Origin of the sequence: Metallosphaera javensis (ex Hofmann et al. 2022), from assembly GCF_022064045.1 — an archaeon.
GTDB lineage: Archaea > Thermoproteota > Thermoprotei_A > Sulfolobales > Sulfolobaceae > Metallosphaera > Metallosphaera javensis.
Genome location: NZ_JAKNCW010000010.1, coordinates 1 through 57434 on the forward strand (window position 1 = coordinate 1; position 57434 = coordinate 57434).

Sequence of the window (57434 nt, forward strand, 5' to 3'; positions counted from 1 at the left end):
GACACATGGACGTAGAGGCCATGCTGTGCGCCTACGCTGAACAGGAGAAGGACATCGCTGAGGCAACAAAGAGAGTCGCCAAAGCTCTTTAAATCTATTTCCCTTTTTCTCCTCGTGTATTACCCCTTTATCTACTGAAATCGCTTTTATCCTTCAGAGTCCTTTATCTACTAATGGTTATTGGCTACGTTATAGGCGAAGCCACCCCTCAGGACGCTTTAATGCTTGCTGAAGAGCCGGTGAGGGTGGGACGTTACGTCATTCTTGAGTATGACGGAGTGAAGGTGCTAGGCCTGGTCACTTCTGTAACCAGGGGGAGTCCTCTCCTTGATCTAACCCTTAATGACATAAAGATTGTTCAGAAACTGAAGAACCTTGATACCTCAATTCCACAATTCGTTAAGGCCAGGATTAAGCTCCTCCACGAAATGGGCTCAGGGACAATACCTGATCTTCCACCAGGGCCGGGAACACCAGTTCGATTGGCCGAGGAGGATGAGCTCAGGGACATCTTCTCCGACGGGGATGTGGTGATAGGTTCCATAATTGGGATGAACATCCCGGTGAGAATTAGGGTTAACTCTCTCTCTAGACACCTGGCCATCTTGGCCGCCACGGGTAGCGGAAAGTCGAACACGGTCGCAGTCCTCTCCCAGTCCCTCGCCTCAATCGGCGGGTCAGTGGTTATCTTTGATTATCACGGCGAGTATTATGGCTCCGATATAAAACCTCTAAACAATATTGAACCTAAGTTAAATCCTTTACATTTAAAGCCCAAAGAGTTTGCAACACTTTTAGAAATTAGACCCAACGCTCATATACAGTATAGATTTTTAAGACATGCCTTCGTCTCCTATATTGAAAAACTGAGAGAGAAATTGAAAGAAGGTAACGTGGATTACAATGCGCTCAATTCGGAATTTGTGAGTGAACTAGAGAAGGAAATAGATGAGCTACTCGGCGACGAGAAACAAAGGAACCAGAAGGACGCAGCGGACGAGGTTAAGAACAAGCTGGAGGAATTCGTCGATAGATACGGTGACGTAATCGATCTCACAGTCCCTGATATTACCTCCAGGATCAGGCCCTCAACTGTGAACGTGGTTGACATCAGTCATATGGACGAAGATGCCATGGACGCGGTGGTATCTCACTACCTGAGGAGATTGCTGGATTCAAGGAAAGAGTTTAAACATAAGGGGACGGGCTTAGGTTTTCCAGTTGTTGCGGTTATCGAAGAGGCCCATGTGTTTCTGTCAAAGTACCAAGATACCCTCACCAAGTATAACGCCTCCAAGATAGCCAGGGAAGGAAGGAAGTTCGGGGTGAGCATGGTCATAGTTAGCCAGAGGCCGAAGGGACTGGATGAGACCATCCTTAGTCAAATGACCAATAAGATCATCCTGAGAATGGTTGAGCCCACGGACAAAAAGTATGTGCTTGAGGCCAGCGATAATCTGACCGAAGACCTCGTGGACCAGCTTTCCTCCCTGGGAGTCGGGGAGGCCATCATGATAGGTAACTTGGTCAAGTTGCCTGCTTTCATAAAGATTACTAGGTTCACTGGAAGGCTGGGCGGATCAGATCCAGACATAAAGGGGGAATGGAGCCACTTCCTGAACACAGGAAAGGTGGACGTTGAGTTCGGGTGAGATCGTGATTCTCCACATCTCGGATACTCATCTTGGAAGCAGGAGGTACAACAGGGACTCACGGGAACAGGACGTTTACGACGTCTTTTCTCAGTTGATAGATGTGGCCATAAGGGAACACGTGAGGGCCATAGTGCACTCAGGGGATCTCTTTGACGTGTATAAACCCGGGAACAAGTCGCTCAAGTTCTTCGTTGATAAGGTGAAAATTCTCAGGGATAAGGGGATTGATTTCATCAACATCCCTGGAGATCACGATACACCCAAGGTGAGGGATGAGGTATATACCCAGAGGTTGCTGGGGGAATCCCTGGGCCTGATCAAGATGCTCCTGGGGGATCAGGATCCCAGGTACGTGGAGATAGACGACGGTGGAGTTAAGGTCAGGGTTTACGGGATCAGGAGCATGAGCACGGTCTTCAGAGATAACCTCCTGAATCTTTTGAACTCCCTGAAACCAGAGGGAGAGAGGAATGTCCTCATGTTGCATCAGGGCTTCAGGGAAATGTTGCCCTACGACAACGCGTGGCAACTGGAGATAGGATCCCTCCCAAGGGGGTTTCAGTATTACGCCTGCGGTCACCTCCATTCCAGAGAGACAAGAGTCCTACCCTGGGGGGGCATACTTGCGGTGGCCGGTTCACCGGAGATAATAAGGGAGGAAGAGATTGAGGGCTGGATGAAGAACGGTAAGGGAGGTTACCTCGTGGATCTCAGTAAGAAGGAGGTGGAGGTGCACAAGGTCGATGTTGACGTCAGGCCTCAGGAGGTGGTCAGGATAAACACTGCCACGGTGGAGCAGGATATAGAGAACATAAAGAAGAAGTTCAATTCCAAGAGGAAACCGATCCTTCACGTAATCCTGGAGGGGGATTCCAGCAAGAGGGGAATTGCCATGAAGAGACTGAGCCTTCTCACGGAGGTTGCAGAGTTTTACAGGATCTACAAGGACGAGACCACAGATTCCCAGGTGAGGGAGGTTCGAGCAGAGAGCAAGGGAACCATCTCGGAGTTAATAGCCGATTACCTTAGGAAACAAGGCTACAACGACGAGGAGGTGAAGCTAATCCTGGAGGTGATTAGCAAGTATGATTCGGACGAGGCAGATGAAATTCTCAAAAGGTTTGCGGAGATGGAAAGATGAGGCTCGAGAGTGTTTCTCTTAAGGACTTTTTGAGTCATGAGAGGACCACTGTCTCCTTTAAGGGAGATATTAACGTTATAGTGGGACAGAACGGTGCGGGGAAGAGCTCCATCATAGAGGCTATCGTATTTGCCCTGTTCAGGGAGGGGAAGGGGAAGCAGGATGAGATGGTCAAGAAGGGCAAGACCACGGCGGAGGTGGAGTTGCTTCTAAAGGACGTTAACCTTGAGGCAAAGGTGCTGAGGAAGATTCCTCCTGGAGATCTGCTGTACATCAACGGTAAACTGACCGCCAGGGGTACAAAGGAGGTCACGAGAAAGATAGAGGAGCTGGGCCTTAACAGCAAGGTTGTAACTTCCACCATGATAGTGAAGCAGGGAGAAATAGAGACGATTTTCGATAATTTGACGGACGTGCTCAAAAGGGTTATGATGATAGACAACCTTGAGAAACTCACGGAGTCTGGGGGAAGGATCAAGCAACTGATGGACAAGTATGAGATGGAGGTCAGGTCTCACGAGGCATACGCGGAGAACCTCAAGAACTTCCAGGAGGAGAAGAACAAGCTGGAGGGGGAGATTTCTTCTCTGCTGAGAAGGATGGAAGGGATAAGGGAGGAGTATCGTAAGCTGGAGGAGGAGCAGTCCAGGGTAAAGGCCGAGGTGAAGGACCTTGAGGAAAAGCAAAGGGTCTACGATGCTCTGATCTCCAGGAAAAAGGAAGCGGAGGACGAGTTGCAAAGGGTGACGAGGGAACTCAAGAACCTGGAAGGACTTGAGGACAGGATAGCCAGCCTGCAGTCCAAGGAGAGGGAGCTTGATAGCAAGGTTGCAATGAGGGGTGATATTGTTGACCTGGAGAACAAGGAGAGCAGGTTGGCCGAGAAGAAGAGTGAACTGACGAAGTTAGAGAAACAGAGGGACAGGAAGAACCAAGAACTGGAACTGAAGAGGAGCCTTGAGCCCAAACATGAGGAGTACCTGAGGGTGAAGACTAGGCTAGAGGAACTGGAGGAGTATCACGAGAAGTTCACCAGGATTTCGACCAGTCTTAATGACCTCCTCGAGAGCAAGAAGAGTACTGAGGCGGAACTTGAATCCCTTCCCATGCTCGAGGTGGAGAAAATTCAGGCACGGCTGGATTCGGTCTCCAGAGAGCTTGATAATGTAACATCACTCTACAAAGAGAGAGAGGTGGAACAGGACCAGGTCAGGAAAAGCCTTGCCGCTCTCCTTTCAGCCTCTGAAGGGAAATGTCCTGTCTGCGGTGGTCCCCTAGATGACCTTCACAGAGAGGAGCTAACCAAAAAGTACAGCGATCGTCTGGGAGAATTGAGCAGGGAGCTCAAGGATCTGGAGAGGAGGCTGGATAGCCTCAAGAAGGAGAAGTACTCACTTGAGGACGAACGAGAGAGGGCCAGGGAGATGGAGGTAAAGAGGAGGAACAAGGAAAATGAACTGGAAAGCCTCTCCGCAAGGATCTCACAACTGCAGACGGAGTTAGCCAAGCTAGGGTCACTGGAGGAAGAGTTCAGAAGATTGCAGCGCGAGAAAAAGGAGCTGGAGAAATACGAGAATGAATATATGAAGGTTCAAAACGCAAGCGAGACCGAGGTAGAGGAGCTTGAGGATCAAATCGCCGCGTATACCCACGAGATAGCCACACTGGAGGATCAGATTGCCCAACTGAGGGAGAAGGTGGGAAATCTAACCAAAGAGGAGGTGGAGCAAGCGAGACGCCTACTTGAGAACATACGTAAGGAGCTTCAGGAGCTACAGAGAAAGACTGGAGAGATGGATAATCTTCTCGCAAGGAAGAGGGAACTGGAGAAAAGGATAAACGAGCTATCCACGCAGATTCAGCTTCTGGGATTCAGGAAGCAGGACCTTGAACTGAAGAAACGTGAGCAGGAGACGTTGAGCAAGCAAATGGCAGATATTCAGCGGGATATTGGAACCTTGGAGGGTAAACTGACACAGCTCAAGGACAGGTACCAGGTGGTGGAAAACTCGCTGGCTCAGTTGCAACAGAAGGTTAAGGAGGTGGAAAAGATGAGAAGGGCGAAGGAACGCCTGGAAAAGCTTAGAAAGGTACTTTCCGAGGGCATGCTACAGTCCTATCTTATTTCCACGCTTAAGGGAAGAATTGAGAACAACCTTAATGATATAGTATCCATGTTTGACATCTCCTATACAAGGATACTGGTCAACATGACACAGACCAAGACCCTTACCGGAAAGGTGGAGCTCACTGCCCTCAATCAGTCTGGTCAGCAACTTCCCGTAAACATGCTGAGCGGTGGAGAGAAGATAGCGGTAGCTCTGGCTCTGAGGCTGGCAATAGCCAGGGCCCTCACGGGAGAAATGGGTTTCATGATTCTGGATGAACCCACGGTCCACTTAGACTCCATGAGAAGAGCTGAATTGCTCTCCGTGATAAGGGAGTCAATGAATGTCGTTCCGCAGATAATAGTGGTGACCCACGACGACGAGGTGCTGAGGATAGCGGATTACGTCATCAGGGTTGAGAAGGCGGGAGACGTCAGCAGGGTTAGGGAGGAAGTGGTCCAATGATAGAGAAGGTCTACCAGGAACTGATAATTAAACGTTCAGAACTGCTAGGAAAGCTGAATATTGTTCAAGCAGATCTCGATAAAAAACTGGAAACATTGGTTAAAAACAACTGGGAAGAGTTCACCCCCTCCTCTACGATAAGGAGGAAAATGGTTGCAGTTGATGGTGGACAATTTGTAAAGGAGTTAAGGACCGGGACGGTGTTTGTGCTGAATGCAGAAGCGCTCATAACTGAGGGAGTGCAGATACTGAACACGGACCAGGAGGTGAAGGCGGGGGTATTCAGGCCAGGTAATAAAGCTAAGGAAAGGGTGGGAGAGCTCATGGCAATCATGGAACTTAAGCTCGCCCTTCAAAACGGGGGTAGCGGAACCTGGATTTTAATGGATGGCAGTCTAAAGAAGAAACTCGGTGAGGTGAAACAGCTGGACGCTGACTTTGAATTCAGGGAAGGCGAGATCACATCCCTGAACCAAGAGGATGAGGACATAATGCTGCTCCATATGGTCTACGAGAAACAGGTATACCTTTCCCAGTTGCTCGATAGATTTGGCTCAAGAACCGTGTGGATTTCCAAGATGAGCAGGACCAAGGACCTCTTTCACCAGGACTTGTCTGATATCACCCTTCTGGAAACCTTCACAAGAGGCCCTGGTTTCTCGACGGTAAAGTGTAGACCTCTATTGAGGAATCAGGTCGAGGACCATGATAGGAGGAAATCCCTGGAAGGGGTGGAGGTGTGCAGTTTTTACGCAAGGCTTGATCAGAACGAGAATGTGCTCAGGATAGACCTGATAGGCAGGCCTACTACAGGTTTCATAAGAGATCTGCTAAATGACCTTTACTCGGTCTCCGTGAAGGGCTATCCATATCCGCTAGTTAGGGTACATTATGACGTGAAGGTGTCTAGGAACGATAGAAAAAGGATAATTGAAATGTTGAACCTTAGAAGGAGGAGAGGCGTAGAGTGGTGGCCCGGCCAGTTCTACTAAAAGTTTCAGGATGTAGTAGGAATCATGCAATGTTCCTAGATTTTCTCAATAAGTTTGGCTAGTTGGGTAAACGTTAAAAATCGGGACCAAAACATTAAGAATAGGTAGGATCACTCCTGTGAGGGTGCCTATCAAGGCAACCGTGAACAGGAGGCCGGTTTCACATTCTAGGAAAACGGATGTATCACACGTGTACTATCTACTGCGCTACCTTTACTCCTTCAATGCACATGAAAGCACCTTCTCCATCACTTCTGGGAAGCTCAGGGACCTCCTCTTCGTCCGGTCCGTAATTAAGTACCGAGACTGTCTGCTTGATCTCAAAATACTTACCAACTAGGTTCAGGAAGTCATGTCCTGAAATAAATCGAGCCCGAGAGTAATATTTATGGCCCTTCTTACCTAGGTCAGAATAGAACCTTCCCCAGTTCGAGTCAGCCCTCACTATACAACCCACAAACCTGTTTCTGGTAACCCTTTTCACCTCTGCCAGGAACTCCTCCAGCCTCTCAATAAAGCAGATGGTAACGGACGAGAAGACACAGGGGAAGGCATTGTCCCTGAAGGGAAGGTGATGTGCATCCCCCAGCACCCTATCCCCCTCCACGAACTGGAGCATGAACTCCGAGATGTCTAGGGATACCACATTTCCACTCATGGATTCGTGAAACACTGAAGGTCCAGATCCCACATCCAGACAGTCCTGAAGCTTCAGAACTTCAACTGCCCTCCTTTCGTTCTCGTAGGTAATGCGATGAGTATTATACCAGTTTAGGTATCCCTTTGGATCGTCAAATGCGGTCAAGATTATCCTGATATCTAATGAGGACTTTTATTATATTAATCTTAGATTCGATTTCGTTAAGGGTATTTATTAACTCCTGCCTTCTCCTCTTTAGAACCAGTGAGGAGTAAAGCATCTCCCCTATCTTGCTCTCAAGGTTGAAGATCTCTCGCTCTATTCCGTTTTTGATAGAGATGTATTCTCTGAGTAATTGCAGAAGTGAGGTGTTAACGGACCCCTCAATGTTGGATCCGTAATAGGGACATAGGTAACAGAGAATTGGGTGAGGCGAAATGTTCTCCCCCACGCTCCAGGCCTGAAGTATCCAATCCTTGGTTTTTACGAGCCTGCAGTATTTCCCATCAAATTGGTTGCACCTGTTTCTCCTTATCTCTCCGTCCTTGATGGTCCTTTCGTAGTTCGGTATTTTTGAGGAGAGATAGATATCTATTATGAGTCCTCTGAAATCATCCATAACTAAATAAACATCTTCTTCGAGCTAAATTAATCTTCACTAAAACCCCCTGGATCTAGGGCTTCATGAGGTTTCAACACGATAGAAGGCCTTATGGTAGCCCCTCGTAGCTCCTGGAAACATCACCTCACGAGTGAGACAGGATTTTAATCTGGAAATAAACTCTATAACATATGGGAATCGTACGCGAATTTGCGGTTTTGAGGCCTTTCGATACCCTCCTTTACGCCTCAAAGCTCATGGTATTGGAACACGTTCCGAAGTCAATAGTGATAGACGAGAGAGGAGTCCCCGTGGGTACTATCACTCAGAAGGATATAGTGAAGTTCGTATATCAGATGGGCGAGGACAGACCCATGGAGAACGTAATGCTGTCGGAGGTAATGCGAAAGGACGTTACCTGTGTCAGTCCAAATATAGATCCCTTCGACGCGGCACAGATAATGATAGATAAGAAACAGCCACTCTTGGCGGTCTGTGATGATCAGGAGAAGGCCCTTGGTATCATAATAAAGAGCGATCTCAGTAACTTCTACGCCTCTCAGGTAAGGGGATTGCAAAAGGTCAAGGACTACATGAGCTCACCTGTGGTGACCATAGACCCCCAAGCAAAGTTATCTGAGGCTGTGGAGAAAATGGTTGAGAGCAACCTTAGCAGGTTGGTGGTCTTCACTCCAGGTAAGGTATTGGGCGTAGTAACTACCACAGATTTGCTTTACATGGCTGCTGCCCTGAAGTACAGGGACCTTAAGATAGAAGTTAGGGACGTAATGAGCCCCAATGTCATAGTGGTTAACAGTAATGAGGATATGGCCAACGCCGCTAGGTTAATGGCCTCAAGGAAAATAAAAGGGATTCCCGTCATGGATAAGGAAGGGAAACTGGGAGGTATAGTTACCACTACTGACGTTGTTAGAGCCATGATGGATCAGAGCGTTAAAAAGTATCTATATGAGGTGAAAATGTACACCTCCTCCTTCTAGGTTTTTAACATTACGACGAAAAATGTTTTTACCACTTGTCGAGAACCCAGGATATATTCAGTCATCCTAATCCATCACATGATTCCATATGATGACTGGACCGAGTGCGAGAACTAGGCATGATCATTTCCCATGAGCAGGGGTTAGGCCTCTAACCATAACTATCATAAAACTTAACTCATAGCTACGCTCAATACCGCTTTAGTCCTCTTCCTCTCTCGGTTAAGCTTAATTTTAATTACTCCGACTTCGTAATGACTATATAATGGAAGTCGATATAGCTGAAATGCTGAGGAAGAGGGGTTTAAAGGTAACGCCCCAAAGAATAGCGGTGATAAAGACCATGATAAAGGGCGGTCACTTTAGCGGAGAGCAAATTTTCAGCGAGCTGAAAAAGACAGAACCCAGCATAAGTCTTTCCACTGTCTATAATGCGCTTGAAACGCTGGAGAAGGCGGGAATTATAAGGTCGTTTGAAGCTGGAGGAAAGACATGGTATGAAATGAGAATGGAACCACACGTTAACGTATTCTGCGAGGATCTGGGCGACATAGTGGACGTTGACCTAGACCTGAGATTCCTGGAGAGGAACTTAGAGGAGAAGGGGATAGAACCAAAAAATCTCAGCGTGATAGTTTACGCCGAATGCTCTAAGATGAAGAAAGTATAGATGTTAATTTCTCATAAAACTTCTCCGAGTCTGCCTTGAGTACAACGTTAGCGTTTTCACCTCCCTTACTGTACCAATCTACAAGCATTGCCCCACGGGATAAAGAGCACAGCTCCACGTCCACCTTGAACTTCCTCTGTTCTAGAATGGCCGAACCATCAAATGCCAAGTACGTGGTAAGGGAATCTGGGTGAACACTGCCCCTGTTTCCCTGTTTCAGTGAGAATTCCAGTAGCGTTTTGTTCACCCTCTCAAAGAACCTAGATAACGCGGTATTCATGGATCTGATCCTTTCCCATTTGGCAAGATCCAAGGTACCATACTCCTCTGTGGTCTCCCAGGGGACAATGGTTACGTCAAACCCCGCATCAAGAACTACCTTTGCTGCCTCTGGATCTACCCAGAAGTTGAACTCCGCTATGGGGGTGGTGTTTCCCCGGGTAAATGCCCCTCCCATTATCCAGACCTTCCTTATCCATTTTGTTATGGAGTGTTCCCTTAGATAGGCCAGTGCCAGATTAGTCAAGGGAGATATCGCCAGTATCTCTAGCTCCCCTTGATTTTCCCTGGCGAGCCTTATGATCGCATCTATAGCGTTCTCCTTCTCCGGTCTCTTTGTGGGCTCTGGAATATCCCATTCACCCATGCCGTGTTTACCGTGCACTTCCTCCACTGTTCTCCACTTGTTTAGTATTGGTCTATCCTGCCCTAAGTAAACGGGAACGTCCTTCTTCCCTATATATTCCAGCGTGAATAGCGCGTTTCTGACCTGGTCTTGATATTTGACGTTTCCCGCAACTATGGTTACACCCAAGAGATCAAACAATCTAGAGGCCAAGAGTATGGCGATCGTATCATCAGACGCAGTGTCCGAATCCACTATTACCTTACGTCCCATAACATGACTAGTGCAATGGGGTTAAAATGCGTAATTCAGATCGGGCTCATTAATTGCTTAACTGGGTTTTAATCTTTAGAATTCTTCAATCTCATATTAAACCAGATGAAAACTTTGAGATAATTTTTTTAAAGGATGAAAACACCATTCGTATGATGAGAGTTAGAATTAGCAATATAGGTGGAATAACTAGCCCTCTCGACATTGACCTGAGCAAGGGGGTTAATGTATACACCGCACCTAACGCTTATGGGAAGACATCATTATCTAGAGCTTTGGTTTCCATGTTGACCTCAGAGGTAAAGCCAGAGGACCTCCTTAACGTCTTCTCGGACTCTGGTTACATCGAGGTCAGGTATAATGATAAGGAGTACTACAGGAGGATTAAGAGGGTCAAGAACAAGATAGCTGAAAACGCTAAACTGATCATGGACGATAAGAGGGCACTGCTCCTTTCGTACTTCTCCCCTGAAAACAGGTTACTTAACCAGGTCCTCGGTGGGCAGGAACAGGTAGAGTGGTTCATATCTTCCACATCTGAGATCGAGAAAGTGAAACAACTCAAGATTAACGTTGACGAAAGACTGAAAATCCTGAAGGAAGAGCACGAGGAATTAAAGGGCAAGTATAAGGATGCAGTTACGATCCAGGCTGAAATAAGGAGCATTGAGAACGAGATAGAAACCCTCAAGAAGGAGACCGAGAGTGACAGGTTGATAAACAGTACCACTCAGTCCATTTCCGTAACAAGGCAGAATAAGCTGGCAGAGCTAAACTCAAAGATTGAGCAGAAAAAGAAGGAACTCCTAGACCTTCAGACCAAGCACACTAGACTGGAACTGGATATTCAGCAAAAGGAGAGCATGATAACTCCAGAGATAAAGAAGATATTTGAGGACCAGCTCAACGAAATAAACCAGGAACTCCAAAGGAAATCTGCTCTTAGAAATGAGACAGAGATAGGAATAAGGGTCCTGGAGAGAGTAATGGATGAAATCAAGGACGCGGAGAAGAACCATCTGGACACGTGTTACGTCTGTGGCAGTCACGTAGATCCAGAGATCTGGAGGACTAGGATTGATGTGATCTCAGAACAGCTAAGGATGAGGCAGAACTCCTTTGAGAGTGTGAAGAAGGAAATAGATGAGCTAAACAGGAAGAAGGATGAGATCACTAGGAAATTAGCCGAGTTTGAGAACATAAGAAATGAGGTTGCGAAGTTAAAGACCAAGAAACAGGAGCTCCTAAACAGGATGGAGATGGTGAAGGAGCAAATTGGAGAATTGGAGAGGCAGAAGAGGGAAATGGAGGACAGGTTCAACAAGAATTCGGAGATGATAAGGGTCACGGGTCCCGAGAACGCAGTTACCAAGAGGATAAACGAGTTAATGAACAGAAAGAGTCAGCTGGAGTATGAGTTGGCTAACCTTGGGATTCCAGCTTCCACCCTGAACAAGATTAAGGAGAAGGAAAAGGAGATAGAGGAACTGGAGGCCCAGTCACAGGAATTGCAAAGGGAATATATCAGAAGACTTTCAGTGGCAAAGGAGGAATTCACAAAGCTGGCAAATTCCTTAATGAGGGAACTGGAGTTTAACCTTGAGGCGGAAATAACCCCAGACTTTCAGTTGGTGGTTAAGAAGAATGGGACCCTAATGGACCTGAGAAAACTCTCATCATCTGAGAGGACATCACTAGCTCTAGTGTTAGTGGTCACGGCAATAAAGTCGTACTTCAAGACACCATTCTTCATTGTTGACGAGTCATTCATGACCTTCGACCAGAGACGTTTCCAGAAGTTGGTAAACTACCTTTCAGGCCTCACAGACTACATTATAATCACGAGAAGCGATGAAAATGTCAATCTGGTTAAGGAGGAGAGAGAGGAGACTCAGGTTTCACCGACTCAATGAAAAAATGTTTTAAACTTCTGACTTCAGCGTTTGTTTATCCCTGATCTTAGCGTCTCTCCACCATTTTCTAGATGTCGGGAATTTTCCTCTTACATGGTGAGAGACCTAAGCTTCATGGGTAAATACTAGGCCTTTACGCTTCGGGGCATTATGGAGAGAACGGCCTCGCCAAACGCGATAATGTCTTCATAGTTTCATGGCGTCATAGCGTTTAGCCCAGGTAATCGGTGTGAAGTAATAATCAAGATAACATGAATACTAGTCATGAATACTAGTTTGGTAACATGATCGCTTTTACTAGCAATCAATTCTCCATCCAAAACAAAGGTAAAGAAACTGGATGTAAATAAAAAGAAGGGATCTTCATGGGCTCCAGGGTATCTCCAATTTCTTCATTAGCATTTTGTTCAGATCAGTCCTGACAGCATCATTAACCTGCTCCGGAACGTTGGCTATTGGGGTGAACCATCCAACGGAGGTTGACATTCCCAGTTCCTCAGCCCTATCCTTCAACCATATTGCCACAGCCAGCGCTGCCATCGTGGGTTTAAAAATAACAATGGAGGGTCCTATTGACGAACTTGATATCTTGACTGCGTGCCTTGAAATTGTCTTCCACCTAGTTTTGGTTATTATTCTAACTAGCTCCTTGGCCCGGTCTTTTTCTCCTATAGCATAAAATATTATCATATGTAGAAAACAGCTAAAACCGTCTTAAAAAATTAGCTAGACCCTGTTCCGCAATTGCAGTATCCAAACTCATCTATCTCCAGTCCACAGACAGGGCATATAACTCCACTACCCTTAATCTCTGTCCACTCCTTTCCGTACTGTAAAAAATGGGAATCTGACAGTGCTCTGGCTAAATCCCTGATGGAAACAATCCCCACTACTTTCCCGTCTTTCCCAACCACAGGAAGATGTCTGAAACCGTTCTCTAGCATGATATTTACCGCCTCCTCCACAGTAGTGTCCTCTGTCACTCCCTTCACGGAGTTAGTCATGTAGTCTCTGACCTTGGCGTCCACTCTCTTATCTGCTAACGCCCTCACCATGTCTCTCTCCGTAATTATTCCCACAACTTGGTTTTTCTCATCAACCACCAACATGGATCCCATGTTATGGTTCTTCATCTCCAATGCCGCTGCAGTTATACTGTCGGATTCCTTGACCACGTGAACAATTTTTGTAGCTATTTCAGAAACAGTTCGACTCATAATCTTTAAATCGATTTAGGTCAATAAAAGCCTTTTTGTACGCATTAAACATGTAGTTAATGCATTGAGATTACAGGAAAAGAAAATGAAATGGATATCCGGAAGACTTGAGTGAGAGATATGGTGAAACCTAAGAGGTATATCAACTGGTGTCCTGTTTGCTTCCAACGCAAAAATCCTGCTAGTCCCTTTGTTTTAGTTACTCTTTTCCAGACGCTAAACGTCTCCTACCCTATGATGAACTGATGAGCCTTTATCTTTCCCTTCTCTAGGATTATGTAGGCAGCGTGCAAAATACCCTCGTTATGTTCACTGCCGGGATTAAGAACAAGTGTCCTGCCCAGCTTATCAAACCCCCTTGATTCGTGAATATGACCGTGAAGACCTAGGAGGGGCTGTTCCTCCTCTATCACCTTTCTTACGGAGACGGAACCAACATGCGACATTACCACCTCTCCTCCCTTTATTACAGGTTTCAGGTCAGGGGTTAGAAGGGGGGCACTATCAAGGTTGGTGTTGTAAGGGGGAGCATGTATATTGAAGATGGCTTTCTCGATATCAGAGATCTTCTTTGTCTCCTGCTTCAATGCGGTATAGATTTTTTCCTCTGGCATCTCCCTGGGCGTGTTCCATGGGGTCGGATTAACGTAGCCAAAGGAGATCATTTCATGCTCCCCAAGTTGTACGACCTCTCCCTCGCATTTCTTCATGACCTTGCTCTCCTCGATAACGTCAAACAGATAGAGAGGATCGTCATTGCCCAGGTTAACATATAGGGGAATGTCCACGTCCTTCAACTTCTCCTCAGCTATTTTGGACCAATTTCTCACTACCTCAATCATGGAGGTTTTGAAGGCTTCGTCCACCTTTCGTTTATCCTCCTTCATTTCCTGAAGATCCTTTCTGTCCACGATTACGTAATAGTTCCCCTGCTTTCTGATCTCATCAGTTATTTCCTTCAATCCCTCTCTTCCCACCACCTTATCATCGATCATGTATTTACCCTCCCCTATGTCCACTATAGGGGTAAGCGACTTACCTGCAATATCGCCACCTATGATGAGGTAATTTACCTTGTAAATTTTACCAGCATTTAGGAATTTCTTGAAAATAACGTCGGATCCGTGGATGTCTGTGGTGTAGAGGATTTTGATCTGACCAGACGTCTCCTGATTGTTGTTCCTCTTAAACAGGCCCACGAACAACTTTGCAGTAACGAGGATTTAAAATTATCCTAGAATTCAATGAAAATACTGGTCATAGTTTAACGGGGTTTAATATTCAAGAATGCCTACAATGGTGTATCATTATTTATAACACATTCTAGCTTAAATTAGGATAAAGAATACAAGATGTGAAAGGCTAAATGGCTCAGTTTAATCTTTTTAATACCGCCGTAATAATGAACCACAAATGACGATTATAATATTTATAAGACATGGCCAGAGCACATCTAACGTTGGCAAGATCCTCTCTCATGACGTTAATAACTTCCCCTTAACGGATGAGGGTCGGGAACAGGCAAAAAAGACAGCCCAGGAACTCAAACGAGTAAAGGTTGACGCCATCTTCACAAGTCCTATTCTCAGGGCATATCAGACTGCCAGCATTATAGGGGATGAACTTGGAATTATCCCAGTCATAGATGAAAGATTGAGGGAGAGATGGTTGGGAGAACTGAATAACAAGAGATTCGACCCAAGCGATCACTGGAAGCTAAAGATTGCGAGGGGACAGCTTGAGGTGAAGAACCTGGAGCCCTGGGATTCGCTGAAAAGGAGGATAGTGGAATTCATTACCTCTTTGAAGAACGACCAAGTGGTAATAGCGGTTAGTCATTATGATCCAATTCGGGCCGCCGTAGGGCACATCCTCGATCTGGATGACATATCAGCGCATGGTATATCCATACCCAACGCCAGCATGACGGTGATCGATTTTTCCTCTTCTCCTAGGATACTGGCCATAGGTTCTCCTATTCTTTCTCCTTCCCTGCTATCTAAACTCGATAGATATATTATTAGAGCTCAGGATACTGGTTAGAATTTCCCTTTTTGCCCTTGGTATACTATCCAGAATAGCGGTTCGAGGTCTCGTAATATTACGTTCTAGGGACTGTAGAATAACATTCGAAGATAATTCTGATATATAATGTTTAGAAATAATATGGGAAATACAGTTGTTCTGGGCCAAAGTTGAGGCTAGCTTAGAGTAATGCGGGCCTCCGTATATTAATATTGTGTTCTGGCACTCCGTTTCCTCTATCATTTCTATGCCCCGTAGAACTGCCTCAACCAGCATCTTCACCAGTTTCTCGTTATTCCACATCTGAGGATCGCTCCCTATTTCCACGAACGTGATAGGTTTGGTTATGCCTGTAGGGCCGTGGTGGGTTGCCTCTATTACTTTATCAATGTTGGCATCAATGCGACTCATGGAACGGAATACTGAGGTAAGCAACTTGGCGTTGGCTATTCCCAGGCTCTCTGGCTCACCGCCCATGGCACTCTTCCCGGGGTTTCCGGGATGGTGCACGGTAAAGGAGGGGGTCTTAGAGGAGCTTTCATGTCTGCAGATGATTACGATGGAATCACCCCTTGAGTACGAGAATTCTGTTACGTCCTCATCGATCTCCTCGAAACTGTATCCTAGCCTCTTTATGGTTTGCCCTACGGGATCCTTTGAGGATATGATTACACTGACATCCATCGGGATCCTAAACCCTCACTTCATAATAATCCTACCGTGACATCATTAAGCTTCGATCAGACTCTTCACTTTCCTGGCTAAGATCGGGGCCATAGCCCAACCGAATCTGTGACCCGTCGCCACTATGGCATTATCATAAATCTTCTTGATGAGGGGAGACTCAGCGGTTACTGCCCTGAATCCTACCCTGATCTCAAGCGGATGGATCACTTTCCCCGTATATCTCCTGAAAACTTCAATGGTTCTTTCCACTTGGTTCATTTCCACGCCTGGATTGGAGGAAGGGTATGAGTCTCCGTTCAGAAGGGCATAGGAATCTCCCTCAACTCCGAGCCTGTCCTCGAGCATCAGAATGTTTCTTATCCCCAGGGGAGAGGTCTTCACAATATGTCCCTTGTAGCTCGATACTCTCAAGTTGCTCAGTATGCCCTCTGGGTCGTTACCCACGGCTAGAACGTAGACGTCAGCCCTTATCATTCCCTCATCCGTTTTCAACCCTGTCACACTATTACCTTCTACTTCTAGGGAAGTTACCCTGACTCTCTTCACCACACTGTTAAGTTTCTTTAGTAAGTCCTCCCCATTCACATGTAACCCCTTTCCCAGTACTTCACTTTCGTGGTGCAGGCAGGGTTCTATCTCTGCAGTCTCCCTTGAAGTCAACACCCTGTCACCCTTGGGAGGTACCCTAATGATATCCTTCCAGAATACCCTTACCCCAAGCTCCTCTGACAGTTTAACATATTCTTGTGCCGATTCCTCACATTCCTTTCTTAGGTCTCCACACAGCGGTGGCATCACGTTCCATAAACTGCTCATGGAATTTCTGGGGGGAACATCCCTGTCCACGACCGTCACGTCATCTCCCAAGATATGACTCACCAGAAGACCCGTGATGCCCCCTCCCACCACAACTATTCTTTGCATATGATTTTGTTTCTTTCTTCAATATAAACTTTTTAAACTCGATTTCATTAAAGTGATTTATGAGCGTAGAAAACGATCCTGAACTTGAAGCATTAATACGGAAAAAGATTAAACAGATGATGAAACAAGGAAAGGACATGGAAAAAGAACAAAGGGAATTAATAGCCCACCTAGATTCAAGTAATTTTGATGAGTTCCTCAAGAAGAATAAAGTTGCAGTGGTTGACTTTTGGGCTGAGTGGTGCGCTCCATGCCTCATATTAGCTCCTGTGATAGAGGAGCTTGCAAGGGATTACCCACAGGTAGGATTCGGCAAGCTGAATTCTGACGAAAACCAGAGTATTGCCGGAAGGTATGGGGTTATGAGTCTGCCCACAGTAATATTCTTCAAGGACGGTGAGCCTGTGGATGAAGTCATAGGTGCGGTTCCAAGGGAGGAACTGGAGATCAGGTTGAAGTCATTGCTAGGCGAGTGACATGAAAGCTTTGTTGCTAGGTGTGGACGGGTTAAGTTACAGTAGCTTCATGAAGTGCAATCCTAGGTTTCTTCTTACGCTATTCAGCAGTACCTTTAGAGGTGTGGTAGTTAACAGGAGACCACAGCATCCTGCCTCCTCATGGATGTCTGTCTTGGAAATGAAGGAGGTTCCCTTAAGTGGTTTCACCACGATATCAGTGAAACCCTCCCTCGTTCAGGAGACCGGTTCCATCCCGATTAATCTACCAATCTCGAACCCGACCTATGGGGAAATAAGCCTGAAATATGGAGAACTGACCTTGCAGGAGGAAATAAACAAGGTAACGGAGGGAATCCTGAGCTCCCTGGATGACGGACCAGTAATAGCTGGCGTAAGCGGACTGGATGTACTCCTTCACAGGGGAGGGGATAAGTGTCAGGCCTACTCCGCGGTGGATACCATGCTGAGGAAGCTGGTTAATGCAGTGGATGAGTTAATCCTTTTCTCTCCCTTTGGGGAGCCCAAGTCAGGGAATGAGGAGGACCATGAGGATTACGGGATATACCTGGGAACTGTTCAGAGACCGGCGGAACATGACACGGTGAAGTTACCTGAGATAGGTTACCTATTTCTGAAACTAATCAAGGGGTAAATCCAAACAACTCCTGTCAATGCAACAATCTGTTTCTTCACTAGGCCCTAAAGTGTTCTCCTACCAGATTCAGCTCGCAGTTCCTCACCTATGTAAAAGGGATAGAGCGCCAGTATCACGGCATCCTTGTAAAGTCTCTTTCTGTCGACGATCCCCGTAAGCATGCCCACAGCACCCTCACCGTGTTTCGTATTTGTTTTTCCGTAAACCATGTCAGTGGCCTCTCCCAGTTCCTTTCCCCTTACTACCAGCTTCGCCAGCTCGTTGGAGAGCGTGAAAGCAGGAGAGTATGAAAAATTCTCCCTCTCCCTGCTCATGGCATATATCACCGCATACGCAATGACTCTCCCTCTTTCCCAGCAAACCCCTCCCTCTATTCCCACGCCAATATCACAACCTTCTTGACTCAACGCGCCGAGAGCCCTATTTCTCGCCCCTGCCAAGGTTTCGTTACACCAGGGTTGCTCGCTGACATTGGAGTCAGCCTTCACGGCCCTCACCTCCCATCCCTTCCCTATCTCCTTAACTGCCTCCCTAACTGCCTCAAGTTTAACTGGATTTGTTGAACCCACACAAACCAACATTTTTATCCGCCAACGGAAAAAGGGTAAGTCATGGCAACAATAAAGATTGGCGCCCTAGCCGATTCAGGTGACCTGTACCCCTTCATTCCCATGATGGAAGGTTGGGTGAAGGAGGACGGAATAAACCTAGAATTCCAGGTAATACCAACCGTTCAGGACGTGAATATGAGCGTATTGAGCAAAGTGGTGGACGTCTCGGTACCCTCGGCTGCCATGTATCCATACATCCAGGATGACTACTTCATTCTAGGTAACGCTGTTGCCACTGCCATAGACGGCATAACGGGGATGCCTGTCCTCTCCACAGCGGAGATGAAGATAGAGGACCTGAAGAAATCCACACTCATTGTTCATGGGCCAAATACCTCAGCCTTTACCCTTTACAGACTTCTAGTTGGCAAATACGGTAAACTGGTGATAATCCCGAGAGTTCTGGACGAGATTAAGGCCTTGGGAAAGAATGGGGACGTACTTGTTGCAGTTCATGAGATCAAGATGATGTACGCCATGAGGAAGCTGGGCATAAGGCCCTACGTCATCACCAGTATGTGGGAAATGTGGTCCAAGATTTCTGGAGGGGCACCAATGCCCATGGGAACAGTGGTGGTATCCAAGGATCTGGGCAGGGATCTGGCCCTAAAGTTCAAGGAGTTATACGAGAGGAGTAAGAAGTTTGCGGAGAAGAACCTAGACAAGGTGATTCCCAGGGATGTGGAGATAATGAGCGAGGCTCAGGGGGTCAACATGGATAGGGAGATCGTGGAGAAGACAATCTGGGCTGACATTCAGGAGTATAACGTTCCTCAGGAGAAGGTGATGGAGGGGCTGAGCAAGTTCTACAGCTTGACCCATGAGAGAGGACTTCTACCCCTTGTTAAGAGCATAGATGTAATTTAGGCCTTCAGTGAAACATGGTAGAGTACAGCTTGACCTATCAAAATTTTGGTTTAAGGTCAAAAACTAAAAATTTTGTTCACTTTAGCTTCTCGTCCAGCCACTGCTCCCATTTAGTTCCGTTCTCGTCCATTCCACTCTCAACCTCGTATCCCATGGACATCCATCCAACTATTCCACCTATCATGTAAATTGCCTTCTTTTTGTAAAGATGGGGCATTCCGTAAGTGGCATACCTAGCCCTGTTCCCGTGTTCACATACCACCGCTACTTCCTTGTCACTGAAATACTCCTGCAGGACCTCCAGATAGTCCATTGGAATGAGGAGCGAGCCCGGGATGTGATGCTCCACGTATTCCTGTGGAGTCCTTATGTCCAGAATCAGAATGTTGTTCTTTTTCCACAACTTTCTAACCATTGAGGGGGGCATATCAATGATATTCTTATAGAACGGAGTTGAATACTGCTCTATTATCTGCATGGGTTAACATTGTTAAAAGAGGTTTAAATATTTACTTTCTACTCAATTCTAATATGGAGATTTTAAAAAATACTCGAAATTATATTAAATGTTTTTATTTAAAGAATTCATATTAAAGGTAACTTTTTAAAATGTGGAAACCATTCTACCAAATAGTGTTGTGATTTGACTGACCTATTTGAAAGGTTCAGAAACAATCTAAACAAGTACAAGAAGATGGGCTTGAATCCTTTATCCTTGGCCACAGGATGTGCGGTTAAGGTTGATCTAATTGATACCGTATATCCTGCACTGGAGAAACTGAAGGATAGGTTAAGGGAGAACAACATTGAGGTGATGCCAAGGGAGGATACTGACATCTTTGTGAGCAGGGAGTCAGAGGTAATAAAAAGGGTAATAAATGGGGGAGAGTTCGACGCCGATAGAGCGGTTAGTCTTATCCAGGTTAACCAGGAGACTGCTGGTAACCCTGAGAAGTTTGCCAATTTCCTCCTCAAGATCTACACGGGTGTGAAGACCAAGAGGAAGCTTGTGGTGGGCAAGGGCCATTCCATTGTGACCACTAACCCCAAGGCTGAGGTTGGGGTTCTGGATCTCATCAAGTTGGACGGAGCTACCTTGAGATCATACACCTTGGCCAATAATGACACCATACAGATAGTGGATCCACTTGACGATCCAGGATCACAGATGCAGGTAGATGTGGGAGTATCTAACTCCTTGAATGATCTCTTCACTAAGGGGGCATTCCAGGACCTTCGCATGATACCTGTGGCAGATGCTCCAGATCCGGAACTGAAGGAGACCTTGATGAGGAACTTCGAATCGTTCAGCAGGAGGTACAACGTGGAATTATTGCAGGACATTCAGCCTGAGACCGGTACCCTGATGATAGGAGCGACCGTTGTGGGTAGATCTGACCACGAGTTGCCGGTGTTTTACCATAAGGTGGACGAGAACATGGAGATCCTTGTTACCAGACCTGTGGGTGAGTTGACCCCCATCAACGTTCACATGTGGTTGCTCACTGTTCCAGAACTTCTCGAAACCCTGGAGGAGAGGGGAATTACCCTGCAGAGAGTGGAGGAGGCGAAGAAGAGGGCTCTAGACTATATGACTAGGCCCAACTTTGATACCGCTAAGGTAATATATGAACACCTTCCCGAGTTTGGAAAGGATTTCGATCCTCAGGCCCACATTGCCATGACCACTGACGTCACGGGACCGGGAATTTTCGTAATAAAGGAGTTCGCAGATAAGGCGTCTGTTGATGTGGAGCTCTACGATGTACCGGTCATTGACAGGGAGATAAACGAGTTTGCCACCGAGAACTTCATCATACCCAACTCCACAGCAGGGACCAATGGGGCGATTGTCATGTTTGCGTCTAGGAAAGTGATAGACGATGTTGCTCAGTCCCTTAGCAAGAGAGGACTAGAACCCAGGGTTATAGGAAGGGTGCTCAGGAAGGGGAATGGTACAGTTTACGTGAAGAGGGAAGTGTGCAAGCTTATACATAGGGAAAATATTCTGAAGTACTTTAAGGTGAAAGATCCTCAGGCCTGACCGGGAGTCTGGTCAGTTTTTTACCTGTGGCATTCTCCAGAGCCCTCAACAATGCCGGGGGAGTCCCTATGGTCGCTCCTTCGCCTATTCCCTTGGCGGGCAGTGGAGCGTCGGATTTCCCTGTCTCGGAGTATTCCCACCTTATGTTAAAGCCTTCCACAGCAGTGGGGATAGCGTAATCCGAGAAATTACCTGAGAGTAAAGATCCGTTCTCGTCGTACACTATCTCCTCCAGAACCGTCTCTCCAAATCCCTGAATTACTCCTCCATGTACCTGGCCCTCGGCCAGCATTGGATTGACGACCTTTCCTATGTCGTCTATAGCGTAGTACTCAAGGACCCTTGGCCTTCCGTCCACGACCTCAACCATGACCACATGACTGCCGTAAGGATAGGTGTAATTGTTAAGTCCAAAATAGGCTGTCGCCTCCAATCCCGGTTCCTCCCTGTACTTCCAGACCCCTCCAAGGCTGGACATGGATTTTGATGCTATCTCCTTCAAGGTCATGAACTTCCCGGTCTTCACATTGGTAACTTTGCCCTGTTCATATCTGAGTTCCTCCACGTCACTCTTCATGAACTGAGCTGCCAGCCTCACCGCCTTCTCCTTCACCTTTCTGGAGGCCATTATAGCAGCGTTTCCTGCAAGGGTTAAGCTCCTGCTCCCATAGGTACCGTAAGCCTCGCCTATCATGGAAGTATCTCCCCACCTCACGTCTATGTCCCCCATCTCAACGCCAAGCTCATCTGCAACTATCTGTGCAATCCCTGTTGCAGTACCCTGACCGTGAGGTGCCGCTCCTATGATTACAATTATTTTCCCATCTCCCCTTACTCTGACAGAGGCACTCTCCCATGGGCCGAAGTTGTTCTGTTCCAGGTAGAAATCAAATCCAACTCCCACCCTTCTCCCCGCTTTCTGAAGTTCCTTCGCTCTTGCCTCCATATCCCTGTAAACTCTTTCTGCTCTCTCCAGTAGTTGCATGTAGTTCCCCGAGTCATACTGAAGGCCGAACGGGTTCCTATAGGGAAGCTCCCTCAGGAGGTTCCTCTTCCTGAACTCAACAGGATCCATTCCAATCTCATCGGCCAGCGAATCCATAATCCTCTCTATAACGAATGAGGCCTCTGGCCTGCCAGCGCCCCTATATTGATCCAGAGGTGTCTTGTTGGTTCTAACGCCGTAGACGTTAACTACCACGTCCCTCACAGCGTAGGGCCCCGGAAGCATGGTGGCAGCTATGTCCGCTAGGTAGGTCCCATGACTGGCCGCTCCCAGATCGATGTAGAGGTCATCCACTATCCCGGTCAGCGTTCCGTCCCTTCTGGCCCCAGCCTTAACCTTGTGTATTTGCCCTCTCGCATGATACGTCGATCTCATATCCTCACTTCTTGTGGATATCCACTTGACGGATCTCTTGGTTCTAAGTGAGGCGTAAACGGTTATGTAATCCTCAGGGTAAGGAAATAGTTTGGAGCCAAATGCGCCTCCCACATCGGGCTGAATAACCCTTATGTCCTGTATGTCCCTGCCAAAGGCCTCTAATAAATACCTTCTCATGAAGTGGGGCGATTGTGTAGGGGCGTACACGGTAAGCAGATTCGGTGTATATGTGACAAGTAAGCCCCTGGTCTCCATGGCAGCCGGATACACTCTTGAGATGTCCAGCTGAAGTTCCACGACCCTGTCAGACTTTTCCAGTGCCTGCTGGGGATTACCGGAGGAATAGATCCTGTTGTAAACTAGGTTTTTCTCGCCCTCCACCGCTGACATCTTTTCCTTCGCTGCCTCCAGCGGATCGGTCACGGCGGGCAGTTGCTCGTATTCCACCTGAACTCTCTCTAATGCGTCATATGCCGTGTATCTGTCAGTAGCGACAACGCAGGCAAGCGGATGGCCTTCATAAAGGATCTCTGTGGAGGCCATGGGGAAGTTTCTGGGCCTGTTCTCCACTCTCACGTTAAGGCCGGAGAAGGCGTCAACAACCCCTGGTACTTTGAGCGCGTCCGAAACGTCAACTTTGGTCAGCCTGGCATGCGCGACGTCACTCCTCAGAATGGCGAGAAACAGTGTGCCGGGCAGATCCAGGTCATCTATGTACTGACCCTTTCCGGTGATTAGCCTTTGATCCTCAATTCTCCTTACTCTGGATCCCACGAGAGTCATGGGTAAGTCATGAGCTGAAATCATATTTAACCTTAGGTGGTTTTGATTTTTTGTAGGGAAAAGATTACATTACGAAACGAGTTACGTATGTGTTTTATGGTTCCCGGAGAGATCTCATTGATAGCTCAGGATTTGGTCCCTTGGGGAAATTCTCTTCCTTCCCCTAAAACCCTCCTCCACGTAATGCCAGTACATTATATCCTCCTCGTCAGCCTTCCAGCAGAGATAGGCAGGTCTATCATTTATCACGGCCGGAAAATCCACCAGTCCCATGTCCACGTCCCTCACTATAATTCCCTTATCCGTGATCTCCTTCAGGATCGACTCAACCTTAATGGAGTAAAGCCTTATGTACTCCTTCTTGCCGTTGATCAGGGCATCCTGTGCGTTAATCTCGGCAGTCTTCAGCATCTTCAGCTTCTCCTTCACCCACGGAAGCAGTTCCCTGGCGGTCTTGAGGTCGAAGTAGGAGTAACTCATACATTTACATGGTAGCACGAAATTAAAAGAATGTAGAAAACCTTCCTTGCTGATAACCTCATCGCACGGGATATGGGATCAGTCTGCCTTTATCTTCATCCCCTCTGCCCTTGTAAGGCTCATCATTCATATGATTATACATCCTTCCAGTTGTGCAGAGAAGATAAAAGGTTAGAGATGCGATCAAATTCGAATTGAAGAAGCTCGCAAGGGAATTATCATCTCTATATCAGGGAGGGAAGGCACTCCTTGTCGTTCCGGGTTACCACCAGGGGTTCTTGGGATATCTGGAACAGGAGATTGACTCCTCAAGGATAATCTCCAGTTATTCCTCAGGAATCAGGGTGGGCATCACCACATACCCCTTTACATCGGACCTGCGTAAAATGGAGAACCTGATCATAGTGTCCAACTTTGCCACCCCAAGCCTTGTCAGGTGGGCAGATCTGGTAATTGTAAGAAAGTCAGAGGAGTTAATGAGGGAGAAGTATCTCAGTCCTTTCAGGTTTCTCAGCTATGCAATTGATTGTCCAGCGTATAAGGTGTGCAGGGCAAGGGTTGATTTCCTCCTATCCCTTGGGGACATCACGGTTGTTCCAGCAAACCTTGAGGAGGCTAAGGTTCTAGCCCCTAAGGTCAATGTTGTGACGGACATCTTTCAGGTGAAACCCACAAGAAGGCTGGTGATAGCTAGAAGGATGGGGGAACTTGAGTACCTGCAGATAAGGAGCACAATCCTTCATGGGGGAGAGTTAATTGACCTGGGAGGAAACTGGAACCTGGAGAGCTGGACCCAAGTGGCGTTGGGAGAGCTGGGTTACTTCAATCTTAAACTCACGGAGGTTTTGAACGGATCAGGTCTCGACGATAGGAACCTTCAGCCCAAACAGGTAGCTGAAAGGATTGTGACGCCCAGGGATGTGGGAGTAAGGGTTGAGATGGTCAATGGGAATTTTCTCCTCAACGGTAATACAGTGGGAGAGTACTGGGTTAGGGGAGGGAAACTTCACGTTAAACTGAACTGTGGGTCCTTCAGGGAACTGATTGGTGATTTACCCTCCTTAGCTGATTTCATTTCTCCAATGTCCACGGGAAGATGTTCCTTATTCTTCTCCTGCATGAGGCTGGTGAAGGATCAGGAAAGGTGCAGGGAAATGTCCATGGAGGCATATCTACTGGCTAGAAATTATGTGAAAGCCATATCGAGGATCAATTTCTCTCAGGTGATTAGAACTGCGTTAAGGAAAGTTACCGTGAAGTCCTTGATGGAGGGAATAACACTAGACCTCAGGGTAATGGATCAGCGCATTGAGGTTGAGGTTAAGGGAGAGGCTGATAAGCTCCACGTGAAGTGCCTCTCATGCGAGAAGTTCAAGGAAACATCAATCAGGGTGAGGTCAATTAAGGATAACTACACCAAGTTAGAAAAAGTGTTGAAGGATCTTCTACTGAAGGAGATGATAACCTTCAGGCACGGGATTCAGCAAAGGGCTAGGGGCGGGTAAATTATCAGCTATTTTGTCAAAGCCTGATTTCCTCTCCTCCAAAGGTGTTGAATCGTGAGACAAAAACCACACTTCCCCTAAACCTGTCAAACCACCTCCTAACCTCCTCGACTGTTTCCGGGGAGAGGTGGGCCTCAGGGTCCTCAACAATCAGAACCGAGCCCTCAGGGGCCATGTCCAGGGATAATCTCAGGCTGAGCAGGCTAAGCAACTCTGGATCCACATTGTAGAGCGGTTCACCGTCAAGGAAAAGGCCTTCCTTCTCGTCTGTGGATAGGGTTCTTCCCCTCACTGAGGTAGTGTAGCCCTGCGGTAGGACTATGGAATTAATGAATTCGGAGACCATCCCCAACGTCTTGGGTATCCCCGATGCGCTCTCGGTCTGGAGAACCAGAAACCTGTGAAAACCAGCCAGGAAACCGTCCTTAGAGCCGGGCACGAAGAAGGGCCTGGGCCTCTCTAGATCGGAGAAGTAAAAGGAGTCAACCTCGACCATCCCCCTGAGCCCCTGGGATACGTTTTCAGGTTTCTGTACCAGTTCCACATTGACCTTCATCTGCCCCCTGCTCACCTTTCCTGATACAAGGAACTTACCTAGGTTCAGCTTGAACTCGCCCTCCAGCCTTATCTTCCCAGGTTCCAGATGAGATGACATTATTGAAGCGAACTTGGTCTCAAAGTTCCTCTTCCATCCTGAGATGGGGTCAGACTCGACAACACCGTATAACCTGGGCATCTGATGCAGAGTCTTCAGGACAAAGTAGAGAAGCCTACCTGCCATGTACATGCCTTCTCCAGTTAGAACTATCCTCCTCTCAAGAGGTATCTCTCTTCCGTTTATCGTTACTTGGATCTTCACGGTCACCCATTTGGAAAGTTGATTTTAACTTTTGTTAATGAAGAACGTCAGGTGAAACAACCCCTCATCACGAATCAGGTAAGGTTGGGTTCCTCATCCATGACGGGTATTCCTCTTACATTAAATTGTTTTTCTGCAAGTTTCACCCCACCCTCCCCCTATTTTCAGGTTACCATGTGACGTGCACAGAACTCTGTTGCTATTAATTCCATTGCTCCTAGCTCAGTCCACGCATGCTGTGACAGTACACGTTTACATTTATGGAGGTCAAGCTGACGCCCTTCTTTACGTTAACGGTAGCTTAATTTACGTCAATGGTAATCAGACCGTTAACGTTCCCAATTCCACCCTTCAGGTTTACGTGGAGTCCCCTCTACAATACAGGGTTTTCGTAAACGGAGTCGAGAGCGATAATCTTTCCCTCAACCCATGGACAAGCGATACGATCAACATCACGGTGAGGCCAATCCTTTACCAGCTTAACGTGACTGTAAAGGGTCCTGGGACCTTGAGCCTGAGGTTCCCCAACTCAACTCAGGTTAAGGTAAACGAATCGGCCTCCCTGCAGGTTCAGGAGGGAACGTTGATTACCATAGTGGCTATTCCCAAACCTGGTTATTCCGTGGGAAACTGGAGTAACGGGTTTGTGGGGAATGAGGTTTGGTACCTGGTGTATAATGACACCAACATCACCGTATACTTTGTGAAGTCTCCACAGACCTCCAGGACAGTTCCCGCAGTGAGTTACTCGGGGCTAGGTCTTCTTGCTGTCCTTGGTGGGGTCTACTGGTTTACCAGAAGGAGATAGTTCAGAGCTGAAGACTCTCCTCACCCATCCGGAGCCCGAATTGTCAACATCATCACATTTTTCCTAAACCCTGTTTAAAAGCTCAGAGTTTCATTTAGCGTATGAACAGGCTTAAGGATAGTAGTAGTGCCTTTCTGAGGGAATCTGCAGAACAGGAAATAGACTGGTATCCATGGTCAGATGAGGCCTTCCAGAGGGCCAAGCAGGACGACAAACCCATCCTCGTGGATGTTGGTGCGGTCTGGTGTCACTGGTGTCATGTAATGGACAGGGAGACATACTCCAGGCGTGATATAGCTGAGCTAGTGAACAGGCACTTTGTGGCCATCAAGGTTGACAGGGACGAGATGCCGGAACTGGACAGGAAGTTGCAGAGGGCGGTATCCAGCATTACCGGAGAGTCTGGCTGGCCCCTCACCGTATTTATGACTCCAGAAGGGGAGGTATTCTTCGGTGGGACCTTTTTCCCTCCGGAGGACTCTTACGGCAGGGTAGGGATGAAGAGACTTCTCCTTGAGATCGTGAGGCTCTGGATCCAGGATAGGGAGAGACTCAAGAGGTCAGCCCTCTCCCTGGCTGATTACGCGCCTTCAACTTCCTCTCCCCTTGACCTTGAGATAGTGGACACCGCATTCTCGTCCATAGTGTCAACCTTTGACATAGAGCAGGGTGGCCTTTCAGGAACCATGAAGTTTCCCCATCCCCTGGTGGACCAATTCCTCACCGCTTACTCCTTCTGGACCGGGGATCACGTGGGAATTAAGCTCTCCATCTTCACCCTGAAGAAGATGTTCCAGGGCGGGATTTTCGACCAGCTGGGAGGTGGCTTTCACAGGTATGCTGTGGACAGGGAGTGGAACGTTCCCCATTTCGAGAAATTGCTCATAGACAACGCGGAACTCCTGGAGGACTATTTCGTGAACTACCTGGCAAGTGGTGATCCTCAACTTCGTGACGCCGTAGAGATGACCTCACAGTTTGTCCTTAGGGATATGTGGGTTGGAGAGGGTTTTGCCTCATCCCTGGACGCTGATGTTGATGGAAAGGAGGGCGGATTCTACACCTGGGACTGGGACGAACTTCTCTCTAACTCCGGTGAGTGGAGATCCCTCATTGAGAGAACCTTCACCCTGGTGGGGGAGGGAGCCCTCGAGGGAGGTGTTCTCAGGGTAAGGGATGACCTTGGGGAGATAGCTAAGACACTCAACATGGATGTGAAGACCTTCCTGGAAAACCTGCGTAAGGCTAGGGAGAGACTCAGGGCTTACAGGGATTCCACAAGGAGGAAGCCCTTCAGGGACGATAATCTTTACACCTATCCCAACTGCAGAATGGCCGACTCACTCCTTCGCTCATCAGTCCTTACCGGGAAGGGGAGGGAGGAGGGTGTTAGGGTTGCATCCAAGCTCTCCAGAAGGGTAACGAGGAGGCTTCAGGGAGGAGGTGAGGGACTCCTCGAGGATTACTCCTCTGCTCTTCTCCTTGCCTTGAGAGCGTATGAGGTATCAGGCGATCTCAGGTTCAAGGATCTGGCTCTAGAGTTAGGAAAGGAGGTCTTGGACTTTATGACACCCAACGGTTTCGTGGAGAAGAGGGGCTCCTCCGAGGTCCCCAATATGGACACTCCCAATGAGTCGCCCAACTCCCTAGCACTGAGAGGGTTACTCTCCCTTTCCCTTCTGGACGATCAAATCAAGGTTCCTGAAAACGTGATCTCCTCCATCTTGGGCGATTACATGCAGGGTCCTCCTTTCTATGCTGGCTCCATTCTCAGCGCTGGTGCCCTGCTCAAGGGAATGGCTCACATAGTCGTGGTGGACGCTGACGAGAAGGCCAGCTCACTTCACAGAGAGTCACTCCTCCTCTATCACCCCTTCAAGGTTGTGGAACTGGTAAAGGAGGAAAACAGGGACATGGTAGTTCCCCTGATCAGGTCCATGATAAATCAGGGACAGGGAAGCAGGGTCTTCGTCTGCGTGGGTAACACCTGCAGTATTCCTGTAAGGGAACCGGAGAAGATTAAATTGCTACTTAAATCCAAGCTTCCGCAATAGTATACCATGAAATTCTCGGGTAAGACCTTTCTTCTCCTTGGGGTAAGTAAGGGACTTGGTTACGCTATGGCTTACTTCCTAGCTAGGGAAGGAGCTACTGTGATAGTGTCATCTAGGAGCGCTGAGAAGTTAAGAGAAATGGAGGCTACTCTCAGGAAGTACGGGAACGTGATAGCCATTCCTGGAGAGGTCAAGTCCAGGGAATCCGTGGAGGAGCTCAAGTCTAGAGTGATGAAGGTCACCAGGACTCTGAACGGCCTTGCAGTTATGATTGGAGGTTATGAAGAGGACACTGTTGAGGATCTGAAAGGGCTTGATACAATGATAAACAATCACCTCAGGTACCCCCTCCTCGCGGTTTCGGTGTTTCTAGAAATGATGAGTAAGGGGAGCACCATCCTGCTGGTCTCAGCCCTCAGGGGTATAGATAGGCCAGCCTCAACCCAGCTTTCCTACGCCTCGGCAAAGGCGGGACTTGCCAAGGCGGTCGAGGTGCTTGCGCTTGAACTGTTGGACAGGGGAATCAGAGTAGTGGGAATAGCACCCAGCTGGATAGACGGCGAATTCCAGCCAGAGAGAGATTGGAAAAGTTTGAGGAAACTCGGGGATGAGAAGGCTCCACCAGAGGACTTTGCACTTGTGGCGACCTGGCTCATGAGCGAGGACGCGGAATGGGTTAACGGCGTGGTAATACCAGTGGATGGAGGCACCAGACTCAAGTGGGGATAGATTCGCATGGGTGAGTGGATTAGGGAAACCAGTTTCAGGCTGGTGGCCACCCAGGGAAATCTGATCCTCCAATGTAACTGCAGGGGGAAGATCCTAGAGGTCCAGAAGGTTGAGAGTAAGTTCAATATAAAGTACTTCGCCAACGAGAGAAGAATAAGTTACGAGAACGGCAAGTTATTCGATTTTCACGGTCTGACCGTTTTAAAGGGAGAGCAGGCCTCTTCACAGATGATTGAAACCTTAAGTTCCATGGTCTCCGAGGTAGAGGAAGACCTCTCAGCCGTCTCCAGGGAGGCGGGGATACCTGTAACCGTTGCCCTAACCTCCATTCAAGACGTTGGAAAGCTCTACCTAGATGAGAGGAGATACCTGGATTTCTCCACCACGTACCTGGAATATGATCTGGGCCGTGAATACCTTAAGGATAGACCTGGGTTTGCCAGCGAAAGGAGATTCAGGCTAACTCTGCACCTTCAGGGCCAAGGTCTGAAAACGGTGCACTGGCTTGAGAGTGGTCGAGGGGAGATATATGCCAGCCCCGACATCACGAATTGGGGATCTGATATTCAGGAGTTTCGCAGGATTATGGGGGGATTCAGACCAACGTCTCAGGCTTTCCAGGAGATAAGGGAATACATGAGCGCGTTCGTATCCCCATAATCCCCAAACCTGTAGGCGAATTTTTACCCTATGGCGTTTTCTACCACAAGTGCCACAGTTCCTGTTAATATTACCCGCCCTGGCAGATCTCATCCTTCTGTTGCAGATCTGGAAAGAGAACTCCATCTTTAAGTTAAATGGTAGGTTCTGTGCCCCAACCTCCATCATTGTTCCAATTAGGGGGCTTGATCCTGGACTGGAAAGGAATGTGGAGTCGCTCAAGAACCAGGATTTCCCCTGTCTCTTCGAGATTATTTGCGTGGTGGACCCAGATCAACCATGGCTAGCAGAACGTCTGAAACAGCTTGGAGTTAAGGTCGTTATCACCAGTGCCTCCTGTTCATGCAGTGGAAAGATAAGGGCACAGCTATCAGGGCTCAGGGAGTCCACCAATGAGGTGGTTGTTTTCGCTGATTCGGACACCCTGTATCCCAGAAACTGGTTACGGGAAATGGTGGGGAATCTGGATCGCTATACAGCGGTAACCACGTTCTCATGGCCTGCTCCACTCAGGATAACGTGGAGGAACCTCATTAGGGCTGGCTTCTGGACCCTTGGCTTTGAATCCCAGGCCTCGGGAGGAACCTTTCTGTGGGGCGGGTCCATGGCCTTCAGGAGGAACTTCTTTGACGGCGAAGTGATCAGGGAATTATCCCGGGAGTGGTGCGACGACTGCACCCTCACCAGGATAGTTAAGAACAGGGGAGGGAGGATAGCCTTTGATGGTCTGGCCATCCCCCTAAATGTCTACGACGAGAGGGATCTCTGGAGGTGGTCCACGAGACAAGTGGTAACCATTGTTAAATACTCAAGCAGAGGAGCCAAAGCTTTCTTGGTCATTGGAGCTTTCATGTTACTCTATCTGGTCCTCTTCCTGCTCACCCTTAACCCATTCTATCTCTCCCCCCATCTTCTCTGGATCCTGAAGAACTTCTCTAGAAGTAGACATCTGGGGAAATATTCATATATCCCATCTATCATGTCAATTCTAGGTGTATACTTCGGGTGGATTAAGCTAATCCTCGATTACAGGAAGAGGGAGGTCCTGTGGAGGGACAGGACCTATGTTCTTTAACAGAGTTTTACAAAACATAGTATAATCTAAGACCGAGAATTTTTTATACTTTCTTAGATTTAGAAGGCAAGTTATGAAATTAGCATGTGAGCTAGGATCTCAGGTTGTTGTTCCAGCAATAAGGTCCATAGTTGCTCAGGAGATGCTATCCATGGGAGTTCCCTACTCCAGGATTGCTGAGATCCTGGGAATCTCCACAACCACAATCTCAAAGTATAGGGCTAGAAATAACGATAGGCTCGTGGAAATGATAAGGAAGGACCCAGACTTGATGGATGATATGAAAACTCTCTCTAGGCTGGCCAGGGATGGAAGTGCATCCTATCATCATATTTGTGAGATGTGCCACCTGATCAGGAAGAGGTTTTTTATGTCCGCGGGCAGATGTCCCATGGATGATGAAGTTCTACCCCGTGAAGGATAAGATGACATGAGGACTAAAACTGATAAAATCCGGCTTTGCACTAACAAGTTTGAGTGATGAGGTCGAGCACTGCATGAATCGTGATGAGCGGACCACCACTGATGTGAGGCTTGAGCTTCACCTTAATCCCTTCTCGTTTCACGAGACGACTTCCAGGTATAGGGTAGAGGAGGAGGATAACTGGATAAAGTTAATAGGGAAAGAAGGAGAATACTTGGCCCGGGAGTTTGAAACCTACGCTGTTCTGCTCTATCCCATTTCATGGATTCCCAGGGAGCTAATCCTGTCCCTGAACACCAGGCTAACCTCAGTGGACAAGTTAAGGGACGTGTTGATGAAGCCCATGGACTGGAAGGACTTCGTTACTTTCAGGATTAGGGAGGGCCAGATCATTTCCTCCGATCTAAAGCTTGAGAACTTTCTTGGGAGAGACCTAGTTAATAACGTTCTGGAGTCCGTGGGTCTTGAGTTCGTGGAACTTGAGGATAGCGTGGAGTTGGCCTGCAAACTTGAGAGTTTCAGTTGGTCAAGCCTGAACTTGGCGTTCTGGAAGATCTCAATGGGCCTTAGCCTGTATTTTGAGCTTAAGCGGTCTCACGAGGATATCTCACTGAGGCTTGCCCAGGAATACTTAGGCAGGTTCCATTCTCCTTCCTAAGGGTATAATCACGTTAATACTCACGTTCTAAAATGAAGAAATAAAATAATGAAGTAATCTTTTTTAACTCGTTTTTACCTTAACTAATTTTAGAGTGTATTAAAATGGTCGCAATAAACCCCTCGGATATTGCCATTATAATTATAGTGGCACTAGTGCTGTTTGTGGGGAGCAGTAAGATTCCCGAGCTATTTAGGTCGATGGGTAGAGCACTTGGCGAATTCAAGAAGGGGAGAATGGAGGCCGAGATGGAGATAAATCAGATGCAGTCTCAGGCTCAGCCTACTGTACAGCAGAATCAACAGAAAACTTCCCCTGAGGACCTAGAAAGACAGATAAGAGACCTTCAGAACCAGCTGGATCAGCTAAAGAAGCAGCAAGGTACAAAGTAACCTTTTTTGTTTAATAGAGCAGGGAGGGCCCAGGAATGATAGGTAGCCTTAGCGATCTTTTGATAATGGTAATAGTGGCCATACTCCTTCTGGGAGGTGAGAAGGACCTGTCTGGCACCGTCAAAAACCTGGGCCGAACCCTTTCAGAGCTGAGGAAAAGGCAGAACGATTTTAAGAATGAGCTCATGAGAGAGCTCTCCGAATCAGGGGACATTACACAGGAGGCCAAGAGGAGCTTATCCTTTAACACTGACGTTCCAGCAGTGAGGCCGGTTTCTAGGGTTACACAAGCTCCTGAAGATCCTAGGATAAAGCAACTGGAGGACCAAATCAGAAAATTGCAGGCTGAGCTAGAGAGGTTGAAGAAGGGTGACGGAAAAAACTAATGAGCTTCCCAAGTCTCAGGAGAGACCACTCCTTGAACATCTTAATGAGCTCATTGTTAGGGCTAGAAGAGCCCTGATCTCTCTCGTGATAGCCTTCGTGATTTTCTTCTTTTTCGGGATCACTGAGGTATCCTTTGACGGATTTAATTTCCCAATTCTCTATCCAAACCTTTTCAACAGCATCTCCTCCCACTTCATCGAACTATTCATTCACACTGAACTCCCTCCTCAGATGAAACTCCTGAACCTGAATCCCTTCGATACCCTGTTCTCAGCAGCCTATGTTTCCTTCTTTCTCTCCCTCTTCATTGCACTTCCCATCATCATACATGAAATATGGGGTTTCGTCTCTCCAGGCCTCTATGAACACGAGAAAAGAATGGCCAAAATGGTAGTGTTTCCCGCATTCGTATTGTTTGCTGCTGGATCCAGTTTTGCATATTTTGTAATAATTCCAGTCATGATGAAGTTCGTACTGATCTATACAACGACCTTGGGAGTGGAACCCACCCTAAGTCTCAGGGCTTTCATCAATACAGTTATGTCGCTCATGTTAACTGTTGGAGTTGCGTTTGAGTACCCGCTAGTAATGAGCATGCTTACTTTAGCCGGTGTGGTAAAAGCTCAGAGCTGGAGAAAGAACTGGAGATACGGCGTCCTTGGAGCCTTTATTATAGCATGGTTCATTTCGCCGGGAACAACTGGGGGCGTGATTGAGACTACAATTGGTGTAACACTCTCAACACTTTACTTCGTGGGAGTGGTTGCCTCTTACTTTGCCGAGAAGAAGAGGAAATCCTGGAGTATATAACTGTATACTAACCTAGTAAAGTTGAATCTCAAATTTTTCTTCTGTATATTTTTGAAGTCACATAGTTTAAATGTTATTTCCAACGAGTATTATTCATGGAGTTATGGTTGGAGATTTCCCTAATAATCGCGTTCTTGACCTTAGATCTGATTCTCTTAGGTGATGGAATAAGGGAGAACCTAGTCTCCAGTAGGGACTCCAGAAAAACCTGAGGAAAAAATCTATATCTAAACGTGAGAAAGTGTCATAGATGTCTAAGAAGAGGAGGGATGAAGACAGTAAGGGACGAATTCTATTACCTGTTAGTAAGCGCCATGAGAGCGAATTAAGGGAACTGATGAGGGTCTTAACCGAGAGGGGTTTTTTCCCTAGGAACGGTGACTGGAAATCCTTCATAGATGAGGCACTTGAGTCCCTCGTGACGCAGATAAAATCCGCTCCCGACTTCACCTTCAAGGAGAGAACTGACATGTTCAAGGACTTCTACAGCTCTAGGATCATGGGTCTAGTCCCTTTACCTCTGAGCACCCTTCAAAATATTGTGGAGAGGAACCCTGAGGTGGCAAATGAACTTCTCTCCGTTTATTTCTCTCTTTTTAAACACTCATTCATGGTTAATGGCATCAGTTCGGTGAGGGACTACTTGGACTCCTTGAGACGTTTTTTCATCACCATTACTCCCCTAGCTACCCAGAACCTCATTATTAAGGAGGATGGATCGTGCGGTTCCTTCACAGTTTTCTCATCAGTCTTGGGTAAACAGATGGTGGAGAAGGTGTACTTACCCCTGTTGAGACAAATACTAAATGAGAGCATGGTCCAGGTAAGGAATCTGAAAGGTGATAATATCACCATAGAGGCTCAGTTTTGTCTTCCAGTGAAAGAGTAGGGACGATCAAAGTAATATTTTCTCTATAAATCATGAGAAGTCAAGCTGAAAGAATGGTTTAAATTTTAGATTTCATATAGTATACTCGTAGAATTCTATGGACGAAATTGACAAGAAAATTATGTATTACCTTTTCAGGGACGGAAGAGTAAGTCAAAGAAGCCTAGCTGAGGAGCTTAAGGTGACTCCCCCAACGCTCAACTACAGGTTCAAGAAGCTGGAGGAGGACGGAGTGCTCAAGGGCTTTACCCTGTTCATAAATCCCTCGTTCCTATCTAGGTACTACGGATTTGTAGCGTTCATAAATCAAAGGGACTTCGACTCCGATTGGATTTTCCTCAAGTTCAAGTGCGTTGAATGGTTGAACGTCTATGGAGTGATGGGGAAGAGCCTGAGGGATTTGGACGAAAAGATTGAGACCATGAGTAAGACGCTGGGAGAGACCAGGCTCAAGTACATACCTGAACAGAGCCCGGAGGAGCTGAAATCCATGGACGCCTCAATACTTTCAGCCCTTTCCAAGAGCCCCAGGGCTACAGAGAGCGAGATTGCACAGGAGTTGGGTATTCCCTCCAAGACTGTTTCCAAGAGGTTGAAAATAATGTCAAAGAGGGGCGTATTCTCGGTTTTTCCAGTTCTGGATATTCCCAAATCCGGTCTAATAATGTTCTCAATGTTCTCCAGAAGCCTCAGGAAAATTACGGGGGTTCTTGAGCCATGCACGATTTTCAGGATCACAGACGGAAAGGCTGGGATAAACGTGTGCCTAGTGGAAAACATGTTACAGACAAGGAACTACGTAAACGGCGCACGGTTACAGGACCCGGACAGTGACGTAATGATTATATACGAATATTATATCAACTCTTCGCTATTACGAATTTTAGATCAGTGATCCATTTTAACTTAATTGAGAGCTAAATAGATTGTTTCGGGGTACAGATGTTTAGGTTATATTTACAAAAGATATTTAGTGTTCCAAGTTAAGTAGTACATATGAATTGGACAGAGGCAAGTGAGTTAAAGAATCTCTCCGAGAGGGTTCAGAAGTCCATATACATGGTCAGTGTAGTGGCGCTAAGGCTTCACGGAGAGGACAGGAAAGATATGCTTGCCATAAGGAAGATGTTGAGAGAATTGAAAGCTAAGTTAGGTAAAGTGAGGAGCTTTCAGGATAGGATGGAGATATCAGAGATCTTCGGAGCGGTACTTCTAGGGTTGAACATTCTGTACTCCCAGATACCCGAGGAAAGCGTGAGGAACGATATTCTGAGGATCCAGGAGTTTCTAGGTGAATGATGAAAGTGGATAAGGATCTTCTGGCATTGCTAGGTGAGGCTGGAGCCACCGGTCTCGCCAAGGGCATATATGAAGTGAGAAGGGAGGATAGGTTTAGGCATGCTTATGAAGATGAGTTATCTCACTGGAAGTTCTTCATGTTAAGAAAAAGGTCTCGTTTAGAGTTACCCGTGTATTATGCACTCCTCTTGTTTGGAATCTTGATAGGCACTCTTGGTATGAGCGTGACGAGAAGCGTCATTAACTACCTAGAAAGAGGGGCAATTGATTTTTACGTCAAGAATTATCCGAACGACGAAAGAATCATGGAAATAGTGGAAGAGGAGAGGAAACACTTCCTCTAGGGTCTTACCATGATAGTCAGGCAACTGGACGGGGAAAAGGTTGAGGTTGAAGGTATGGTGCCAGCTAGGTGTTCAATCCGTGGGTTTAGGGCAAGGATAGTTATTTCAGGTAACAGGGTTATAGCGGGTCAATGTGAGTGCGGATCCTTTCCCTGCTCTCACACTGCTAAACTCTATCTCATGTTCATGGCTAGAAAGAGATCTAGATAGTTCCTGTCTTTCTGGGTAGAGTATGTGGGCAGTTTGAGACTCGTAAACGTTCTCGTAATAAACGGGGAAATTAGATTTTAATTCATTTTCATAGTGTACTATTGCAGGTTCTTGGCATACATGCGAGGGCTGATTTCCGTCAGCTAGACAGATCTCTGCAGTGAGCAGGTTTGCGGTGGAGAAAATCTGGTATGAAATCAAGTTTTCACCATGTAGCTGGTTGAGTACATAGGTCCAGTTCTTCATCTGAATAAGTCCGGGATTATTTGTTGTCCCCACCTCATAATATAAACCTGCTACGTCTATAAATGGTATACTGCCGTTACCCAGTTGTTGCCACAACTGATAAATATTTGAGGGAACTGCCTGAAGTGGCTGATGATTTCTGTCCTGAAATTCATAAGCTAGAACAGAAATATATTGACTCGTGTAACTTAGATTTTCAAGAGTGAATGTAGGAACGTCTGGGTATACGTCTGTGGAGCTAGATTCCATGTACTTAAGCCCTGAAACGTTACCAAACCTGTCTAGGGCAATTATGAGAGACCACATCTCTGCACCGCAGTATGGGCACCACTCCGCTCCTACAAATATAACTACGGGTTTACCTTGATAGGTTAGTTCACCGCTTCCCTGTTTTACGGAGTACACGAATGAGCTATTGAATTGAGTGAATCCGCTCTGGTTACGCGCCAACTCATATAGTTCAAGGTTAACAGGAGCAGAAACGTATGTCCCAATCTGGTGGCTTGAGGATTGGACTTGTCTTAAATTAATTATACCTATGACGGCAATCGCTATCACAGCTATGAGAATAAATACAAGAAATTTCTTGTTCATACTTTCACCTAAAAGGAAAAGCAGAGAAAAAATAAGAATAGCTTAGGATGGGTATGGGTACACCATCGGATCACTGAAGTACAGGATCATGTTGCTCGGCACACTTATCACGTCCACACCGGGCTTACCCAGTGCCTCCCATATTGGGTTGTTCTGGTTAGCGTTCATCACGGCACTGTCGTATGTGCTCATGGCCTTCTGAACGTTCTGATAGGAGTTGAGGCATAGCCCTGTTGGATCGCTCTGGTTAGATGGGACTATTGCCTGGCATTGACCCGTCAATGGATTGGGGAATATGTTGGGATTGAAATCCAGAACTACCACTATGTACCACGGTATAGATGTATTGGTCGAGAACGTGACTATGTGGTCGTGAGCTGGTGTGGGTAGAACTCCCTCAGGAAGTCCGAACACTCCGTTGTTTATTCCCAAGTACTTCTCCACTACAGTGAACGCTGGTGAGTATATGTAGGTCATGTGGTCCGCACAGGCAGACTCAGTAGCCGCAGCTCCGCATTGAGTTAGGATGGTATAACTCTGATTATTATATGTGAAAACTGGGAATCCCTGTGGATTTGCTCCCAACTTCTGAACACCGAAAATTGATAATCCCGCAAACGCTGGAACAACTACGTACACTGGTGCTGCTCTTGGAGGTAACTGTGATGAACTGGGAGCTGCCCCCACCTCGCATCCCATGGCAACTTGATTAGCCTGAGTCTCGTTGGGGAAGAACTGAGTCAACGCTGGAGTACATGAGAACTGTGCTGCGTAGTCGAATGTAATTACCTGTCCGTTTAAGAAGGCTCCCGATGAAGGCTCCGCAGTTGGCACTTGAACTGTCCTGTTTACATATACTGGTACAGTCTTATTCACATATACTGGCACTGTTTTGTTTACATATACTGGCTGGGTAACATTGACGTATTTTGTTACTGGAGCTTTCGTGGCGTAGAGTCCGAACCCTATGGCGGCCACTATAACCAGGATGATGGTTACGGCCGCGAAAATTACATTTGAAACTGCTTTTTTGGAGCTCATTGGAGGTAGTGAAAGACTTGACATACATAAGGATAGAGAAGAATTTTTTGAATGCAACTAGATTCCTGATCTCATTAAATTGTTAGAAGTTTTCTAACAAATCTATTATATCACTTTTACTCGATCCTCTAAATTTGACGAATAATGTTATCTTCATTTATTTTCAGTTTTAATACCATGATAGATATTTACTACATTGATCTAGTTATCTCTATTGTTTTGCTAGCCATTAATGTGGCCAGACTAAAGGAATCATGGATCCGTGGTCTATTCCCTCTTCTCTTTACTCTGACCCCTCTTCTTCAAGGTTTCCAGATAGAGTTCTGGACCGCATTTTCATTGTGTTTAGGTTACTATTTCTTGAGGCTCTACATAAACGTAAATAAGACAGCCGACATCGACTTGGGTGTAGCTGGAGGATTTCTACTAACAGCAGTATCATGGATTCTGCACTCTTTACCACTCTGGCAACTTGTACTACCCTTCCTCTACGGAGTTTATTTTGCCATGAGTTGGAGGGTGAGGGTAAGACTCAACTCCTCTGTCTCAATTTCCTTGATTCTACTCCTAGAGGGCTTCTCGTCCATTTTCCTTGCTTCGTTAACGTTGATGGGGACAAGTAATCTGGCCAGTGTATTCGTGGGTCCATGGACTGGAATTAACGTGTTATGGAACGCCCTTCTTGGTTTCGAGGCCGTTGCCTCCAGTTCCTATTTCATGATCCTGATGGGCCTGTGGCTTGGGGTTCCCCTAATCTGGAGGATATTTAGGACAAAAGGGAAAGGAAACAGGGTAAGGCTCATCCTTATGTTTCTCTCTTACTGGGTATACAGTATTTATCTACCTTCTTTTTCCCCCTTTCAGTCAATTTTCCCCAGTATACCCTATTCTTGGTTCAATGGCTTCGGGACCTTTGGTCCAGTGTCTCCATCTCTTCTCACCGGGATAATTGGGACATATGCTGTAACAGCTTTCCTATCCTACTTCTTCGGTGGAAGGCAGATCTGTTCAGTAACGTGCACCGCCCCTTACATGTTGCAGGGTTTTCATGATGGTCTTAAAACCTTCAATAGGACCTCACGTCTAGGTAGGAAAACACTTACCTCTAGGCTCTCTCCAGTGTTCAAGGTCACCTCTACGCTGGTATGGGTGAATATAATGGCCTTTGTCATCCTCTCCTATCTCAATCAGCTTCACCTTACAAGTTTCTACCTTCTGGATAACGATCCCACAGTTTTCCTTACGTCTTTATATTTCAATTTCATATGGTATATACAATTCCTCTTGGCCCCCCTCATGGGAGACTACGCCTGCGTGACTCAAGGTCTATGCGGTTGGGGTACCTTTAACCAGTTCTTTGGCTATCTGGGCCCCTTCAAGTTGAAGGTGAAAGACCCGTCAACGTGTCTAAACTGCAGAACTGTGGATTGCGCCAAAGCATGCCCCGTAGGTCTCACGGACATGAGAGCCTCCTTTCTAAAAAGAGGAGAGTTCAAGGCCTTCAAATGTATTGGCGCTGGGGAGTGCATAGAGGAGTGCCCCCACGACAACATCTTCATTGAAGATGGGAGAGTTTACTTGAGGAAAATCGCAAGCTGGTGGAGTAGATGAGAGGGGGTAAAGGGGGAATTGGTATAGGGCTTTCTGTGCTGGGTCTAATCGACTCTTCATATCTTCTTTACATCACGGAAAGTGAGAAGCCTCCTCCATTCTGCGACGTTTCCTCCTACATTAACTGCGGAAGGGTTGAGTTCAGCCCCTTCTCCCATTTCTTTGGAGTACCAGACGCCTTGCTGGGAGCTCTCTTTTTCTTGATGGGAATCATCCTCTGGCTAACGTCCAGATCTACATTGAAATATTGGTGGGTGCTAGGGACTATCTTTACTGTTTATCTTATATCTACCGAGGCACTTCTGAACTCAATTTGTCTGTACTGTACTCTAGCTCAGGCTTGCTGTGTGTTTCAGGGTATTTTACTGTGGAGGAATGACTGAGTCTTCGTGAAGAGTAGTTGACAGGACCCTGGTGTATTTCATTTGACCCGAACGCCAATGGACTAGTATAGACACTAGAGGCCCTATTCATTGCGACCAGATCTTAAAGTATCCGACACGGCACGACTTTTCACTTTAAATACGCTGGGATTAATTTCCTTCATTTTAATTAAAACGAAGTTCTTCTCTTTTAAATAGATAACGAATAAAAAGAGGAAAATTCATCGAGACTTAATGAATAGAGTACTCGTAGCCATAGCCTTAGTTTCCGTATTTTTAGTTGGTTCCTTCCTAGGAGCTCCTATGATACAGTTCTTTTCCTCGGTGATAACACCAATACCTCAACCAATCATTAGGACTTACGATATGTATAATACCACATATTTCCCCTACGAGGTAAAGGTAGTGTACTATCCTGGTAACGCGACGAGCCAGAATCTAGATCTGCCCAGTTACTGGGGAGTGACAAACGGTGGACAGTCCCACAACGCTGCCTTTACCACCACATGCACCGAGTTAATTCAGGGCGTAGTCTGGCAACAGGATTTCGCCCATATGGCTGGTGCTGCCCTAATCCCCATGACGGCCCCGCAGAGTATGTTGCCCGGTGCCAATGTCATGGGAACTAGGTCTGCATTGGTCATGCTCACGCAGATGGTGGGAGAGCCACTGGGCGTTACGCTGGCTGACAATCTGCTATTCGTGGAGGAGGACAGTGGACCGGGAAGTATCTTCGCAGTAAATCCCTTAAACGGACAGGTCGTGTGGTACGCCACTGGACTGGCCAGTTACGCAATGAATAATCCCATAGTCTACAACGGGATAGTTTACGTCACTGTGGGTGACGTTGGTTTCAATTTTGCCAACTTTGTCCATTACGAGAAGGGTCAGTTCTCATCCATTCACAGGGGGATGGCCTACGGGGCTATCTATGCGTTCAATGCTACCGACGGTGAATTGTTGTGGATGAGGTTCACCATGGGCGAGGCCATGCCAGCTCCCGCAGTCTATAATGGAGTGCTAGCCTACGCTGATGGAGGTGGAGAATTCATAGGGGTTAACGCGACCACGGGACAGGTCCTTTGGCAGGATATGATGCCGGGTTTATTTGATAGTATGAGCAGTGTGAACTATTACGTTCTACCCAATGGCACGCCTATTTTCATCGCAGGTTTCACCAGCTTGACTGAACCTTACGGATTACTGGTTGCCGTCAACGGGATGACAGGGAAGGAGGTGTGGAATGCCTCACTACCTTCTCCCAATAAACCCTTCAATACGGGAATGGGTGACGTGCCTCCTGCGGTAGATCAGCAGGCAGGAATTGTGGTACAATCTACCGTGGCCAACGCAGAACCTAACGGGACCGTGGACACCATGGTTCTTGCCGTTAACGCTACTAATGGACACGTGTTGTGGGTAACGAACCTAGGGAGGGGATATACCCCACCAGCATTCAAGGGAGCGATCCCCATGATTTACAATAATACCGTTTACGTGGGCGCACCGTCACTGGGCAAGGAATTCGCACTGAATCTCATGAACGGTCAGATACTGTGGCAAACTAGATTGAATGGAATAGGACTTCCACCAAAAGCGCCTGGAGGACCTAGGGGAGGAGCTACCTATTACGACAACCTACTCTGGGTAGCAGGAGGTCCTTACGTCTACGTGTTAAATCCACACAACGGTGAACTACTACAACAGTACTATGTGGGCGGAAGATTCGGTATAGTTAACCCAGTGATAGTAGGAAGTACCATGTATCTGACGAACAGCTATGGATGGGTAGTGGCGATCCCTCTCTACCAGGTTTACCCAGACTATGTGCTTTACGCTTAGTTAGAGGTCCAAGAAAAACATTTTTTTATTATCCAGGTTCACCTTTTTTACCCTGCAGTCGTACGCTGTTTCCAGTATTTGTTCGTTTAGTTCATCCGGATGGGATTGCCATATTATCTTCCCTCTTTTCATCACAATGACCCGATCGGCCCTTTCGATCCAGTTCAGGTCATGAGTGGCAATCAGAAAGTCCTTATCAGTCCTCGATCTAGAGATCAGGGAGATAACCTTGGCCTGGTTTTTTACGTCAAGTCCAGAGGTCGGCTCATCCATTAGGACCAGTTGACCCTCAGCCAAGGCCTTAGTAATGAGCACAAGTTTCTTCTCTCCAGTACTTAGGGTGGAGAAATACCTGTCCATGAGGTGAACGATACCCAGTTCCATCATCAACTCATGATACTTATCCAAGGAGTTCCTGGTTCCCGCAAGTAACACATCCTTTACCGGTATCTCAGGTGACGAGAATTCCGCAGGCACATAGCCCTTGGATATTTCATCTCCATTGAGAGCTCTGACAACAGACCTCAGGAGAGTGGTCTTACCAGCGCCGTTCTGGCCCAGTAATAGATTTACCCCTCTTGAGAGCTCGAGGTCAAAGCTGGAAAGCAGTCTTTTCCCTATCCTAACCTCAATTCCCTGTATTAGCAATTCCCTTCACCAACACGTAGATCATTACGGGAGATGCAAGGATTGAGGTGATGGCAGTGAGTGGTATCTTGAAACCCAGTGCACCGTTGGATATTATCTCGCTGGACATCATGATCGTGCTTCCCAGCATCATGGAGTAAGGGATCAGCTGTGATGCACCTCCAGGCACTAGCCTTCTCACAAGGTGTGGAACTATTATTCCCACAAATCCAATTATTCCCGCGAAGGATACAATGAACCCCGTGACCAGGCTAATCAGGAGTATCCAGGCCGTTCTGAACCTGTTGGGGTCAACATCCTTGGAGAGGGTAAGTTCATCGCTAATTGATGCCAGATCAATCATTCTGGACGTGTAAATTCCCAGGACTCCCAGAACTACCACCAGTAGGGATAGGATAGCTACGTTAGTCCATCCAACTACCTCTATCTCACCCAATAACCAGAAATTCAGGGGAGGTACCTGTGGAAACCTTTCCTGCAGGTATGTCAGGAGGATTGATATCAATGATGAGAACACGTAAGAGACTACCACCCCTCCTATGACCACTCCATATACGCCCGTTTTCCTCCCGATAAGCAGGGTGATCGATGTGGAGAGCATGGAGAAGAGAAATGCAACAAGGGGAGACACGTAGGCAATCCAGGCGAAGGGCAGATTAAAAGCCAGTAGATAATACGTAAGAACCGCACCAAATGCCCCTCCCGAAGCTGTGCCACTAATGTAGGGATCCATGAGCGGATTCCTGAGAAGTAATTGCATCACTGCACCCGAAAGGGCCAGAGCTGATCCAACCAGGGCCGAGGCAAGTACTGTGGGTAAGCGAATCTGAACTAGAATGTAACTGTAGGCTCCAGAAGGATGAAGGAGTAGAGAGGGCGGTATATATACCTCTCCGTAAACTAAAGCAAGAAAGAAGATAACCGCGCTTGACCCCAGGAGTCCCAGACCCTTCCACACCCTAGAACACCGGGAGCGTTACGTTGAGCTCCCTCATCACGTAGGAGGAGTTAACGTAACTGGGCGAGTTCCCATGTATGATCTCCCTCATCATCCCAACTCCGTAAACTGCAAGAGGTCCTGGTTCGTTTAGAAGGTCTGTGGGTAGGTTCTGGGAAAGAATGTATATCCTATGATCCTGATAGGCCCTCGTTGAAGCTATCCCAGGTATGTGGTTTATCATGTAGGTCGTGTAACTTAGGTTATATATTTCCTGAACCACAATTACCTGGGGATTGGCCAAGGTCAGGGATGAGGGCCCAAGTAGGGGATATCCGCTCTGATTGGCGAATACATTCACTCCTCCTGCCTCCTCTATCACGTTATTGATGAAAACGTTCCCTCCCGCAGTATAGAATTCGTAGTTGGGACAGATCCAGATGAGGTAAGCAACACTGGTGTTTCCGTGAGAGGTATACCTCTGAAGGGTTGAGTTCATCCACGAGACCAGTTCCTCACCCTGGGTTCTGGTTTCAAGCGAGCTGGAGAGGTTAATGATGGAGTTCTCTATCTGCGTGAAGTTCTGGGCGTAATCGTCGTTGGTGAGGATCACGTTCAGACCCGCTTCCCTTAACTGGTTCAAGTTACTTCCTATGAGTCCCTCTTCATCCACCACGAGGGATGGATGCAGTAGAACTAACCCGCTCACGTTAATTGACTCTCCCTCCTCCAGTACAGTGACGTTGCTCGGCAGGTAACGTGTTGCGTTTACCAGTTCGAGAAGGGAATAGGAGTAGGAGTCCACACCTACCAGCTGTTTTCCCAATCCCAGGGAAACTAGGATTTGGGTATCACTGGGAGCTAGGGACACAATCCTTTGAGGGTGAGAATTGCTCGAGTAAACAGGTCTATTCAGAAGATAAACTGAGGAAAACGCTATCAAAACCACTACCACAACAGCTATCCCGACGACGAGCCTTGAGTTCATGGGTTTGGATAGGCTATCCATATATATAAACTTGATGCGAATCCCAGGCTCAGAAGGACATTACGTCGCAGGACATCTAGGGATCTTGTGACAGTTCGTAATGTTTAAATTACTCTAAACTTTGTCACAGGTAATGAGATCGGTGAGGTGTGGCATTATTTCCAGAAGCGTAATAACAGGGATATTGCCCCTAGAAATCTTAGGTCGATGAGATATGACGTGGAGATCCCTCCTCTTAGATATCCTCGAGTATGCTGTCGCACCTTACTCCGTTCTCAGGAAAATATTCCCACAGGTTATGATGCTGGCGCTGGTGGTCCTGTCCAATGCTGTGATTTTTGTCACCTACCAGCACCTGGACTGGATCTCTGCAATTTATGCGGGTGTGAACGTTGTCACCACGGTCGGGCTCTATGCTCCCAATATTAACCAGATGCCTTCCATTGAGAAACTACTCTTGGTTGTAACCATAATAATGGCAGTAGGCCTTTATACCAGCATCATCCAGTCTATGGTGAACACTGTAGTCAGGAGGTCTTCGTGGGCTGACGCGAGGGCTAGATGGAGGGGATCTCACTTGAAGGATCACATAGTTCTCATAGGGACAGGGAGGGTGATAGTGAGTGCTGCTAGGAGACTGGAAAAACTGGGAAAGGAGTACATAGTACTCACGAATTCCAAGGAAGTACTGGAACAGTTAAAGGGCGACAGGGTGATACTGGGAAACCCTGAGGACGATAAGGACCTAATGAGTGCAGGGATTCCTTCAGCATCATCCGCAGTTATAGCTATGGAGGATGATACCAAGACCCTTCTTGTAACCCTGAAGGTTCAGAAGATTAACCCTCCACTCAACACCATCTGTGTGGTAAAGCAGGACTCCCTCATCGACGTGTTCAGGACTGCGGGCGCGGACGAGGTTATTCCCTATGAGGATATAGTTGGGAGAATCACTGCAGCTGCCTCCATTGCAAAGAACGTAGGAGGAGTTATCTTCACGATGGACAGGAAGGCAGACATGGTGGTGGGATTTTTTGATGTGAAGAAGGAGGTCAAGATGTCTTCCCTGCCCAGCGACGTGGTGCCCATCATCATTGTGGATAGCGGAAAGCTTAACCCCTACTTCTCCAAGGATACGGTACTGAAGCCAGGGCAGACTCTAATCCTCCTGGGAAATCCTGATAAGTTCAAGGAGATAACCCAGATGGTCTCACAGTAAGTAGTTGAATTTAAACCATTTTCTTAACAGATGAGTTTATGGAAATCAGTATTAACCTCTTTGGGGGTCCAGACTCTCCCTCTGCACAGATTGGAACCACGGTTAAATCCGTTGAGGAGTTTTACGAAGATGGTCCCCTGATGGCCTTTCTTGTCTCCATCCCTCACTGTATCTTCAATTCAATTTATAATGTGGCTGAAAAGGAGGGAATGAAACTAAAGTGTAAGGTTAGGGCAAGGTACGTTCTAGATGAGAAATTCATGAAGACTGGTATCTATAAGTTCGCGAGGATAATCTTGGAGGTGAGTAGTCAGGACTGCGACGAGGAGGATCTGAAGGACCTAATCAACAAGGTGAAGATGGAGTGTCCAATCTACCTGAGCCTCATGGACAGGATGGAGATTCGTGCGGTTAAAGCTGGATAATTTAAGAGAAAATATTCTCTATAAATATTCTTTTATGTTGATTAATCTTCTTAGGATAAAAACTATATAAGTTAGGCCAAAATATTCATTATTAATGTCAGTATTGTTCCTAGACCCCAAGGACATTGAGATACTGGAGCTTATGGTGGCAATGTTACATATCTCGTCATACAGACTATCCAAGATTTCTGGGATACCTGCCTCAACAGTGTGGAGAGTTCTGGTGAAGTTAAAGTCACTGGGGCTCATTACCAAGGATGGGAGGGAATTCAGCATAACTCCCCGCGGTCTTGTAATGGCCTATTATCTCACCAAGAGACAATCCATACGTGAGACTGCCCTGCAAAATCTTAAGGAAGCGTGGAAATATGAGGGGTCTCTCGAAGAGTTGAGAAGTTTTCTGGCCTCTCTTCAGGACTTCTTGAGGAGATTTGAGATTTCTCCCATGAGCATATGTTTCAATCAACCCCTCTCTGTGATTAGCCTCATGCTACCCAGGGCCAAGGACCTCGATGAACCAAGCCAGCACGTCTTAGCTAGGTTTATACTCCGCACCTTCCCCTCTGTGGTGTTACCCTCCGGATGCAAGGCGGTATTGAGCTTTGACCAGAATGGAGAGCCGTACGCCCTTGCCGCTGATTGCAAGGAAGATGGAGTACACCTGTTTCACAAGTGTGCCCTAATCAACTCTGTTGTTAAGGCGGAGGTAAAGGGTAGTAAGTAGTGGATCTGCAAAGGTTTTTATTCAACTCATCTCTCTTGGTGAGGAAGGGCCTTCACCCGGTTATTATTTTAAGCGGGTGCCAAAGAAAACATCCTACCCCCATTTACCACCTTCCGCCAGATGAGACCAAGGAGTTAAGACTTTGCGTGAAGCTTGGCGTGAGGGAGGACTCGCGTTGTCCCTTTCTTTATCCATCCCTTAGGGAGGAATTTCATGAGAGGGTAATAAGAGGCAATCCGAGTAAGGTGACCATAGCTGGAGTGGAAGGACTTCTCTTCGTGGACGTTTTGCATCCAGAGAGAAACCAACGTATATTGAAGGCGATTCTGAGCAATATTGTCACCACTTTTGGAGTAACAGAATACCAGGTGGAGGTTATAGATGACATTGCGGGTTTCTCCTGGGGTATGGTGGACGCACTCCCCTCAATAAGGGAAGGAATGGTTATAGGAATGATAAACAGACCCGGGGGTCTGGCTCCAGTGAGAGCGCTCTACAGGATATTGAATGGCGCCCATGACTACTTCTCAAGAAGGGGTATTGACCCCGAACTTATTGAAAAGCTGGCCGAAGAGTCTCTGGAAAGGGCAACTAAGATCCTGAAATTCCATGGGGTATATCCCATAAACCTCACGAGAATCGGTATACTGAACCTGAGGGAGGCGTTGAACTTGGGATACTCCATGGACCTTGAAATACCCAGTCCCTGGTACGGTGAACTGGTTGAGGCAATAACTCCCCTTGTTCAGGACCCGATGCAGTCGGAGTTACTCTTCCTCGTAATAGGGGAGAAAGGAGAAGTGGAGGATTCCCTGAAAGAGGCAGAGAGGGTGGGGTTTCCAACCTTTCTTGTGGGAAAAGTCCTGGAGAAAGGAGATGTTATTAGAATAAAAAAGAAACAGGATTAACTTAGTCTTTTATCCTCTCCATCCGAAACTTCCTATTGGTACAGGCTGGTTGGTCACTATCTGGAACGGTGTCATAGGCGCTAGCTGGTAAGCATACTGTCCTGCGAATAGTATGTCTGCCCTGGTCAGGTATCCAGCAACCAACGCGAAGATTGCAGCTACAACAACAAGGTACTTCACCGCAGTGGGAACGTCCATTACAGGCATTTGTCCTACTGCCTTGGATGGGGCCTGAGCCTTCATTCCCATAATAGGCAAACCGCTAATGCTCAGGTAACCTATTCCCGAAATCACCAGCGTGAGCGCAGTGAGTGCCATATCAGCGTAGAATGAGGCCTGAGATACAAGGTAGTTGTAGGCAACTTGGTCAAAAACATAAATGAAGTTAACAGATGCCATGAACAGGAACCATGTGGCAAGTTCCGCAACGCTGGAAAACATCAGCAACTTGGTCAGAGTCACCCTGGCCCTGATCATGTCCTCACTCTTCCCGATCAAGGCAATGAGGTAAGCCAAACCTGTGGCTGCAAATATTCCGTCAGCCAGATAAAGTGCAGGGATTCCACCATTATTCCAGAAGGGAACCCCAGTAGTTGCAGCAAGTTCAAAACCGCTATACGTCGTGGAGAAGATGCCTGCGAAAACGCCTATCACAGCGATAATGCCTCTAATCAGCCTGCTCTTCATGTTAGCCAGGGTTACTACCATGTACAGGAACGAGAATAGCAGGAGACCACCAACGAACACTATACCCCTGGCCATCCAGGAGTGCCCAAGGTTAGCAAAAGCTTCAATGGGCGAAGCAATGGCAGCGGAAGGTCTTCCAAGATCCATATCGAAGAATCCGAGAGCAAGGATTGCAGCGATAAAGGTTACAACTGAGGCCCTCCTGGTGAAGGATCCATATTTACCTGTAACTTCCATAAGGCCTATAATTGCCATCAGCATTCCTGCAATTTCCGTGAAATAGAGGGCTAGCGCGACATATTCGCCCCATAGTGGATACTGGTTTATCTGTATAATTGGTGCCTGAATTCCGAAAGAAGTCCCTGGAGAAGGTGCGCTAAATAGACCCATCTTTATCTGATTCTCTGGTTTACATTATTAATTTAAATAAAGTTTCATTTCACCATACCGATATGTTTAAGAGAACATATTTTCCCCAAGTCTTTTTTCCTTCCTTGAGGATGGTTACAAGTGGATGACATTCTTAACAGGGCTGAGGAACTCATAGGGGAGAACAGACCGGAGGAGGCAATTTCACTGCTCAGGAATGTGGATCTTGTCGAGGCGTACATCTTGAGGTCTGAGGCACTACGTAGATTAGGGAAAGCGGAGGAAGCGTTAAGGGAACTGGATGCGGGATTGGAGAAATTTCCGTTCAGTTACGTTATTCTTGCAACCAAGGCTGAGGTTTTAGAAAGTATGGGGAGGTTGGATGAGGCTCTTGATACCATTGACCAAGTCCTGGCTATATTACCATACTCCTCCGAGCACAGGTTCGTGAAGGCTAGATTACTTTTCAAGCTGGGGAGATATGAAGATGCTAATCTTGAACTAGCTGAAGTCCTGAGGGTTAATCCCAGGAACGTGGACGCCAGGATCATGAAGGCGTTTTCCTATTACAACATGGGACTCAAGCTTGACGCTCTGTCTGAGGTGAACAGGGCCCTGGCATTCAAGAAAGATGATCCAAAGCTTCATGCCCTTAAGGGAAGGATTTATTTTGAGACGGGTTATCAGAAACTAGCGCTGAGTGAGTACAAGATAGCCTCCCATTATGAACCCGAGAACCCGGATCACTATTATGACATCGCCCTCTGTTATTATACACTAAAGATGATGGATGATGCGCTCCTCTACGTGGACATGGCAATTGCAAGGGGGAGTAAGGCCTCCTATCATGCACTCAAGGCATCTATACTTAACGAGATGGGCAAGGACCCCTCACAGGAGATCAAAACAGCCCTTCAGCTTGATCCCTCCATCAAGCCAACTTTGGAGAACCTGTTAGGCGTAAAAATATCTCCGGAGGGAAATATCGATAAAATGAAGTGAGTTCTTAAATAATCTAGGCAAGTTAATCGACTTTAGATAAATAATGAGCCACTTGAAATTGTCCAGAAGGGACTTTCTTAAGGTAAGCGGTGCAGCTGCACTTGGTACTGCCCTCATTCTAGGAGGCAACACAGTGGCCAAGAAGATATTTGATACATTCTCTGAGACAAATTACACTCTTAATTACCCCAGTGACGAGATTGTTTACTCCAACTGTTTCCAGTGCCTGGGAAGATGCGCATTGGAGATTGTGAGAACTCCCACAGGATTTCCCAGGTTTATCACTGGAACCATAGGATGGCACATTAATGACGGTGGCGTATGCCCTAGAGGGGCGTCTGACGTTTATTACTACTTCGCTCCAGCTAGGTTGAGATATCCCCTTCTCAGGGCTGGGGACAGGGGATCAGGTAAGTGGATGGCAATAGATTACGATACTGCGTTCGACATCCTCGTAAACGGTGCCTCGGCCAAGAGCTGGAGCAACCTGGGGGTTACCCCACAGGATCTAGGAGTTGCCAATTTCCAGGGTCTCATGCAGATAAGGGAGACGAACCCGCACTCTCTGGTCTTCATGCAGGGTAGGGACCAGCTTATCCCTGGAATCACTGCAGGATTCTTTGCAGGAAACTACGGGACCGCAAATGCAGGAGCGCACGGAGGATTCTGCTCCATGAACGTGTACACTGCGGGCGTATATGTGACGGGTGCCCCAGTGTGGGAATATGCCGGTCCTGATGAGGAGAGGGCCCAGTACTTCATTTTAGCAGGTCTAGCTGGAGATCACTTCCCCAACTGGATGAGGAGGATAATTGCCAGGATAAGGGAGAATGGAGGGAAAGTTGTCACAATTGCCCCTGAAAGATTTGGATTCTACTCCGTTTCAGATGAGCATCTCTTCATCAATCCAGCCATGGACGGAGCACTGGCCATGGGATGGATAAGGGTTCTGGTTGACTTCCACTATTACGTGTATAAGGCCTATCTAGCCTCCACAGGGCAAGGTCCTACAGTCATTAACCCAATTACCCTCACACCGGTGCAACCTGCCTACGATGCGTCCTCCGGCCAGCTCATAATGCAGACTGTTACTCCCTCAGGTCAGGTGCAGGCTATACCCAGCCTTGGTGATATCCCCAGCACTGCCGTGTTCCCGCATATTGACGAGGAGTTCCTCAGGTACTACACAAACATGTCCTGGCTTGTCATAGTAAATCCAAATCCACAGAACGGTGACGCTTTGGATCCCACGGATCCCACTGCAGGAAATAATGTAGGCCTTCATCTAAGGATGCCCGTCAACAACCCGGAGTACAGCAAGGCTCATCCTTGGCTAGAGGCGATAATGGGAAATGACGGCAATGTCTACTCCTACGTGGACACCCCATGGCAGAAGAACGTGATGCCAATTCTCACAATGGATGAGCTTCCTTCAAGTATGCAGTCGAATATTGTGCAGGTTCCCTATAAACTCAAGGACGGGACATCAGTCAAGGTCCCAGCCATTCAGGTCACGGTTCCGAAGGCATTAGGGTCCTCTGGAACCATAACGCTCACCGTGACCACCGCATTTGAGCTATTTAGGGCGGAACTTCTCAACTACGATCCTTACACTCCCTCATCTTCCTCACCTCAATACGGAGCCTTGAATGTCGCCAGTCTAGCTGGAATACCTCACAATACCGTGGTGAGAATAGCAAATGAGTTAGCTACTGTAGCTTTCCAGAAGTCCATTTATGAACCGGCACAGTGGGTGGATTATCTGGGTCGTTATCATGATCATGTGGTTGGAAGGCCGGTCTCAATTTACTTCATGAGAGGTCTAGCTGCACATGCCAACGGTTTCATGAGCTCAGCTGCCTACTACTACCTTGTCCTTACCCTTGGTGCCTGGGATAATCCTGGCGCTGATCTGTACAAGTATCCGTATCCTCACTACTTCCCTGGCCACGCAGTACCTCCACACCCGCTAGCCAATACCCCACAGATAGATCCCAATATAGCCTCGGCCATAAGCGGGATGAATCTATCAATACCCAAGGGTAGATCTGGATTCCTTAAGACAGAGTATATCTACAACGATGGAACTGTGGACATAAAGAACGTCACTGTGGTGGGAGCGGGACCTTATGGATTTCCAGATGGACCAGATGACCTAGTCTTGTTCAGCACAGGAAGACCCTTGCTCATTGATAGAGGCTATAGCTGGGAGCTACCCCTCTCTACTCAGAGGTCGATCTCAGCAGTAGCTTACACCGCGTACTTTGCCAACAAGTATCCGAACCAGGTTATGCCATACACGGTCAATGCAATGATGTGGTACATCACTGCCCCCTACTGGAATAATGCCTACACATTAACGGATCTACTACAAAAGGTTACCGAGAAAGGCAGTGACGGTAATTACGTGATCCCGTTCACAATCAGCTTTGATCTGTTCATGCAAGAGACTAACAACGTGGTTGACCTGATCATGCCCGACCTGTCCTTCCTTGAGATATACGGATTCCACAGTACCTTCGATAGACCCACCAGCTTGCCTCAGGGTCCGTCCGACTCTCTGAACTGGCCTGCCTTACCGTCTATGTACCCAGTTCTGTCCACCGGGGACACCCTACTCACATTACTCTGGTTGCTCAGAGCTTATCCAGGTCAGAAGTCCATAACTCCCACGGATAATCCCCACTACACCACACAGGATCCTATAACTGGCGGGAACCTGATAAGTCCTGTGAGTGTGACAGATCCAGTTAGCGGAACTCAGATATTAACCCAGGGTCAGCCCGGTCTCATCTCCACAGCTATGTACATCCTTAAGTCAGGAACCTTAATGGCAGGATATGGAAGCAACTTCGAGTATATACTTACGGACGCTGAGGGTAAGCAGACTCCCAATCCTCAACAACTTAAGTTATACGCCTCCTTCGTACCAGCTTCATCCGATCAGCAGAGTGTAATTAACCAGATATTAAACAGTGTGCCATCTGGGCAAACCTTCTCCACTGCTCCTACCTTCAAGATAGGAGCCAGTGACAGATCCTCAGGAACAGAACATTACTTCAGGATTCCGGTGAAGTTCCAGCCAGGCCTACAAACTAAGCTTCAGGACATAATTAATAAGTACGCTCCTAACATGTCTCTCAGCGACATTAACCCTGGTTACGTTAAGGTAGGGAAGGGCGGAGCTGTTTACGTGCTTCCCCCATCAATTAGGTACATGAGAAACGTGAACATGTTCTACTTCTTGGGATGGGGAGCCTACATGCCAGGAGGATATGGACCAATAGGTCTACCCTACGTTCACAGGATTTACCTAGAGTACCTTCAGAAGTTTAGATTAGCTGCGGCAGGTAAGTGGACCGGGTATAATGCAGCCTACTACTATTACTACTTAAAGACCGGAAACGCGAATCTAAAAGTACCTTCAGTGTTACCCAATGATAGCTATGGCCAAGCTCTGGCAAAGAACATACTGGACTATCACAGACCCTTCGGTGGGTATTATCCACCGCCAGCCTGGGCTTCCAACATAACGTCAGATGGAATCAACGAGAACGAGTATCCCTTAACGTTCTTCGTTAGAAGGCACGACAGGACATATCACACTTGGTCCTTCAACGTGCCCTGGTTAACCGCAATAATGCCATACACCCCCGTCATGTTGAGCGCGGCTGATCCATACGTGCAGAGTATGGGTATACAGAGCGGAGATATGGTGCAGTTTGAGGCCATAAATGAACCTTGGAGTGGAGGTCTCAGGACCACGTTAACTGCGGTGGCATTCCTAGATAACGCTACCAGGCCAGGTGCTGCGTGGGTGGTGGTTTCCGCTCAGGCATTGCCCGGGTTCAGAGGTCAAACGCCTGACTCACCTCAGGTGAAATACAGCGTACTCAATAACTGGGCCAACATCTCTTACATGCCACCATCTAGGGGTGGTCAGCTCTCCCCGACCACGGATAAGGCTTTCCCCATCATGTACCTTGATCCCATTACCGGTCAAACCTCGTGGCACGATAGCAGGATAAAGATCGTGGGCAAGTCCTCCTCAACCCAGGTTCAGGTGACAGCAAACAAATTCGTGTACATGGGCCAGGACTTCTCCAATCAGGATATACTATCCACAATACTCAACCAGATGGGAGGTCAAATCTCGGTGAGTAATTCCCCATCCACGCCTACATTCGCCCAACCGGTGAACGTTCCTCACCTGAGATTTGACGCAAACAACATGACCTCTACGAGTATATGGAGCTTCGTGTCACCAGGCTCACTAGCCCCAGGTTACACCATAGGTAACTACAAGGTGAGGTATGGGTTTGCAACCGATCCCTCAAGTCAAGGGTGATTTTCAGGTTTCGAGGTGATGTAAATGTCCCAAACCCCACAAATTCAGTTGGATATTAAGCAAGGTGGAGTCCAAAAGGCTCTGCCCTATACCCCTGTGGCAAACTACGCCATAATAACTGACCTGAACAAGTGCTTCGGATGCGCAGGTTGCCAGATGTCATGCAAGGAGTGGAACACCTCCGGAATGTTCGGCCCATTACCGGATCTGGATCCCTACGGAAACTTGGACGTGATGTTCTGGCTCAGGGTGCTATACGTGGAGGTTGGTAACTACCCCCAGACCAAGGTTTACAACATTCCCATCAACTGCTTCCATTGCTTGAACGCTCCATGCGTAGAGGTATGCCCTGTGGGCGCTACCTTCAAGAGAACTCAGGACGGAATAGTCCTAGTGGACTATGAGGAATGTATAGGAACCAAGTACTGCATATACGCCTGCCCCTATGGTAACAGGTTCTTCGATTATATTGAAGGCGTGACCAAGAAGTGCACCCACTGTTTTGACAGAATATATGATCCAACCCTTCCGCCCGAGGAGAGGATACCCGCCTGCATTCACGGATGCATGGTTCAGGCAAGAATTTGGGCCAATAGGTTAGACCCCACTGATCCTGGTAACATACTCTTCGTAGATAAGGGAGGCTTCGTCCTAGGCCCGGAGACAGGTGCCAACCCGGCGAGCGGCTATCTGCCGTGGCACAGTGCCTATGCAGCAGATAATGACGTTGAGCTGTTGAGCGAGTCAGAGTACTATAACGTGTGGACCTCCAATGGAGTGGTTCAGCTTGGTGCCCAGGGGAATAACTCGACCTACACTGAGAGCAACGGGTCGGGTTCCAACTCAAGTTCTTGATTTTTTAGGTGATCCATCTGTCAGTTTCCATTCTAGATGTTTTGAACGTGAGGCATTCCACCTACGATATGTTCTCAGACCTCTTCCTGTACAAGTTTGATGTTAATGAGTACCAGCAGTTACTGGAGAAGGTCCGTCTCCTGGAGGAGAAGTTGGGCAAATACATGGAGGAAACAGGAGTAGAGATAACGGAGATCAGGAAAGCGCTTGAGGAGAGCAAAAGGAGCGACTATCTGATAGAGTATTCGTCCCTCTTCATTGCGGGAGTTGGGGTGAAACCGCTTATCCCGGTGGAGAGTAAGAGGCTCTTCTCCCTCATGGGCGAGAAGATTGCTACCTTCAAGTATAATGACGTGGTAAGGTTTTACAGCTCAAGGAGTCTGGTGCCCAGGTTAGGTTCCCAGTTCACCCCAGAGCCTGACCATATAGCCTCCCTGCTGGCTTTCATGTCACTCCTGGTGGAGGAAGAGTTTCAGAGCAGGAGTACGGGAAGGGATGCCTTCAAGATTGTCCAAGATCAGAAGAACTTCGCCACATCCCACCTCTTTTCCTGGATACCCGACTGGATAAATGACGTTGTCCACGATCCAAGGTCCAGGATATACAAGGTAATTTGCACTCAGCTGGGAAACTGGCTCAAGTTCGAAAAGGATTTCTTGGGTGAAAGGTAGTGCTCAATGCAGGTCTCCTGGTCTCTAAGAAGGCAAGGGAAATACTGGGAGACGATGTTCTTAGGACTGTGTTCGATGAGGTCAGGCTCTCTTATGTAGCAGAGATTGGTGATTTCATCTTTGAGGATCTGAAACAGAACGATGTCAAATCCCTTCTCGTCGTGAACGAGGGAAGTAGAGAGACGTGGATGGAGGATATAGACCAGAGGCTTGGAATATCTCCCCTGGCCGTGACTACCATACCCTACACCTGGTTTGAGAACAAGAGCAGGGATTTCGTTCTTGCTCTCCTTATGGGCTACTCCTCCAGAGCTCAGCTCATGGACCTGGCGTACAGGGTTCAGCCCACAAGGGCTTCCACGATCTCCAGAAGATCATTAATTAGATTGAAGGTATATGAGTACAAGCCCTATCCCGTCCTTTTCGACGAGGTTCACGCTGAGAGGGAAATAAACAAGGCCGTGGAGGCATGTCCGCTCAACCTGGTGGTGAAAGCCCCGGAAGGACCATCGGTGGGTTCACCCGAAAAGTGTACGGCCTGTGGGTATTGCAGTGCCTCTTCCTATCTAGGATATTTTGAAGTTCCAACGGCCACAACAGATCAGGTTGTTGCA

General features: G+C 47.3%; 58 protein-coding genes (1 of these 58 running past the window's edge). 39 read left to right on the plus strand and 19 right to left on the minus strand.

Going from position 1 to position 57434, the window contains the following annotated elements; translation table 11 throughout:
- The first annotated feature begins 173 nt into the window (after positions 1-173).
- Genes herA through nurA form a run of 4 tightly spaced genes read left to right on the plus strand, consistent with a single transcriptional unit; the run spans position 174 to position 6361 of the window.
- Positions 174-1652 (plus strand): DNA double-strand break repair helicase HerA, encoded by a 1479-nt coding sequence (gene herA / locus L3N51_RS07540; protein ID WP_238026459.1) that lies wholly within the window; start codon positions 174-176, stop codon positions 1650-1652.
- A gap of 4 nt (positions 1653-1656) precedes the next feature.
- Entirely contained in the window at positions 1657-2796 is a 1140-nt protein-coding gene (gene mre11, locus L3N51_RS07545; RefSeq protein ID WP_238026460.1) for a DNA double-strand break repair protein Mre11, read from the plus strand.
- Complete coding sequence (locus L3N51_RS07550) at positions 2793-5369, plus strand: AAA family ATPase (RefSeq protein ID WP_238026462.1); 2577 nt, start codon at positions 2793-2795, stop codon at positions 5367-5369. Before mre11 ends, L3N51_RS07550 begins: the two co-directional genes overlap by 4 nt.
- Positions 5366-6361, plus strand: coding sequence for a DNA double-strand break repair nuclease NurA (nurA, locus tag L3N51_RS07555; RefSeq protein WP_238026464.1), 996 nt, complete (start codon positions 5366-5368; stop codon positions 6359-6361). The genes L3N51_RS07550 and nurA overlap by 4 nt, the downstream gene beginning before the upstream one ends.
- 199 nt (positions 6362-6560) lie before the next feature.
- On the opposite strand, the gene L3N51_RS07560 is transcribed toward nurA, so the two are convergent.
- Together L3N51_RS07560 and L3N51_RS07565 are read right to left on the minus strand one after the other, a co-directional pair.
- Entirely contained in the window at positions 6561-7166 is a 606-nt protein-coding gene (locus L3N51_RS07560; protein ID WP_238026466.1) for a class I SAM-dependent methyltransferase, read from the minus strand.
- The gene (locus L3N51_RS07565; protein ID WP_238026468.1) at positions 7153-7620 is read right to left on the minus strand and encodes a hypothetical protein; all 468 of its coding nucleotides are present in this window, start codon (positions 7618-7620) and stop codon (positions 7153-7155) included. Before L3N51_RS07565 ends, L3N51_RS07560 begins: the two co-directional genes overlap by 14 nt.
- Before the next feature lie 173 nt (positions 7621-7793).
- Here L3N51_RS07565 and L3N51_RS07570 point away from each other — a divergent pair, with 173 nt between their 5' ends.
- Both L3N51_RS07570 and L3N51_RS07575 read left to right on the plus strand, forming a co-directional pair.
- Complete coding sequence (locus L3N51_RS07570; protein WP_238026469.1) at positions 7794-8603, plus strand: CBS domain-containing protein; 810 nt, start codon at positions 7794-7796, stop codon at positions 8601-8603.
- Between the two features lie 265 nt (positions 8604-8868).
- Positions 8869-9273: a Fur family transcriptional regulator gene (locus L3N51_RS07575; protein ID WP_238026470.1), complete on the plus strand. Its 405-nt coding sequence runs from the start codon at positions 8869-8871 to the stop codon at positions 9271-9273.
- On the opposite strand, the gene L3N51_RS07580 is transcribed toward L3N51_RS07575, so the two are convergent.
- The gene (locus L3N51_RS07580; RefSeq protein ID WP_238026471.1) at positions 9254-10171 is read right to left on the minus strand and encodes a nucleoside hydrolase; all 918 of its coding nucleotides are present in this window, start codon (positions 10169-10171) and stop codon (positions 9254-9256) included. The genes L3N51_RS07575 and L3N51_RS07580 overlap by 20 nt on opposite strands.
- Positions 10172-10326: 155 nt before the next feature.
- Here L3N51_RS07580 and L3N51_RS07585 point away from each other — a divergent pair, with 155 nt between their 5' ends.
- Positions 10327-12084 carry an archaea-specific SMC-related protein gene (locus L3N51_RS07585; protein WP_238026472.1) on the plus strand — a complete coding sequence of 586 codons (1758 nt, stop codon included), beginning with the start codon at positions 10327-10329 and terminating at the stop codon, positions 12082-12084.
- Positions 12085-12447: 363 nt separating this feature from the next.
- Here the strand turns inward: L3N51_RS07585 and L3N51_RS07590 are convergent, their stop codons facing one another.
- The 3 genes from L3N51_RS07590 to L3N51_RS07600 all read right to left on the minus strand — a co-directional run bounded on the left by L3N51_RS07590 (position 12448) and on the right by L3N51_RS07600 (position 14500).
- Positions 12448-12774, minus strand: coding sequence for a hypothetical protein (locus L3N51_RS07590; RefSeq protein WP_238026473.1), 327 nt, complete (start codon positions 12772-12774; stop codon positions 12448-12450).
- 32 nt (positions 12775-12806) lie between these two features.
- The gene (locus L3N51_RS07595) at positions 12807-13301 is read right to left on the minus strand and encodes a CBS domain-containing protein (RefSeq protein ID WP_238026474.1); all 495 of its coding nucleotides are present in this window, start codon (positions 13299-13301) and stop codon (positions 12807-12809) included.
- Positions 13302-13528: 227 nt separating this feature from the next.
- Positions 13529-14500, minus strand: coding sequence for a metallophosphoesterase family protein (locus L3N51_RS07600; protein ID WP_238026475.1), 972 nt, complete (start codon positions 14498-14500; stop codon positions 13529-13531).
- A 214-nt stretch (positions 14501-14714) separates the two neighbouring features.
- Here L3N51_RS07600 and L3N51_RS07605 point away from each other — a divergent pair, with 214 nt between their 5' ends.
- Positions 14715-15344, plus strand: a complete 630-nt coding sequence (locus L3N51_RS07605) for a 2,3-diphosphoglycerate-dependent phosphoglycerate mutase (protein ID WP_238026477.1) — start codon at positions 14715-14717, stop codon at positions 15342-15344.
- Here L3N51_RS07605 and L3N51_RS07610 read toward each other — a convergent pair.
- Together L3N51_RS07610 and L3N51_RS07615 are read right to left on the minus strand one after the other, a co-directional pair.
- A complete protein-coding gene (locus L3N51_RS07610) occupies positions 15297-16010 on the minus strand; it encodes a D-aminoacyl-tRNA deacylase (RefSeq protein ID WP_238026478.1) in 714 nt (237 codons plus the stop codon). The two genes, L3N51_RS07605 and L3N51_RS07610, sit on opposite strands and share 48 nt — an antisense overlap.
- Before the next feature lie 45 nt (positions 16011-16055).
- Positions 16056-16937 carry an NAD(P)/FAD-dependent oxidoreductase gene (locus L3N51_RS07615; RefSeq protein WP_238026480.1) on the minus strand — a complete coding sequence of 294 codons (882 nt, stop codon included), beginning with the start codon at positions 16935-16937 and terminating at the stop codon, positions 16056-16058.
- A 59-nt stretch (positions 16938-16996) separates the two neighbouring features.
- On the opposite strand from L3N51_RS07615, the gene trxA reads away from it, so the two are divergent.
- Together trxA and L3N51_RS07625 are read left to right on the plus strand one after the other, a co-directional pair.
- Positions 16997-17413: a thioredoxin gene (gene trxA, locus L3N51_RS07620; RefSeq protein WP_238026481.1), complete on the plus strand. Its 417-nt coding sequence runs from the start codon at positions 16997-16999 to the stop codon at positions 17411-17413.
- Position 17414: 1 nt separating this feature from the next.
- The gene (locus tag L3N51_RS07625) at positions 17415-18047 is read left to right on the plus strand and encodes a hypothetical protein (RefSeq protein WP_238026482.1); all 633 of its coding nucleotides are present in this window, start codon (positions 17415-17417) and stop codon (positions 18045-18047) included.
- 47 nt (positions 18048-18094) lie between these two features.
- On the opposite strand, the gene L3N51_RS07630 is transcribed toward L3N51_RS07625, so the two are convergent.
- A complete protein-coding gene (locus L3N51_RS07630) occupies positions 18095-18631 on the minus strand; it encodes a DUF84 family protein (RefSeq protein WP_238026483.1) in 537 nt (178 codons plus the stop codon).
- Positions 18632-18661: 30 nt separating this feature from the next.
- On the opposite strand from L3N51_RS07630, the gene L3N51_RS07635 reads away from it, so the two are divergent.
- Positions 18662-19528 carry a menaquinone biosynthesis family protein gene (locus L3N51_RS07635; RefSeq protein WP_238026484.1) on the plus strand — a complete coding sequence of 289 codons (867 nt, stop codon included), beginning with the start codon at positions 18662-18664 and terminating at the stop codon, positions 19526-19528.
- 76 nt (positions 19529-19604) lie between these two features.
- Here the strand turns inward: L3N51_RS07635 and L3N51_RS07640 are convergent, their stop codons facing one another.
- Positions 19605-20006: a rhodanese-like domain-containing protein gene (locus L3N51_RS07640; RefSeq protein WP_238026485.1), complete on the minus strand. Its 402-nt coding sequence runs from the start codon at positions 20004-20006 to the stop codon at positions 19605-19607.
- Between the two features lie 216 nt (positions 20007-20222).
- Here L3N51_RS07640 and L3N51_RS07645 point away from each other — a divergent pair, with 216 nt between their 5' ends.
- A complete protein-coding gene (locus L3N51_RS07645) occupies positions 20223-21572 on the plus strand; it encodes a SelD-related putative sulfur metabolism protein (protein ID WP_238026565.1) in 1350 nt (449 codons plus the stop codon).
- Here the strand turns inward: L3N51_RS07645 and cutA are convergent.
- Positions 21547-23739 carry a glyceraldehyde dehydrogenase subunit alpha gene (gene cutA / locus L3N51_RS07650; protein ID WP_238026486.1) on the minus strand — a complete coding sequence of 731 codons (2193 nt, stop codon included), beginning with the start codon at positions 23737-23739 and terminating at the stop codon, positions 21547-21549. The genes L3N51_RS07645 and cutA overlap by 26 nt on opposite strands.
- A 114-nt stretch (positions 23740-23853) precedes the next feature.
- A complete protein-coding gene (locus tag L3N51_RS07655) occupies positions 23854-24219 on the minus strand; it encodes a DUF2203 domain-containing protein (RefSeq protein ID WP_238026487.1) in 366 nt (121 codons plus the stop codon).
- A gap of 194 nt (positions 24220-24413) precedes the next feature.
- Between L3N51_RS07655 and L3N51_RS07660 the strand changes: the two genes are divergently transcribed.
- A complete protein-coding gene (locus L3N51_RS07660) occupies positions 24414-25724 on the plus strand; it encodes a hypothetical protein (RefSeq protein WP_238026488.1) in 1311 nt (436 codons plus the stop codon).
- Between the two features lie 16 nt (positions 25725-25740).
- On the opposite strand, the gene L3N51_RS07665 is transcribed toward L3N51_RS07660, so the two are convergent.
- Entirely contained in the window at positions 25741-26583 is an 843-nt protein-coding gene (locus L3N51_RS07665; RefSeq protein ID WP_238026490.1) for a hypothetical protein, read from the minus strand.
- A 181-nt stretch (positions 26584-26764) separates the two neighbouring features.
- Between L3N51_RS07665 and L3N51_RS12680 the strand changes: the two genes are divergently transcribed.
- The 14 genes from L3N51_RS12680 (at position 26765) to L3N51_RS07735 (ending at position 37112) form a co-directional block, all read left to right on the plus strand.
- On the plus strand, positions 26765-27391 hold the full coding sequence (locus L3N51_RS12680; protein WP_238026491.1) for an InlB B-repeat-containing protein: 627 nt from the start codon (positions 26765-26767) through the stop codon (positions 27389-27391).
- A gap of 101 nt (positions 27392-27492) precedes the next feature.
- Entirely contained in the window at positions 27493-29445 is a 1953-nt protein-coding gene (locus L3N51_RS07675; RefSeq protein ID WP_238026493.1) for a thioredoxin domain-containing protein, read from the plus strand.
- A gap of 6 nt (positions 29446-29451) precedes the next feature.
- Complete coding sequence (locus tag L3N51_RS07680) at positions 29452-30174, plus strand: SDR family NAD(P)-dependent oxidoreductase (protein WP_238026494.1); 723 nt, start codon at positions 29452-29454, stop codon at positions 30172-30174.
- Positions 30175-30180: 6 nt separating this feature from the next.
- Positions 30181-30834: a hypothetical protein gene (locus L3N51_RS07685; protein WP_238026495.1), complete on the plus strand. Its 654-nt coding sequence runs from the start codon at positions 30181-30183 to the stop codon at positions 30832-30834.
- Between the two features lie 49 nt (positions 30835-30883).
- Positions 30884-31909 (plus strand): glycosyltransferase, encoded by a 1026-nt coding sequence (locus tag L3N51_RS07690; protein WP_238026496.1) that lies wholly within the window; start codon positions 30884-30886, stop codon positions 31907-31909.
- Between the two features lie 73 nt (positions 31910-31982).
- Complete coding sequence (locus L3N51_RS07695) at positions 31983-32333, plus strand: transcriptional regulator (protein WP_238026497.1); 351 nt, start codon at positions 31983-31985, stop codon at positions 32331-32333.
- A gap of 49 nt (positions 32334-32382) precedes the next feature.
- Positions 32383-32991, plus strand: a complete 609-nt coding sequence (locus tag L3N51_RS07700; protein WP_238026504.1) for a hypothetical protein — start codon at positions 32383-32385, stop codon at positions 32989-32991.
- Positions 32992-33095: 104 nt separating this feature from the next.
- Positions 33096-33383 carry a twin-arginine translocase TatA/TatE family subunit gene (locus tag L3N51_RS07705; protein WP_238026505.1) on the plus strand — a complete coding sequence of 96 codons (288 nt, stop codon included), beginning with the start codon at positions 33096-33098 and terminating at the stop codon, positions 33381-33383.
- A gap of 35 nt (positions 33384-33418) precedes the next feature.
- A complete protein-coding gene (locus L3N51_RS07710; RefSeq protein WP_238026506.1) occupies positions 33419-33769 on the plus strand; it encodes a twin-arginine translocase TatA/TatE family subunit in 351 nt (116 codons plus the stop codon).
- Entirely contained in the window at positions 33753-34580 is an 828-nt protein-coding gene (gene tatC, locus L3N51_RS07715; protein WP_238026508.1) for a twin-arginine translocase subunit TatC, read from the plus strand. Before L3N51_RS07710 ends, tatC begins: the two co-directional genes overlap by 17 nt.
- Positions 34581-34830: 250 nt before the next feature.
- Positions 34831-35469 carry a hypothetical protein gene (locus tag L3N51_RS07720; protein ID WP_238026510.1) on the plus strand — a complete coding sequence of 213 codons (639 nt, stop codon included), beginning with the start codon at positions 34831-34833 and terminating at the stop codon, positions 35467-35469.
- Positions 35470-35566: 97 nt separating this feature from the next.
- On the plus strand, positions 35567-36364 hold the full coding sequence (locus L3N51_RS07725) for a winged helix-turn-helix transcriptional regulator (protein ID WP_238026512.1): 798 nt from the start codon (positions 35567-35569) through the stop codon (positions 36362-36364).
- Positions 36365-36465: 101 nt separating this feature from the next.
- On the plus strand, positions 36466-36768 hold the full coding sequence (locus L3N51_RS07730; RefSeq protein WP_238026513.1) for a hypothetical protein: 303 nt from the start codon (positions 36466-36468) through the stop codon (positions 36766-36768).
- Positions 36768-37112: a hypothetical protein gene (locus L3N51_RS07735; protein WP_238026515.1), complete on the plus strand. Its 345-nt coding sequence runs from the start codon at positions 36768-36770 to the stop codon at positions 37110-37112. Before L3N51_RS07730 ends, L3N51_RS07735 begins: the two co-directional genes overlap by 1 nt.
- 105 nt (positions 37113-37217) lie before the next feature.
- On the opposite strand, the gene L3N51_RS07740 is transcribed toward L3N51_RS07735, so the two are convergent.
- Together L3N51_RS07740 and L3N51_RS07745 are read right to left on the minus strand one after the other, a co-directional pair.
- A complete protein-coding gene (locus tag L3N51_RS07740) occupies positions 37218-38162 on the minus strand; it encodes a DUF929 family protein (protein ID WP_238026517.1) in 945 nt (314 codons plus the stop codon).
- A 42-nt stretch (positions 38163-38204) separates the two neighbouring features.
- Positions 38205-39203 carry a hypothetical protein gene (locus tag L3N51_RS07745; RefSeq protein WP_238026518.1) on the minus strand — a complete coding sequence of 333 codons (999 nt, stop codon included), beginning with the start codon at positions 39201-39203 and terminating at the stop codon, positions 38205-38207.
- A 177-nt stretch (positions 39204-39380) separates the two neighbouring features.
- Between L3N51_RS07745 and L3N51_RS07750 the strand changes: the two genes are divergently transcribed.
- From L3N51_RS07750 to L3N51_RS07760, 3 genes are all read left to right on the plus strand, one after another.
- The gene (locus tag L3N51_RS07750; RefSeq protein ID WP_238026519.1) at positions 39381-40814 is read left to right on the plus strand and encodes a 4Fe-4S binding protein; all 1434 of its coding nucleotides are present in this window, start codon (positions 39381-39383) and stop codon (positions 40812-40814) included.
- Positions 40811-41197, plus strand: coding sequence for a vitamin K epoxide reductase family protein (locus L3N51_RS07755; protein WP_238026520.1), 387 nt, complete (start codon positions 40811-40813; stop codon positions 41195-41197). The genes L3N51_RS07750 and L3N51_RS07755 overlap by 4 nt, the downstream gene beginning before the upstream one ends.
- Before the next feature lie 234 nt (positions 41198-41431).
- Positions 41432-43039, plus strand: coding sequence for a PQQ-binding-like beta-propeller repeat protein (locus tag L3N51_RS07760; protein ID WP_238026521.1), 1608 nt, complete (start codon positions 41432-41434; stop codon positions 43037-43039).
- On the opposite strand, the gene L3N51_RS07765 is transcribed toward L3N51_RS07760, so the two are convergent.
- Genes L3N51_RS07765 through L3N51_RS07775 form a run of 3 tightly spaced genes read right to left on the minus strand, consistent with a single transcriptional unit; the run spans position 43040 to position 45612 of the window.
- A complete protein-coding gene (locus L3N51_RS07765; RefSeq protein ID WP_238026522.1) occupies positions 43040-43687 on the minus strand; it encodes an ABC transporter ATP-binding protein in 648 nt (215 codons plus the stop codon).
- On the minus strand, positions 43668-44645 hold the full coding sequence (locus L3N51_RS07770) for a FecCD family ABC transporter permease (protein ID WP_238026523.1): 978 nt from the start codon (positions 44643-44645) through the stop codon (positions 43668-43670). Before L3N51_RS07770 ends, L3N51_RS07765 begins: the two co-directional genes overlap by 20 nt.
- A gap of 1 nt (position 44646) precedes the next feature.
- A complete protein-coding gene (locus L3N51_RS07775) occupies positions 44647-45612 on the minus strand; it encodes an ABC transporter substrate-binding protein (RefSeq protein ID WP_238026524.1) in 966 nt (321 codons plus the stop codon).
- Positions 45613-45826: 214 nt separating this feature from the next.
- Here L3N51_RS07775 and L3N51_RS07780 point away from each other — a divergent pair, with 214 nt between their 5' ends.
- The 4 genes from L3N51_RS07780 (at position 45827) to L3N51_RS07795 (ending at position 48888) form a co-directional block, all read left to right on the plus strand.
- Positions 45827-46831, plus strand: coding sequence for a potassium channel family protein (locus L3N51_RS07780; protein WP_238026525.1), 1005 nt, complete (start codon positions 45827-45829; stop codon positions 46829-46831).
- Positions 46832-46869: 38 nt separating this feature from the next.
- The gene (locus L3N51_RS07785) at positions 46870-47256 is read left to right on the plus strand and encodes an OsmC family protein (RefSeq protein ID WP_238026527.1); all 387 of its coding nucleotides are present in this window, start codon (positions 46870-46872) and stop codon (positions 47254-47256) included.
- Positions 47257-47350: 94 nt separating this feature from the next.
- Positions 47351-47980, plus strand: coding sequence for a hypothetical protein (locus L3N51_RS07790; protein ID WP_238026529.1), 630 nt, complete (start codon positions 47351-47353; stop codon positions 47978-47980).
- The gene (locus L3N51_RS07795; RefSeq protein WP_238026531.1) at positions 47980-48888 is read left to right on the plus strand and encodes a hypothetical protein; all 909 of its coding nucleotides are present in this window, start codon (positions 47980-47982) and stop codon (positions 48886-48888) included. Before L3N51_RS07790 ends, L3N51_RS07795 begins: the two co-directional genes overlap by 1 nt.
- A 9-nt stretch (positions 48889-48897) precedes the next feature.
- Here the strand turns inward: L3N51_RS07795 and nrfD are convergent, their stop codons facing one another.
- Complete coding sequence (gene nrfD, locus L3N51_RS07800) at positions 48898-49965, minus strand: NrfD/PsrC family molybdoenzyme membrane anchor subunit (RefSeq protein ID WP_238026533.1); 1068 nt, start codon at positions 49963-49965, stop codon at positions 48898-48900.
- A gap of 120 nt (positions 49966-50085) precedes the next feature.
- Here nrfD and L3N51_RS07805 point away from each other — a divergent pair, with 120 nt between their 5' ends.
- The 5 genes in view from L3N51_RS07805 to L3N51_RS07825 are tightly spaced (at most 43 nt apart) and all read left to right on the plus strand, a layout consistent with a single transcriptional unit that may run on beyond the window.
- Positions 50086-50946, plus strand: a complete 861-nt coding sequence (locus tag L3N51_RS07805; RefSeq protein WP_238026535.1) for a tetratricopeptide repeat protein — start codon at positions 50086-50088, stop codon at positions 50944-50946.
- A 43-nt stretch (positions 50947-50989) separates the two neighbouring features.
- Positions 50990-55294: a twin-arginine translocation signal domain-containing protein gene (locus tag L3N51_RS07810; protein ID WP_238026537.1), complete on the plus strand. Its 4305-nt coding sequence runs from the start codon at positions 50990-50992 to the stop codon at positions 55292-55294.
- A gap of 24 nt (positions 55295-55318) precedes the next feature.
- Positions 55319-56149, plus strand: a complete 831-nt coding sequence (locus tag L3N51_RS07815) for a 4Fe-4S dicluster domain-containing protein (protein WP_238026539.1) — start codon at positions 55319-55321, stop codon at positions 56147-56149.
- A gap of 17 nt (positions 56150-56166) precedes the next feature.
- Positions 56167-56820 (plus strand): molecular chaperone TorD family protein, encoded by a 654-nt coding sequence (locus tag L3N51_RS07820; protein ID WP_320056944.1) that lies wholly within the window; start codon positions 56167-56169, stop codon positions 56818-56820.
- Positions 56820-57434: the start of a 4Fe-4S binding protein gene (locus tag L3N51_RS07825; RefSeq protein ID WP_238026543.1), read on the plus strand. Its footprint extends 861 nt past the window's final position; only the first 615 of its 1476 coding nucleotides appear in the window; it begins with the start codon at positions 56820-56822; its stop codon lies off the right edge, out of view. The genes L3N51_RS07820 and L3N51_RS07825 overlap by 1 nt, the downstream gene beginning before the upstream one ends.

What these genes read in the sequence shown, in the direction of transcription:
- L3N51_RS07815 (WP_238026539.1), top strand. Translation starts at nt 55,319, where the DNA reads ATGTCCCAAACCCCACAAATTCAGTTGGATATTAAGCAAGGTGGAGTC.
- L3N51_RS07785 (WP_238026527.1), top strand. Translation starts at nt 46,870, where the DNA reads ATGGAAATCAGTATTAACCTCTTTGGGGGTCCAGACTCTCCCTCTGCA.
- trxA (WP_238026481.1), top strand. Translation starts at nt 16,997, where the DNA reads ATGAGCGTAGAAAACGATCCTGAACTTGAAGCATTAATACGGAAAAAG.
- cutA (WP_238026486.1), bottom strand. Translation starts at nt 23,739, where the DNA reads ATGACTCTCGTGGGATCCAGAGTAAGGAGAATTGAGGATCAAAGGCTA.
- L3N51_RS07760 (WP_238026521.1), top strand. Translation starts at nt 41,432, where the DNA reads ATGAATAGAGTACTCGTAGCCATAGCCTTAGTTTCCGTATTTTTAGTT.
- L3N51_RS07680 (WP_238026494.1), top strand. Translation starts at nt 29,452, where the DNA reads ATGAAATTCTCGGGTAAGACCTTTCTTCTCCTTGGGGTAAGTAAGGGA.
- L3N51_RS07575 (WP_238026470.1), top strand. Translation starts at nt 8,869, where the DNA reads ATGGAAGTCGATATAGCTGAAATGCTGAGGAAGAGGGGTTTAAAGGTA.
- L3N51_RS07780 (WP_238026525.1), top strand. Translation starts at nt 45,827, where the DNA reads ATGACGTGGAGATCCCTCCTCTTAGATATCCTCGAGTATGCTGTCGCA.
- L3N51_RS07720 (WP_238026510.1), top strand. Translation starts at nt 34,831, where the DNA reads ATGTCTAAGAAGAGGAGGGATGAAGACAGTAAGGGACGAATTCTATTA.
- L3N51_RS07645 (WP_238026565.1), top strand. Translation starts at nt 20,223, where the DNA reads ATGGGCTTGAATCCTTTATCCTTGGCCACAGGATGTGCGGTTAAGGTT.
- L3N51_RS07580 (WP_238026471.1), bottom strand. Translation starts at nt 10,171, where the DNA reads ATGGGACGTAAGGTAATAGTGGATTCGGACACTGCGTCTGATGATACG.
- L3N51_RS07565 (WP_238026468.1), bottom strand. Translation starts at nt 7,620, where the DNA reads ATGGATGATTTCAGAGGACTCATAATAGATATCTATCTCTCCTCAAAA.
- L3N51_RS07790 (WP_238026529.1), top strand. Translation starts at nt 47,351, where the DNA reads ATGTCAGTATTGTTCCTAGACCCCAAGGACATTGAGATACTGGAGCTT.
- L3N51_RS07740 (WP_238026517.1), bottom strand. Translation starts at nt 38,162, where the DNA reads ATGAACAAGAAATTTCTTGTATTTATTCTCATAGCTGTGATAGCGATT.
- nurA (WP_238026464.1), top strand. Translation starts at nt 5,366, where the DNA reads ATGATAGAGAAGGTCTACCAGGAACTGATAATTAAACGTTCAGAACTG.
- L3N51_RS07590 (WP_238026473.1), bottom strand. Translation starts at nt 12,774, where the DNA reads ATGATAATATTTTATGCTATAGGAGAAAAAGACCGGGCCAAGGAGCTA.
- L3N51_RS07585 (WP_238026472.1), top strand. Translation starts at nt 10,327, where the DNA reads ATGAGAGTTAGAATTAGCAATATAGGTGGAATAACTAGCCCTCTCGAC.
- L3N51_RS07775 (WP_238026524.1), bottom strand. Translation starts at nt 45,612, where the DNA reads ATGAACTCAAGGCTCGTCGTCGGGATAGCTGTTGTGGTAGTGGTTTTG.
- L3N51_RS07750 (WP_238026519.1), top strand. Translation starts at nt 39,381, where the DNA reads ATGATAGATATTTACTACATTGATCTAGTTATCTCTATTGTTTTGCTA.
- herA (WP_238026459.1), top strand. Translation starts at nt 174, where the DNA reads ATGGTTATTGGCTACGTTATAGGCGAAGCCACCCCTCAGGACGCTTTA.
- nrfD (WP_238026533.1), bottom strand. Translation starts at nt 49,965, where the DNA reads ATGGGTCTATTTAGCGCACCTTCTCCAGGGACTTCTTTCGGAATTCAG.
- L3N51_RS07630 (WP_238026483.1), bottom strand. Translation starts at nt 18,631, where the DNA reads ATGTTGGTTTGTGTGGGTTCAACAAATCCAGTTAAACTTGAGGCAGTT.
- L3N51_RS07695 (WP_238026497.1), top strand. Translation starts at nt 31,983, where the DNA reads ATGAAATTAGCATGTGAGCTAGGATCTCAGGTTGTTGTTCCAGCAATA.
- L3N51_RS07625 (WP_238026482.1), top strand. Translation starts at nt 17,415, where the DNA reads ATGAAAGCTTTGTTGCTAGGTGTGGACGGGTTAAGTTACAGTAGCTTC.
- L3N51_RS07710 (WP_238026506.1), top strand. Translation starts at nt 33,419, where the DNA reads ATGATAGGTAGCCTTAGCGATCTTTTGATAATGGTAATAGTGGCCATA.
- L3N51_RS07605 (WP_238026477.1), top strand. Translation starts at nt 14,715, where the DNA reads ATGACGATTATAATATTTATAAGACATGGCCAGAGCACATCTAACGTT.
- L3N51_RS07570 (WP_238026469.1), top strand. Translation starts at nt 7,794, where the DNA reads ATGGGAATCGTACGCGAATTTGCGGTTTTGAGGCCTTTCGATACCCTC.
- L3N51_RS07735 (WP_238026515.1), top strand. Translation starts at nt 36,768, where the DNA reads ATGAAAGTGGATAAGGATCTTCTGGCATTGCTAGGTGAGGCTGGAGCC.
- L3N51_RS07595 (WP_238026474.1), bottom strand. Translation starts at nt 13,301, where the DNA reads ATGAGTCGAACTGTTTCTGAAATAGCTACAAAAATTGTTCACGTGGTC.
- L3N51_RS07730 (WP_238026513.1), top strand. Translation starts at nt 36,466, where the DNA reads ATGAATTGGACAGAGGCAAGTGAGTTAAAGAATCTCTCCGAGAGGGTT.
- L3N51_RS07755 (WP_238026520.1), top strand. Translation starts at nt 40,811, where the DNA reads ATGAGAGGGGGTAAAGGGGGAATTGGTATAGGGCTTTCTGTGCTGGGT.
- L3N51_RS07705 (WP_238026505.1), top strand. Translation starts at nt 33,096, where the DNA reads ATGGTCGCAATAAACCCCTCGGATATTGCCATTATAATTATAGTGGCA.
- L3N51_RS07640 (WP_238026485.1), bottom strand. Translation starts at nt 20,006, where the DNA reads ATGCAGATAATAGAGCAGTATTCAACTCCGTTCTATAAGAATATCATT.
- L3N51_RS07635 (WP_238026484.1), top strand. Translation starts at nt 18,662, where the DNA reads ATGGCAACAATAAAGATTGGCGCCCTAGCCGATTCAGGTGACCTGTAC.
- L3N51_RS07745 (WP_238026518.1), bottom strand. Translation starts at nt 39,203, where the DNA reads ATGAGCTCCAAAAAAGCAGTTTCAAATGTAATTTTCGCGGCCGTAACC.
- L3N51_RS07550 (WP_238026462.1), top strand. Translation starts at nt 2,793, where the DNA reads ATGAGGCTCGAGAGTGTTTCTCTTAAGGACTTTTTGAGTCATGAGAGG.
- L3N51_RS07655 (WP_238026487.1), bottom strand. Translation starts at nt 24,219, where the DNA reads ATGAGTTACTCCTACTTCGACCTCAAGACCGCCAGGGAACTGCTTCCG.
- L3N51_RS07810 (WP_238026537.1), top strand. Translation starts at nt 50,990, where the DNA reads ATGAGCCACTTGAAATTGTCCAGAAGGGACTTTCTTAAGGTAAGCGGT.
- L3N51_RS07610 (WP_238026478.1), bottom strand. Translation starts at nt 16,010, where the DNA reads ATGGATGTCAGTGTAATCATATCCTCAAAGGATCCCGTAGGGCAAACC.
- L3N51_RS07685 (WP_238026495.1), top strand. Translation starts at nt 30,181, where the DNA reads ATGGGTGAGTGGATTAGGGAAACCAGTTTCAGGCTGGTGGCCACCCAG.
- L3N51_RS07675 (WP_238026493.1), top strand. Translation starts at nt 27,493, where the DNA reads ATGAACAGGCTTAAGGATAGTAGTAGTGCCTTTCTGAGGGAATCTGCA.
- L3N51_RS07615 (WP_238026480.1), bottom strand. Translation starts at nt 16,937, where the DNA reads ATGCAAAGAATAGTTGTGGTGGGAGGGGGCATCACGGGTCTTCTGGTG.
- L3N51_RS07725 (WP_238026512.1), top strand. Translation starts at nt 35,567, where the DNA reads ATGGACGAAATTGACAAGAAAATTATGTATTACCTTTTCAGGGACGGA.